Source organism: Pseudoalteromonas sp. NEC-BIFX-2020_015 (assembly GCF_012952265.1).
Taxonomy (GTDB): Bacteria; Pseudomonadota; Gammaproteobacteria; order Enterobacterales; family Alteromonadaceae; genus Pseudoalteromonas; species Pseudoalteromonas neustonica.
In genome coordinates, this window is sequence record NZ_JABCJL010000005.1 from 1 (window position 1) to 57671 (window position 57671).

Here is a 57671-nt window from a genome sequence, read left to right on the forward strand (position 1 = left end):
ATCTCCTACGGGGGTTTGTACTTACGGTTTTATGTCTTGTAGGTCTGGCTTTAGCCTGACAATGTGACGGGGTAAACCCCGACCTACAACAGAATACGAAGACTAAACCTCTGTGTAGCGCGAAGCGACTTGGTGCTCTCTGTGGTGAAATTGTTTTTTCAAATAAAATACAGTGCAGGCTTTTTCGTGGCTGAAGCCATCTCCTACGGGGGTTTGTACTTACGGTTTTATGTCTTGTAGGTCTGGCTTTAGCCTGACAATGTGACGGGGTAAACCCCGACCTACAACAGAATACGAAGACTAAACCTCTGTGTAGCGCGAAGCGCCTCGGTGCGCTCGGTGGTGAAATTGTTTTTTCAAATAGAATACAGTGCAGGCTTTTTCGTGGCTGAAGCCATCCCCTACGGGGATTTGTACTTACGGCTTTATATCTTGTGGGTCTGGCTTTAGCCTGACAATGTGATGGGGTAAACCCCGACCTACAAAAACAATCTCTGTGCAGCGCGAAGTGCCTCGGTGGTCTCTGTGGTGAAATTTGTTTTTTAATAGAGTTCGGTGTAGGATTTTTCGTGGCTAAAGCCATCTCCTACGGGTTGGGTTTTGAGGCGCTTATAACTTACCGCTTAAGGCTCTAAGCCTGTCTCTTGATCACAAGTCGAGTTCTTTCATAAAAGCATAGGACTCGACTAAAAATACCAACTTCACCCAACCATCCCACATGGCTTTTGTGCCTACACGTCCTGTTCGCTTACTATCGTGCCACCCCCCAAGTTTTGCTATCGCATAATATGCCCACTTCAACGACGGTGCTTCCTTCGGTAGTGGAGCCTTCTGATTTGTCGCTTTAAAAAGTAATTTCCAGCTCAATCTGTCTAAATAGACTTCGCAGCTGACTTTTTCTGCTTCTTCTCTATTTTGAGCAAGCTCTCTTAGTTGTAAGAGTCTGACCGCTATAAAAGCTTCTATTACTGCTGCCTTTTTTAGATTGTTTAAGTGTTGCATGCGTAATTTTTCGACTTCTGTTCCTTCCGTTTTCCAAATCTTATGGAACTCTTCTATACGCCACCGTAACTCGTAATAACGCGCTATTTTCCTTGCTTCTACTGCATTTGTGACCGACTCTGTTGTATACAGCAACCACTGCAATTTACTCTTGTTGTCGTTATTTTGTTCCGTGCATACCACAAGGGGCAGTGGCGCTTCTTTTCACCTTTCGCTCTTTGTGGCTTTTTCAATTTAATCGGTGTAAAGCTTACATCTATACTGGCTGTTCGTGCTTTTCTTCCGCCCCTTTGCTGAATATCTATTTCATACTGACCTGCGGGAGTGAGTGTCGGTAAAACATCTTCTAATTTATGATGTTCACCTACAAGGCGTCTATTGTCTTTTGCTCTCACAATAAAACGGTGCCCATTTTGTATTTGGTAATCTAGATATTCATACATGTCCGCTTCGCGGTCACATACATCGATCACATTGCTTAAATCTCCTAGGCGTTCTTTAACTTCTTCAACATTATTTTGCCATTTGTAGCTTTCTTTTAGCTCTCTATCACGGCATTGCAGTGTATTTTGTTTACCTGTTTTTTTCTGCTCTCTATACCAGTAATGTTGGTAGGCAAGTCCTATAGCTTTTTCTTCATTTGCATCGAGCATCAGTGTTGAGTGAGCGTATAAAGTGCGACCTTTAGAGCTGCGCTTTTCATCAGATGCTGAATTGACTTCACCTAATTCATCACATACGGAATGTTTATAGCTTAGCCCTGTTGTGTCTTGAAGAGCAAGTACGAGTGGCCGCTCTCTAACGATGCTGTCAGTGTGGGCGAATCCAGCCTGTGCTATGTCATCTGCAGAAATATTATCGTTACGGATAAAGCGATACGCGCCTTCGATGCTTGCAGGGTCTGGGCAAGATGACATTAATGACTTACCGGCATTACTTGCGAAAGAAGCAGCTATGTTTACCAGGCGTTTAGTACGACGAGGATCATTAAGCTTAGCTTTACTGAAAATAAGTTGCGCCCATTCGAGAGATTCATTGCTTACCATATTCATAACCTAATTTTTTTGTTTATTAGATCATGAATATAAGAAAATAGAAACTTCTGTATAAGAGACAGGCTCTAAGCTTATGGCTAAATTACGCTGGGTTTCGCTTCGCTCTACCCAGCCTACGTCACGGCATTCAACCTAGCCTACGATGATAAATTTAACGCCGATCTGCTCTTAAACTTACCACTTAAAACTTACGGCTTATAGCTTTGTTTATTCTTCTATTGCTGAAACTACAAAATACGGATTTAAATATTCATCCTTAGTATTATAAACAAGCGGGCTGCCGTCGAGTTTAGTGACCTTCGCGCCAGCGATTTCAGCAATGGCGTGGCCTGCGCCGGTGTCCCATTCGCAGGTTGGACCTAAGCGAGGGTAAATATCAGCGCTGCCTTCGGCGACTAAGCATAATTTAAGTGAGCTGCCTTTAGAGACCATTTCAATTTCATCAAAGCGTTTTACAAACTCGGCTAAATCAGGTGACGGGTGCGAGCGGCTGCCGACTACGCGAATTAACCCTTTGTTAGGTTTAGTAGTCACCTTAAGCTCTATGCGTTCATCGCCTTTGTCTTTAAAGGCGCCGATTGCCTCCGCGGCTAGGTACGATACACCAAGTGCAGGAGCATCTACTACGGCTAAAATTGGTTTGCCGTTTTCAATCAAAGCGATGTTAACGGTAAATTCGCCATTCTTTTTAATGAACTCTTTGGTGCCGTCAATTGGATCTACAAGCCAATAGCGAGTCCAGGTTTGGCGAATATCCCAGCTAATGTCGGCACTTTCTTCACTTAATACAGGAATATCTGGCGTTAAGTGGGCTAGGCCATTGGCAATCACTTTGTGGGCTGCAAGATCGGCGTCGGTAACTGGGCTTTCATCAGCTTTGTATTCAACGTTAAAATCCTTTTCGTAAATCCCCATAATTGCACAGCCTGCTTGGCGGGCGAGGATCAATACTTCTTCTAGCAGTTCCGTTTGGTTCATGACTTAACCTTTAATTATTTGCTGTTGTTTAAGATACGCTATCAGCTCTTGCACCGATCGGTCTAGGGTATTTTTACTGGTATCTAGGGTTATTTCAGGTGAATTAGGTATTTGGTAGTCTGAATCTATACCAGTGAAGTGTTTTATTTCACCAGCGCGGGCTTTTTTGTATAAGCCTTTAGGGTCGCGACTTTCACACACGTCTAAAGGCGTGTCTAAAAATACTTCTATAAATTCACCGTCATCAACTAAGTTCCTGACCATATCCCGTTCAGCGCGAAAAGGTGAAATAAATGCGGTGAGTACCAAAATGCCTGCATCAACCATGAGTTTGGCGGTTTCCCCTACGCGACGGATATTCTCAATGCGGTCTTCGTCACTAAAGCCTAAGTCTTTACATAAACCGTGGCGTACGTTGTCACCATCAAGTAGATAAGTATGAATACCTTGTTGATTTAGTGCGCTTTCAAGGGCGTTTGCCACGGTGCTTTTGCCTGAACCTGAAAACCCTGTAAACCATAAAATAGCAGGCTTATGGCTTTTGTGTTCGCTACGTTGTGTTTTGGTAATTGCGTAATTATGCCAAACAATATTCTCATCCATTTGCTATGCCTCTTTTCGTGGTGCGCTGGTTTAAAATGGAAACACCAGCGGGATCAGGGTTAATACCGTTATTGAATAAATAATTGAAAGCGGTAATCCCATTAATACATAATCTTTTAAACGATAGTTACCGGCGCTGTAAACCATTAGGTTAGTTTGATAACCAAATGGTGATATAAAACTGGCTGATGCGCCAAAGGCAACCGCCATAATAAACGGCAGCGGGTCAACATTAAAGCCAATAGCCAGTGCATATGCGACAGGGAATGATAATGCAGCTGCGGCGTTATTCGTGATTAGTTCGGTAAATAATACTGTCATCACAAAAATCGCGATAAAAGCGCCGTACGGGCCAAAATCCCCGAGTACATAAAACAGCGCTGACGATATTTCGCCAGCAAGGCCTGTTCCTATCATTAACTTAGCAAGACCAATGGCGCTGCCAACAACTGCGAGTAATTCGATTGGGAAACGACGTTTTACTTCACTGAGTTTTATAGTGCCGGTGAGCATTAAGCCGATTAATAAAACAAGTAAACCTTTTACCAGTGGCACATAGCCAACAATACTTAAACCGAGTACCACCGCAAAGCTGGCTAATACTAAGTTAGATTGTTTAGGTGCTAAATGAGTTTGTAAATCAAGCCCGGAGATATACACAAACTCACGCTTTAAATTAGGTAAGGTATAAAAGTCTTTACCTGGGGCAAGGATCAGTGAATCACCTGCTTGTAGTTTTACTTTACCAAGGCCGCCTTGCAAGCGGTCGTGACCACGGCGAATAGCAATCACTGCGGCATGAAACTGTTCACGAAAACGTACTTCTTTAACAGTTTTGCCTATAAATTTTGATGATTGACTAACGACTACTTCAACAAGGTGTTCTACGTCTTTTTCATGTTTATCATGGACTACTTTTAGACCGTCAAAGCGAGTTAATAGCGGGACTGATTTTATATCGCCAACAAATAGTAGTACATCGCCTGCTTTAATAACTTGTTGAGGCGTGACGGCGCAAATACGTTTATCGCCGCGGATAATTTCAGCGAGGAATAAGTCTTTTAATTCACGTAGGCCGTTTTCTTCTACGCTTTTACCAATTAGCTTTGAGCCTTCTTCTATTTTACCTTCGAGGTAAAAGGGCACCACTTCTTGGTCATTTTTGCCGTTGTCAGGCAGGTATTTTAGCATTACTAAAATAGTGATAAGGCCAACACTTAATGCGCCTAAGCCGACTAAGGTAAAGTCGAAAAAGCCCAGCGGTGCCATGCCAGCATCAACGGCAAAGCCATTGACGATTAAATTTGTTGAGGTGCCAATCAAGGTGATTGTGCCACCTAAAATAGCGGTATACGACAGCGGGAGTAGCAGCTTTGAAGGTGAATGTGTTGGGCTGTCTTTAATTGCGCTGATAAGCGACGCTACCACGGCGGTATTATTCGTAAATGAGGATAAAAAGGCGGTTGAAAGGCCAAGTTTAGTAACTGAGCTGGTTAAACTTCCTTTTGATAATGACTGGGCAAGCTTTTGTACGAGTGTGGTTTTTTCTACCGCAATCGATACTAACACTAATAACACAAGGGTGATCAGTGATGGGTTAGCGTAGTTAATAAGCATATCTTCAAGTTCAATTAAACCACCAAGATAGGCAATACCAATACCACTGACAAAAAGCCATGCTGGCTTTAGTCGCGTGCCAAAAAGGCACCCGACTAAAGTGAGCATAATGCCTGTTAATACTAGCTGTTGATACATGCTTTATATATCCTTAACAGGCGAAGTTGATTATTTAAGCTTTGAGATATCAAGCGCTTGCCAATGTGGGAAGTGCTTGCGTACTAAAGTGTTAAACTCAACTTCAAAATCACTAAAGTTACCGCTCTGTTCTTGGCTAGTTAGAACTTGCTCAACCATGCCCGCTGCAACTGTTAGGTTAGATAGGCGATCAATTAAGATAAATGCACCGGTTTCGTGATTGTTGTGATAAGTATCAGCCAAAATAGTTTCGGTCAATTCTAAGGTTACAATCGCGATTTCGTTAAGCTGTAAGCTATCCGCGCTGCCGTGTTCAAGCGTGTTAACATCAATGGTGTGATCAATCTTTTTCACGATGGCTGAGGTGTTTTTACTGCCCAACTTAAAGTTATAGCTTTTACCTAAAACCAGGGGGGCTTCATGCATCCATACCAATTTCGCTTGTACTTGGTTAGTCACTGTAGCGGTTGACTCAGCTGGGACGATAACATCGCCACGGCTAATATCAATTTCGGTGTTAAGCGTTATAGTAATTGCTTGGCCTGCTTGTGCGGTATCTAAGTTACCGTCAAACGTTACTAGTTCTTTAATGCTTGATGTTTTACCCGATGGCAAAACTTTTATAGCATCTCCAACGCTTAACTTGCCCGAGGTTAATGTACCTTGGAAACCACGGAAGTTAAGGTTAGGACGTACTACATATTGGACAGGAAAACGCGCTTCAAAGCCTGTATCTGTTTCAGCTGCTGGTGAGTCTTCTAGCAGCTCTAGCAACGGCTTATCGGTGTAATACGGTGTATGTGCTGAACGAGTTACTACGTTGTCACCTTTAAGTGCTGACATAGGCACAAACTTAATGTTTGATACGTTAAGTTGCTCAGCAAAGTGCAAGTACTCGGCTTTAATACGCTCATAAACGGTTTCGTCAAAATCAACGATATCCATTTTATTCACGGCAACCACAAACTGTTTAATGCCCAATGAATCACAAATGAAGCTATGACGTTTAGTTTGTACTTGTACACCGTAACGCGCATCAACAAGAATAATGGCTACATCACTAGTTGACGCACCCGTTACCATGTTACGTGTGTATTGCTCGTGTCCTGGGGTATCAGCAATGATGAATTTGCGCTTTGCTGTTGAAAAATAACGGTAAGCAACATCTATGGTGATACCTTGCTCACGTTCAGCTTGTAGACCATCAACTAAAAGAGCTAAATCAAGCTCTTCGCCTGCGTTACCTACTTTTTCGTTATCTTTATGAAGGGCGGCTAGCTGATCTTCATAAATTTGGTGGCTATCATGCAGTAGGCGGCCAATCAGGGTTGATTTGCCGTCATCTACGCTACCACAGGTCAGCATACGTAATAGGCTTTTATCTTGCTGGCGAGCAAGGTAGGCATCGATGCCTATTTCTTTTACTTCATTAATTGTGTCGTTATTTTGATTAGACATTAGAAATAGCCCTCACGTTTTTTCTTCTCCATTGAACCTGCTGAATCATGGTCAATTACACGACCTTCACGCTCTGATGAAGTCGATAACAGCATTTCTTCGATAATTTCGGTTAAAGTACTGGCCGTAGATTCCACGGCACCTGTAAGTGGGTAGCAACCTAAAGTACGAAAACGTACAGATTTCATCATCGGTACTTCGCCATCAGCAAGCGGCATACGTTCATCGTCAACCATAATCAGCGTACCGTCACGGTCAACAACTGGACGCTCTTTTGCTAGGTACAATGGCACCATATCAATGTTTTCTTGGTAGATGTATTGCCAAATATCAAGTTCGGTCCAATTAGACAGCGGGAATACACGAATGCTTTCGCCCGGGTTTACTTGGCTGTTATAGGTATTCCAAAGCTCTGGACGCTGGTTTTTAGGATCCCATCTATGGTGTTTATCACGAAACGAGTAAACACGCTCTTTTGCGCGAGATTTTTCTTCATCGCGGCGGGCACCACCAAAAGCAGCATCAAAACCATACTTATCAAGTGCTTGCTTTAAACCTTGAGTTTTCATTATGTCAGTGTGCTTACCTGAGCCATGTGTAAATGGCCCAACGCCCATTGCCAGGCCTTCAGGGTTTTTATGGACGATTAAGTCAAAGCCATACTCTTTTGACAAACGGTCACGAAACTCAATCATCTCTTTAAACTTCCAGTCGGTATCAACGTGCAGAAGTGGAAACGGAATTTTACCTGGGTAAAACGCTTTACGAGCAAGGTGCAATAGCACGGAAGAGTCTTTACCGATAGAGTAAAGCATTACTGGGTTTTCAAACTCAGCAGCCACTTCGCGCATGATTTTTATACTTTCAGCTTCTAATTGCTGAAGGTGAGTTAAAGCCATTGTTAGTCGTCCTACTAAAATGATTAAAAGTTAAAATATTTAAATAATTTGAAGCTTATGCAACATCTGTTAGCGGTTGAGCAAAGCTGCTGGTTTGCGCTTTTGTGCCAAACCAATGAAGTTGCTCATGCAATGATGCAACTTCACCAATAATTAATAATGCCGGTGAAATAATGCTATGGCGTTCGATTAAATCGGCGAGTTCACCCAACTTCCCGGTAACTACACGTTGATTTTTGCGTGTGCCGTTTTCAATAATAGCCACGGGAGTATCTGCGCCGCGGCCATGTTTTAATAACTGAGCTTGAATATGTGGGGACTTAATGACACCCATATAAATTGCTAATGTTTGATGTGGTTTAGCAAGCGATTGCCAATCTAATTCTTGGCCATCTTTTTTACAGTGACCAGTTACAAACTGAATTGATTGCGCGTGATCTCGGTGCGTTAGCGGGATCCCCGCATAGGCACTACAACCAGCCGCTGCAGTAATACCTGGAACAATTTGATAGTTCACTTGGTTTGCGGCTAATACTTGTACTTCTTCGCCACCACGACCATAAATGAATGGGTCTCCACCTTTAATTCGACACACTTTTTTACCTTGCTTAGCAAGGTCAACAAGCAGTTGATTCGTGTCTTCTTGGGCAACACTATGATCGCCTAAACGTTTACCTACGCAGATTAAATCTGCATCACGACGTACAAGCTCCATTATTTCATCAGACACTAGGTAGTCATAAACGACCACATCAGCTTGTTGCATTAATTGTAGTGCTTTTAATGTTAGCAACTCAGGATCGCCTGGACCTGCACCTATGACATATACTTCGCCTTCAGGTGCTAGTTTTATATTAAGTAACTGCTCAAGTTGGGAAGCTGCTGCTGCTGTATCACCACTTTGTACTTTACTTACAACCGATGAATCAAATACGCCCTCCCAAAATTGACGACGATCAGCAAAACTTGTAAAACGTTGTTTTACTTTGTCACGAAAACTACCAACCAAAGTTGCTAATGGGCCTATATGCTGTGGAATTAGCGTTTCGAGTTTTTCACGTAAGCGACGTGCTAAGACTGGCGCTGTGCCAGCGCTGGAAATGGCAATAGTGATCGGATCACGATCAACAATTGAAGGAAAAATAAAGGTACACTTAGGTTGATCATCCACCACGTTAACAAATACATTTCGTGCATTAGCCAACTCGAAAACATCATTATTGACATCATCTTTATCTGTTGCTGCAATGACGAGCATTTTGCCATCAAGGTGCGATTCATCAAAATAAGCATCAATTAGCGTGACTTCGTTATTATGCGCATGTTCTTTTAACTCATCACAAAACCAAGGTGCTACTAAGGTTACATTTGCGCGTGCTTTTAAAAACGCGCGACATTTGCGTAATGCGACCTCTCCACCACCAACGACCAGTACAGGCTTGTTGTCTAGCTTGGTAAAGATAGGTAAATATTGCATCGTGTAACCCCTTGGAAAAATAACAGCATATAAATGCGTCTTCAGAAGCGCAGAATATAGCGCCCCAAGCTAAGTAAAAAATAATTAAAACCCAGTTTATATAACTAAATGTTATATAGGGTGTACTTATTTGGCTTAAGGCTTAGTTAACAAGGGATTGAGCGCAGTTGCAATGTTTATCACTCAGTTTGAATAGCTTATAGTGTTTGGTTATGAGCTATAGCGAGAATGCTAAATTTTGATACTATGCGTATTCCAAAAAGCGGTATATGAATATTTAGGCGCAATTTATGACAACTAAATTAGTAGATGCGGCATTAGCCGTGCAATTAATGGATTTAACGAGTTTAAATAGTAATGATAGCACGGCGGCAATACAGGCCTTGGTGGCTAGTATTAAGCCCAACCTAGGTATTCCGGCTGCAGTGTGTGTTTATAGTGAGTTTGTTGATGACGCCAAGCTTGCTTTAGCTGAGCGCGAGCTTAGTTATGTAAAAGTCGCCACAGTAACTAACTTTCCATCTGGTGATGCTGCATTAAGTGATGTGATTAACGAAACCTTAGTTGCTATTGAGCGTGGCGCTGATGAAATTGACTTGGTGTTACCGTATCAAGCTTTAATCGCGGGGGACGAAGCCACAGCGCTAGAATATGTGCGTGCCAGTAAAGAGTGTTGTCCTGAACACGTACAATTAAAAGTAATTATAGAATCCGGCGAACTAAAAACAGCACAGTTGATAACACTGGCGACAGAAATAGCAATTGCCGGTGGTGCTGACTTTGTTAAAACCAGCACCGGCAAAGTTGCAGTTAACGCTACGCTTGAAGCGGCTGAAATTATTTTACGGACGATTAAAATGTCAGGAAAGGCAGTCGGCTTTAAAGCCGCCGGAGGCGTTAAAACTGTTGTTGATGCAAGTAACTATTTGCAACTAGGTTTAAATATCATGGGGAAGGAATATGTAAACACCCCAACATTTAGATTTGGTGCATCAGGACTGTTAATAGATGTGTATGACATCTTGAAAAGTAAAGCCTAATAGATATAACTTACCGCTTTGGTAGGCTCAGTTTCGCCATTTTACAATCAAGAGGTTAATTAACCGCTAAGATTTTATAATATGAGTATCTTTTACACTTGTGTTAATGAATTGCGTAAGTATAATAGGCATCCACTTTGCAGGGGCGTAGTTCCAATTGGTAGAACAGCGGTCTCCAAAACCGATGGTTGGGAGTTCGAGTCTCTCCGCCCCTGCCATTTCATCCTTTTTGAGGGTGAAGTCTGAGATTAAAAATCGGTTTAAATAAGTCTGTTTTTAAGTTTAGATTTTAATGGATTAGCCTTTCCTTTGTGTAAGGTTGTTGTGTCTGTAGTTAAGGTAATAATATTATGAGCACGAATGTAGAAACACCATCGAGTGCGATGGATTCAGTAAAGTGGCTTGTGGCAATTGCGCTACTTGCAGGCGCAGTAGTTGGTAATCACATGTACGCAGATGCATCTGCTCTATACCGTGCAATTGGTGTAGTGTTTGCGGTTGCGGCAGGTTTAGGTATTGCTTCACTCACTGGTAAAGGGCAAGCATTTCTTGCTTTTGCCAAAGAAGCACGTATCGAAGTACGTAAAGTAGTATGGCCAACGCGTCAAGAAACTACCCATACGACATTTATTGTAATGGTTGCAACTGTGATTATGGCACTTATCCTTTGGGGATTAGATGGCGTATTATTCCGCGCAGTAGGCTTTTTAACTGGATTGGAGATCTGATCCCATGTCGGATGAGAAGAAAGAGATTAAACTACGTTGGTACGTAGTACAGGCTTTCTCAGGTTACGAGAAGCGTGTAGCACAAACTATTTTAGAGCATATTAAAATCGAAGGTCTTGAAGAGAGCTTTGGTGAAGTATTAGTACCAACTGAAGAAGTTGTTGAGATGCGCGCAGGTCAAAAGCGCAAGTCTGAGCGTAAGTTCTTCCCAGGTTATGTGCTTATACAAATGGATATGAATGACGCAAGCTGGCACTTAGTAAATAGTACAGCACGCGTAATGGGCTTTATTGGTGGTACGTCTGATCGTCCAGCACCAATTAGCACGAAAGAAGCAGATCGTATTCTTAACCGTCTACAAGAAAATGCAGAAGCACCTAAACCTGCTACATTATTTGAACCAGGTGAAGTGGTACGCGTTGTTGATGGCCCGTTTGCTGACTTTAGTGGTGTAGTAGAAGCAGTTGACTATGAAAAGAGCCGCGTAAAAGTATCGGTACTTATCTTTGGTCGTTCTACGCCAGTTGACCTTGAATTTGGTCAAGTTGAGCAAGATAAATAATAAAATTAGATAGTTTATGCTAAGTAATTTATTACTCAGCATAAGACTTGATAAAGGCCGCTGATTAACTTATAATCAGCGGCCTTTTTGTATTCAATGATAGAGTTTCTTGATTTGATTATAAAAAGTGAGAAACCAATTTTTAAACTGGGAAGCCGCTAGAGTACGCGTCCTCGCGCGCACAAGGCTAAGACCCACCTAATGAGGTATTTATAATGGCTAAAAAAGTTGAAGCTCTAATCAAGCTACAAGTTGCTGCTGGTATGGCTAATCCTAGTCCTCCAGTAGGTCCAGCACTAGGTCAACACGGTGTAAACATCATGGAATTCTGTAAAGCGTTTAACGCACGTACAGAATCTATCGAAAAAGGCGCTCCAGTTCCTGTAGTGATCTCTGTTTACGGCGACCGTTCATTTACGTTCGACATGAAAACGCCACCGGCTGCTTACTTACTTAAGAAAGCTGCAGGTATCAAATCTGGTTCAGGCCGTCCTAACACTGAAAAAGTAGGCACAGTAACTCGTGCTCAACTTGAAGAAATCGTTGAGACAAAGAAACCTGACCTTACAGCTTCTGATTTAGAAGCTGCGGTTCGCACTATCGCAGGTTCTGCGCGTGCGATGGGCTTGAACGTAGAGGACTAAGAAATGGCTAAATTAACTAAACGTATGCGTACTATCCGCGAAAAAGTGGAAGTAACTAAAGATTACGAAATCAACGAAGCTGTTGCTCTTTTACAAGAGTTAGCGACTGCTAAATTCGTAGAAAGTGTTGACGTTGCCGTTAACCTTGGTATTGATGCTCGTAAATCTGATCAAAACGTTCGTGGCGCAACTGTACTACCTAACGGTACTGGTCGTGATGTTCGTGTTGCTGTATTCACACAAGGCGCTAACGCAGAAGCTGCGAAAGAAGCCGGTGCTGAATTAGTGGGCATGGAAGATCTTGCTGAACTAGTTAAGAAAGGCGAGATGAACTTTGACGTTGTAGTTGCATCACCAGACGCTATGCGTGTTGTTGGTCAACTAGGTCAAATCTTAGGCCCACGTGGTCTAATGCCAAACCCTAAAACTGGTACTGTAACACCTAACGTTGCAGAAGCAGTTAAAAATGCTAAAGCTGGTCAAGTGCGTTACCGCAATGACAAAAATGGTATCATCCATACTACTATTGGTAAGGTTGATTTCACAGTTGAGCAACTTCAACAAAACCTTGAGTCGCTAATTGTTGCGCTTAAGAAGGCTAAGCCTTCACAAGCAAAAGGTGTTTACATTAAGAAAGTAACCATCTCTACAACAATGGGCGCAGGTGTTTCTGTTGACCAAAGCACTTTAACAACAACTGTTGTTTAATTGAGTGTTTACATGGCGTGAAATTTGTACTATAATTTTGCGCCATTTTGCTGATTAATTCGTTTATTAGCAAAGTAAAGAATTCGGGTTGAAGTCCATAATTTCGGTGAGCCTTCGGGTAAAGCGATAAATTGGGCTTCCGTCCAAGACCGTAGGTGGCTTCGGCCTTAATATTCACCTACGTAGACGGTGTGAATCCCCAGATAGATTTTTCCTAATCCTTCTGGCTCTCGCCGTAAAAAGCATCTCTATCTTGTTTGATAGGGAAGAGTAGAACAGGGAAACCGAGTGTCGGTGACCCCATTAAACCAGGAGTAACACCCATGGCTTTAAATCTTCAAGGCAAAAAAGCAATTGTTGCTGAAGTCAACGAAGCAGCCAATGGTGCTCTATCTGCAGTTGTTGCAGATTCTCGTGGTGTAACAGTAGGTGCAATTACTGCCCTTCGTAAAGAAGCTCGTGAAGCGGGTGTTTGGATGAAAGTTGTCCGTAACACTTTAGCAAAACGTGCTCTTGAAGGAACAGATTTTGAGTGCCTTTCTGATTCATTCGTTGGTCCAAGCTTAATCGCTTTCTCATCAGAGCACCCTGGTGCTGCTGCGCGTATCTTTTCAGATTTCGCGAAAAAGAATGAGAAATTTGAGCTTAAAACGGCCGCTTTTGAAGGAAATGTTGTTGATGCAGCAATGCTTGCGACATTACCTACATACGATGAAGCTGTTGCACGCTTAATGAGCGCTATGAAAGAAGCGTCTGCTGGCAAATTGTGTAAAACAATTGAAGCAGTACGTGTACAGAAAGAAGAGCAAGCTGCTTAATTTTAAGCTGTTTAATCACTTTCGGTGTAAAATTTTTTTGGACTTAAAGTCCGTTAATTATTAGGAAATTTGTAATGTCTGTAACTAAAGACCAAATCCTTGACGCAATTGCTGAAATGTCAGTAATGGACGTTGTTGCTCTTATCGAAGCAATGGAAGAAAAATTCGGCGTAACTGCTGCAGCTGCAATGGTAGCTGGTCCAGCTGCTGAAGCTGCTGAAGAGAAAACTGAATTTGACGTAATCCTTACTGGCGCTGGCGCTAATAAAGTTGCGGCAATCAAAGCTGTACGTAGCGCAACTGGCCTAGGCCTTAAAGAAGCGAAAGCGCTTGTTGAAGCTGCTCCAACTCCAGTTAAAGAAGCTATCTCTAAGGAAGAAGCAGAAGCACTTGCTAAAGACCTTACAGAAGCTGGTGCTGAAGTTGAGGTTAAGTAATTTAGCTTTTGCTAAGTTCGCTGCCTGAGAAATCAGGCAAGGGCTGGTGATTATTTAATCACCGGCCTTTTTGCGCTATAGAGCGATGTATTCCTATAGCTCAAATAAAATCTAATTTTTTCTTTACTTTCAACGCTTTATAGTTTGCTAGTGTTAAAGTGAGAGTCTATTAGAACAACAATTAAATGTTGTACAATCTTGGCTTAGATGCCAGTTAAGTCTGTTCTTACAAGAACAGGTCGGGTCAAAGATCAGCAAGCTGAGGAACCCCATGGCTTACTCTTATTCTGAAAAGAAACGTATCCGTAAGGATTTTGGTAAACGTCCACAAGTTTTGGATATACCTTTCTTACTGTCAACACAGTTAGAATCGTTTAAAAAATTCTTAGTGCCGGACGCTGATGGCGATCATGGTTTGGAAGCTGCCTTCCGTTCTGTGTTTCCAATCAAAAGCTACTCGGGAAATTCTGAGCTTCAATACGTAAGTTATCGTATTGGTGAGCCAGTTTTCGATGTAAAAGAATGTCAAATTCGCGGTGTGACTTATTCTGCTCCACTTCGCGTAAAATTGCGTCTTGTGGTGATGGATAAAGAAGCGCCAGGCACAGTTAAAGACATTAAAGAGCAAGAAGTTTACATGGGCGAAATTCCGCTCATGACCGATACCGGTACTTTTGTAATCAATGGTACAGAGCGTGTTATCGTTTCTCAGCTACACCGTAGCCCTGGTGTATTCTTTGATAACGACCGCGGTAAAACTCACTCATCGGGTAAAGTGCTTTATAACGCACGTGTTATCCCTTACCGTGGTTCATGGTTAGACTTTGAGTTTGATGCAAAAGATAACTTATATGTACGTATTGACCGTCGTCGTAAATTACCGGCGTCTATCATCCTACGTGCACTTGAGTACTCGAGTGAAGAAATCTTAGATATCTTCTTCGATACCACTGCGTTTGAAGTAACTGACGGTAAAGTTCTAATGGAACTTGTACCTTCACGTTTACGTGGTGAAACCGCTGCCTTTGACATAAAAAGCGAAGATGGTGAAGTGTTCGTTGAATCTGGCCGTCGTGTAACTGCGCGCCATATCAAGAGCATCGAGAAAAAAGGCATTAGCCAACTAGAAGTGCCACATGAGTACATCATTGGTCGTGTAATTGCGCGAAACTACGTTGATGAGTCAACGGGTGAAGTTATCGCAAATGCGAATGATGAATTAACTCTTGAGCTTATGGCTGAGTTGGTTAAAGCGGGTCACACTAAAATTGATACTCTATATATCAATGAAGTTGACAGCGGTGCATATATTTCTAACACGTTACGCATTGATTCAAGCAGTAGCCGCTTAGAAGCACTAGTAGAAATTTATCGCATGATGCGCCCAGGCGAGCCACCGACGAAAGACGCGGCTGAAGCCTTATTTGAGAACTTATTCTTCTCAGAAGAACGTTATGACTTATCAACAGTAGGTCGTATGAAGTTCAATAGCCGTGTTGGTTATGATACAGACACAGGCCCTGGTACATTAAGCAAAGAAGACATCGTGTCTGTTATGAAGGTGCTAATAGCTATTCGTAATGGTCAAGGCGATGTTGATGATATCGATCACTTAGGCAACCGTCGTATTCGTAGTGTTGGCGAAATGGCTGAGAATCAATTCCGTGTAGGTCTAGTACGTGTAGAACGTGCTGTACGTGAGCGTTTAAGCTTAGGTGACCTTGACGCGATCATGCCACAAGATCTTATTAACGCTAAGCCTATTTCGGCAGCGGTAAAAGAGTTCTTTGGTTCGTCTCAGTTATCACAGTTCATGGACCAAAATAACCCGCTATCAGAAGTAACGCATAAGCGTCGTATTTCTGCATTAGGTCCGGGTGGTTTGACTCGTGAGCGCGCAGGCTTTGAAGTACGTGACGTTCACGTAACTCACTATGGTCGCGTATGTCCAATCGAGACTCCTGAGGGTCCAAACATCGGTCTAATTAACTCACTATCTACGTACGCACGTACCAATGATTATGGTTTCTTAGAAACACCATACCGCAAAGTGGTAGACGGTGTTGTAACTGATGAAGTTGATTACCTATCAGCCATTGAAGAAGGTCAGTTTGTTATCGCACAGGCGAACTCAAACTTAACTGAAACCAATGAGTTTGTAGATGAACTAATTCCATGTCGTCACAAAGGTGAATCAACCTTTATGGGTCGTATGGATCAGCAATATATGGATGTATCACCACAACAGGTGATCTCTGTAGCGGCCGCACTTATCCCGTTCTTAGAACATGATGATGCTAACCGTGCATTGATGGGTTCAAACATGCAACGTCAAGCAGTACCAACATTGAAAGCGGATAAGCCGTTAGTAGGTACTGGTATTGAGTTAACACTAGCGAAAGATTCTGGTGTAACGATTGTTGCTAAACGTGGTGGTGAAGTAATGTATGCTGACGCAAGTCGCATCGTTGTTAATGTACATGAAGAAGAACGCATCCCTGGTGAAGCGGGTATCGACATCTACAACTTAACCAAATACACACGTTCAAACCAAAATACATGTATTAACCAAAAACCGACTTGTATGGTTGGTGAACCGGTTACTCGTGGTGATGTGTTAGCAGATGGTCCTTCGACTGACTTAGGCGACTTAGCCCTTGGTCAAAACCTTCGCGTGGCATTCATGCCATGGAACGGTTATAACTTCGAGGATTCAATCCTACTATCAGAGCGCGTAGTTGAAGAAGATCGTCTAACGACTATCCATATTCAAGAACTACAGTGTATCGCCCGTGATACTAAGTTAGGTCCAGAAGAGATCACAGCAGATATCCCGAATGTGGGTGAGTCTGCACTAGGCAAGCTTGATGAATCAGGCGTTGTTTATATCGGTGCTGAAGTTAAAGGCGGCGATATCCTAGTAGGTAAAGTGACTCCGAAAGGCGAAACGCAATTAACGCCTGAAGAGAAGCTTCTACGAGCTATCTTTGGTGAGAAAGCGTCTGACGTTAAAGACAGCTCATTACGTGTACCAAACTCTGTAACAGGTACTGTAATTGACGTGCAAGTTTTCACCCGTGATGGTGTTGAAAAAGACAAGCGCGCGCTAGAAGTTGAAGAAATGCAACTTCGTGATGCGAAAAAAGACTTTAATGAAGAGTTCCGTATTCTTGAAGCAGGCGTGTTAGATCGTGCTCGTAAGTTACTTATTGCAGCCGGTCAAGACGAAGACAGATTAGCGTCACTTAATGCTGAAAAACTGCTTACTCAAAGCCTTGCTGAAGAAGACAAGCAAGCTGAACTTGAGCAATTAGCAGCCCAGTACGATGAGCTTAAAGCTGAATACGATAAGAAGTTTGAAAACAAACGTCGTAAAATTACCCAAGGTGATGACTTAGCACCAGGCGTACTTAAGATTGTTAAAGTATACCTTGCTGTTAGACGTCGTATCCAACCGGGTGACAAAATGGCGGGTCGTCATGGTAACAAAGGTGTTATCTCGACTATCGTACCAGTAGAAGATATGCCATACGATGACAAAGGTCGTACGGTAGATATCGTATTGAATCCACTAGGTGTACCATCGCGAATGAACATCGGTCAGATCCTTGAAACACATATGGGTCTAGCTGCGCGTGGTATTGGTGAGCGCATTGAAGAAATGATGAAAGAACAACGTGAGCTTCATGAGCTACGTGACTTCATCAAGCAAGCTTACGAAATTGGTGAATCTCGCCAAGTTGTAGACATTGCTAGCTTCTCTGATGACGAAATTCGTCGTCTAGCTGTAAACTTAAAAGGTGGTTTACCGATTGCAACTCCTGCATTTGATGGCGCGAAAGAAAGCGAAATCAAAGACATGTTAGAGCTAGGTGGATACCCACGAAGTGGTCAGGTTACACTTTATGATGGCCGTACTGGCGATCAGTTTGAACGTCAAGTAACCGTTGGTTACATGTACATGCTGAAACTGAATCACTTAGTTGATGATAAGATGCATGCACGTTCTACTGGTTCTTACAGCCTTGTTACTCAGCAGCCGCTGGGTGGTAAAGCACAGTTCGGTGGCCAGCGTTTCGGTGAGATGGAAGTATGGGCACTTGAAGCTTACGGTGCTGCTTACACTCTACAAGAAATGCTAACAGTGAAATCGGATGACGTGAACGGTCGTACTAAGATGTATAAAAACATCGTTGATGGTAACCATAAAATGGAACCAGGTATGCCAGAATCGTTCAACGTATTGTTGAAAGAAATCCGCTCACTGGGTATCAACATCGAGTTGGAAGAAAATTAAGCCAATTAGATGCTGTAGCTAACGCTGCAGCATCTGTTACGGCCGAATAGAATGTAGGGACGAAATCATCCGTCCTCAAGATTAACTCCGACAGGAGAGCTAAGGTGAAAGACTTACTTAAGTTTCTGAAGCAACAAAATAAGACCGAAGAATTCGATGCAATTCGCATTGGTCTTGCTTCACCAGACATGGTTCGTTCATGGTCATACGGTGAAGTAAAGAAACCTGAGACTATTAACTACCGTACTTTCAAGCCTGAGCGCGATGGCTTATTCTGTGCCCGTATTTTCGGCCCAGTGAAAGATTATGAATGCTTATGTGGTAAATATAAGCGTCTTAAACACCGTGGTGTGATCTGTGAAAAGTGTGGCGTTGAAGTAACACTCACTAAAGTGCGTCGTGATCGTATGGGTCATATCGACCTTGCGAGCCCAGTTGCACATATATGGTTTTTAAAATCATTACCGTCACGTATCGGCTTAATGCTAGATATGACACTTCGTGATATTGAACGTGTTCTTTACTTCGAATCATTCGTAGTAACTGAGCCTGGTATGACAACGCTTGAGCGTAGTCAATTACTTGGTGAAGAAGAATACCTTGATGCACTTGAAGAGCACGGCGATGAGTTTGAAGCTAAGATGGGTGCTGAAGCAGTTTTAGACTTGCTTCGTGAACTCGATCTTGCACAATTAATTGCTGAAATGCGTGAAGAGTTACCAACTATTAACTCTGAAACCAAGCGTAAGAAGATCACTAAACGTCTTAAATTAATGGAATCGTTCCACCAATCAGGTAATAACCCTGAGTGGATGATCATGACAGTACTTCCAGTATTGCCACCTGATCTACGTCCATTAGTACCACTAGATGGTGGCCGTTTTGCGACTTCAGATCTAAATGACCTTTACCGTCGTGTTATTAACCGTAATAACCGTCTTAAGCGTCTATTAGATTTAGCAGCACCAGACATTATCGTACGCAACGAAAAACGTATGTTACAAGAAGCGGTTGATGCGCTACTTGATAACGGTCGTCGTGGTCGTGCAATTACAGGTTCTAACAAGCGCCCGCTTAAATCTCTTGCTGATATGATCAAGGGTAAGCAAGGTCGTTTCCGTCAGAACTTACTTGGTAAGCGTGTAGATTATTCAGGCCGTTCTGTAATCACAGTGGGTCCTACACTTAAGCTTCACCAATGTGGTCTTCCTAAGAAGATGGCACTTGAGTTATTTAAACCATTCATCTATGGCAAATTAGAGCGTCGCGGCATGGCTACGACGATCAAAGCTGCTAAGAAGATGGTTGAACGTGAAGTTCCGGAAGTATGGGATGTACTAGACGAAGTAATTCGTGAACATCCAGTATTACTTAACCGTGCACCAACACTTCACCGTTTGGGTATCCAAGCGTTTGAGCCTGTGCTTATCGAAGGTAAAGCAATCCATTTGCACCCATTAGTATGTGCGGCGTACAACGCCGATTTCGATGGTGACCAAATGGCGGTACACGTACCGCTAACGATTGAAGCACAGCTTGAAGCGCGTGCCCTTATGATGTCGACAAACAACATTCTATCTCCTGCGAATGGTGAGCCAATCATCGTTCCATCACAGGATGTTGTATTGGGTCTTTATTATATGACTCGTGATCGCATCAACGCCAAAGGCGAAGGCGCAATCTTTAAAGATCCAAAAGAAGCAGAAAAAGCATACCGTAGTGGTAATGCAGACCTTCACGCAATCGTGAAAGTGCGTATTAGCCAATCAGTTAAAAACGAAAATGGTGTAGTAGAAGATACTATTACTGTTATCGAAACAACTGTTGGCCGTGCAATTTTGTCTCTTATTTTACCAACTGGTATGCCGTTCGCGTCAATTAACCAGCCATTAGGTAAAAAGCAGATTTCTGGCTTATTGAATGAGTGTTACCGTCGTCTAGGTCTAAAAGACACTGTTGTGTTTGCTGACCAAGTTATGTACACCGGTTTCCATTATGCAATGAAGTCTGGTGTTTCTATCGGTATTGATGACTTAGTTATCCCACCGGTTAAAGCACAAATCATTGAAGCAGCAGAAGCTGAAGTTACTGAAATCAACCAACAATTCCAATCAGGTCTTGTAACGGCTGGTGAGAAGTACAATAAAGTTATCGATATTTGGTCACGTGTAAATGAAAATCTATCACGTGAGATGATGTCTAACTTGTCGAAAGACACAGTTATTAATGCAAAAGGTGAAGAAGTAGAGCAAGCATCATTTAACTCTGTGTTTATGATGGCCGACTCAGGTGCTCGTGGTAGTGCTGCTCAGATCCGTCAGCTGGCGGGTATGCGTGGTCTAATGGCACGTCCAGATGGTTCAATCATCGAGACGCCAATCACTGCTAACTTCCGTGAAGGTCTAAACGTACTTCAGTACTTCATCTCAACGCATGGTGCGCGTAAAGGTCTTGCCGATACAGCACTTAAAACAGCGAACTCGGGTTACCTAACGCGTCGTCTAGTAGACGTTGCACAAGATTTGGTAATCAATGAAGATGACTGTGGCACAGAAGATGGCTTAACAATGAAACCGCTTATTGAAGGTGGTGATGTTGTAGAAGCACTTCGTGAACGTGTTCTAGGTCGTGTTGTTGCTGAAGATATTGTGATCCCAGGTACTAATACTGTACTTGTTGAACGTAATATCATGCTTGATGAAAAACTGTGTGATCTTTTAGAAGAGCATTCAGTTGATGAAGTTCGCGTACGTTCAGTTATCACATGTGATAATGACTTTGGTGTATGTGCTAAGTGTTATGGTCGTGACCTAGCACGTGGTCATATCATCAACGCGGGTGAATCAGTAGGTGTTATCGCGGCTCAATCAATCGGTGAGCCAGGTACACAGCTTACGATGCGTACATTCCACATCGGTGGTGCGGCATCTAGAGCATCTGCTGAGAACAATGTACAAGTTAAAACTAACGGTACATTGAAACTTCACAATGCTAAATATGTATTAAACACTGACGGTAAGATTGTTATTACTTCACGTTCTACGGAAATCACTATCATCGATAGTCATGGCCGTGAGAAAGAGCGTTATAAAGTACCTTACGGTGCAGTATTAACAGTTCAAGATAATGCTGAAGTTCAAGGTAACGACATTGTTGCTACTTGGGACCCGCATAGTCACCCAATCGTTCTTGAGCATAAGTCAAAAGTATCATTCAGTGATATCGATGACTCAAACACTGAAGCACAGACTGATGAACTAACCGGCTTAACCCGTGTAGTTGTTAAAGATCTTGCTAAGTTGAATACAAAAGAACCTAAGCTTATCATCGAAAGTGAAGAGCGCGGCTTGCAAGAAACTCGTCTTCCTTCATTCACTACGATTGAAGTAATTGACGGCGTTACAGCAAACCCAGGTGACGTGTTAGCACGTATCCCGCAGGAAGGTTCGAAAACTCGTGATATCACGGGTGGTCTACCACGCGTAGCCGATTTATTCGAAGCTCGTAAACCGAAAGAACCAGCTATTTTAGCTGAAGTAACCGGTACGATTAGCTTTGGTAAAGAGACTAAAGGTAAGAAGCGTTTAGTTATTACTCCACCAGAAGGTGATCATTACGAAGAAATGATCCCTAAATGGCGTCAACTTAACGTGTTTGAAGGTGAGCAAGTGTCTAAAGGTGAAGTTATCGCCGATGGTCCTGAGTCACCACATGACATCTTACGCCTACGTGGTGTGACTCATGTTGCTAACTATATCGTTAACGAAGTGCAAGAAGTTTACCGCTTGCAAGGCGTTAAGATCAATGACAAGCACATTGAAACAATTATCCGTCAAATGATACGTAAATGTACCATTACAGACGGTGGTCATAGTGAATTCTTAGCTGGTGAGCAAATCGAAGTGGCGCGCGTTAATATCGCAAACCGTGATCTTGAAGCTCAAGGCAAGTTACCTGCTAAGTTTGAAATCCAGTTAATGGGTATCACTAAAGCATCACTAGCGACAGAATCTTTCATCTCAGCAGCCTCGTTCCAGGAGACAACTCGTGTCCTAACTGAAGCCGCTGTAAATGGTAAGAGCGATGAACTTCGCGGTCTGAAAGAAAACGTAATTGTGGGTCGATTGATCCCAGCCGGTACCGGTTTTGCGTATCATCAAGAACGTATGGCTCGTCGTAAGCAGAGTAAAGTAGTCGTTGAAGAGCAAACAGTAAGTGCAGAAGAGGCAACTCAAGCACTAACAGACGCTTTAAACGCAGATTTATCTGGAAATCAATAAACTGAATCTAATCAATAGATTAGCTTTTAGCAAGGTAGTTATCTACTGCCTTGCTAACGGTTTAGGTTGACAGGTCAATCTTTGCTCATTAAAATTCCGCCACCCATTTACCTGCACGTTTGATACGAGCACGTAAATAAAGGGCGGATTTTTTCATTTTTTCAGTAGTAATTTTAATTTCAGGAGCTATTTAAATGGCAACTATTAACCAGCTAGTGCGTAAGCCACGTCGTAGCAAGGTTACGAAAAGTAACTCAGCTGCGCTTAAAGCGTGTCCGCAAAAGCGCGGTGTATGTACTCGCGTATATACAACTACACCTAAGAAACCAAACTCGGCGTTACGTAAAGTAGCTCGTGTACGTTTAACTAACGGTTTCGAAGTAACTTCATACATTGGTGGTGAAGGTCATAACCTTCAAGAGCATAGTGTAATCCTAATCCGTGGTGGTCGTGTTAAAGATTTACCAGGTGTGCGTTTTCACACTGTTCGTGGTGCACTTGACTGTGCAGGCGTTAGCGACCGTCGTCAAGCTCGTTCTAAATACGGTGCAAAACGCCCTAAAGGCTAATTGTTTTCCGTTAGTAAGGCCAAGCACTAAATATTTTTAATTATTGTTTTGGGTGATTGACTCGAAAGAGCAAACCTGAATAAACCGGAGATACAAAATGCCTAGAAGACGCGTAATAGGTCAACGTAAAATTCTTCCAGATCCTAAGTTCGGATCGGAACTTCTTGCAAAATTCGTTAACATCGTAATGTTAGACGGCAAGAAATCTACTGCTGAAAAAATCGTTTACGGTGCGCTAGATGTGGCTGCTGAGAAATCAGGCAAATCGCACCTTGAAATCTTTGAAACTGCACTTGAAAACATCCGCCCACAGGTTGAGGTTAAATCTCGCCGTGTTGGTGGTTCAACGTATCAAGTACCAGTAGAAGTACGTCCAGTACGTCGCAACGCATTAGGTATGCGTTGGTTAGTAGACGCTGCACGTAAGCGTGGCGAGAAATCTATGGGCTTACGTTTAGCTCAAGAACTTGTTGACGCTTCTGACAACAAAGGCACTGCGGTTAAGAAACGTGAAGACGTTCACCGTATGGCTGAAGCGAATAAAGCATTCGCACATTACCGTTGGTAATCTGTCTTTAACCTTTAAGAGGATTTTATGGCACGTACAACTCCAGTTGAGCTTTATCGTAATATCGGTATTGTTGCTCACGTAGATGCAGGCAAAACCACCACAACAGAACGAGTTCTGTTCTACACAGGTCTTTCACATAAGATCGGTGAAGTACATGATGGCGCTGCAACTATGGATTGGATGGAGCAGGAACAAGAGCGTGGTATCACAATCACTTCTGCTGCTACAACGTGTTTCTGGAAAGGGATGGACGCGCAATTTGACGCCCATCGTATCAATATTATTGATACTCCAGGACACGTGGATTTCACTATTGAAGTAGAGCGTTCTTTACGTGTACTTGATGGTGCGGTAGTTGTGCTTTGTGCTTCATCAGGTGTACAGCCGCAAACTGAGACAGTTTGGCGTCAAGCGAACAAATACGAAGTTCCTAGAATGATCTTCGTAAATAAAATGGATCGCACGGGCGCTGATTTCTTAGCGGTTGTTAGCCAGGTGAAATCTCGTCTTGGAGCAACGCCTGTTCCAATTCAGTTGCCAGTAGGCGCTGAGGACGACTTTAAAGGTGTTATTGACCTTATAAAAATGAAAATGATTAACTGGAATGATGAAGACCAGGGAATGACTTTCGCTTATGAGGCAATACCGGCAGACCTTCAGGAACAAGCTGAAGAATGGCGCTCAAACTTAGTTGAGAGCGCTGCTGAAGCATCTGAAGAACTAATGGATAAGTATTTGGAAGGTGAAGACCTGAGCGAAGCAGAAATTAAAGCTGCTTTGCGTCAGCGTACATTAGCAAACGAAATCGTCCCAGTTACCTGTGGCAGTGCATTTAAAAACAAAGGTGTTCAAGCTGTGCTTGATGGCGTTGTTGAATATATGCCTGCACCAACGCAAGTAAAACAAATTCAAGGTATTCTTGAAGATGGTACTGAGGAAGAGCGTCCTGCTAATGACAATGCACCGTTTGCTGCACTTGCTTTTAAGATTGCAACAGACCCGTTCGTTGGTACTTTAACCTTCTTCCGCGTTTACTCTGGTACTGTTAAACAGGGTGATGCGGTTTACAACCCAGTAAAAAGCAAACGTGAGCGCCTTGGCCGTATCGTTCAGATGCATTCAAACTCACGCGAAGAGATCAAAGAAGTCTACGCAGGCGACATTGCGGCGGCTATTGGTCTTAAAGACGTAACAACAGGTGAAACACTGTGTGATCCGAATTCTAAAATTACGCTTGAGCGTATGGAATTCCCTGAACCAGTTATCTCTGTTGCGGTTGAGCCTCGCACAATCGCTGACCAAGATAAGATGGGTATCGCGCTAAGTAAATTAGCGGCAGAAGATCCTTCTTTTCGCGTACAAACTGACGAAGAATCGGGCCAGACTATAATTTCTGGTATGGGTGAACTTCACCTTGATATCATTGTCGACCGTATGAAACGTGAATTCAGTGTTGAATGTAACGTTGGTAAGCCGCAGGTTTCTTACCGTGAAGCTATTCGTTCAACTGTTAAAGTTGAAGGTAAATTCATACGTCAATCAGGTGGACGTGGTCAATATGGGCATGTCTGGCTTAAACTTGAACCGATGGATATTTCGGATGATGAAGCACCAATTTACGAGTTCGTTAACGAAACCGTAGGTGGTTCAGTTCCAAAAGAGTTCATCCCTGCGGTAGACAAAGGCATCCAAGAGCAAATGGCTCAAGGTGTGCTGGCAGGCTACCCATTACTTGGCGTCAAAGCGACTTTATATGATGGTTCATTCCATGATGTAGATTCGAATGAAATGGCATTTAAAATAGCAGGTTCATTGGCAATGAGACAGGGTGCGCTTGATGCAAGCCCAGTACTTTTAGAGCCAATGATGAAGGTTGAAGTACTCACTCCTGAAGCAAACATGGGTGATGTAGTTGGCGACTTAAACCGTCGTCGCGGCATGATCGAAGGCATGGAAGATGCGCTAGGTGGACTAAAATTAGTTAACGCCCAGGTTCCGCTTTCTGAAATGTTTGGTTATGCTACTGATCTACGATCTGCAACACAGGGCCGTGCCTCATACTCTATGGAGTTTTTGAAGTACGCTGAAGCCTCAAAAAATGTTGCAGATAAAATAATTGCAGCTCGCTGTTAAGTAATTTTTAGCTCGGTTTAGTCCAAAATGGACTGGACCTTTAATTTCTTTATAGGAATTTTTTAAGATGGCAAAAGAAAAGTTTGAACGCGTAAAACCGCACGTAAACGTTGGTACAATCGGCCACGTTGACCACGGTAAAACTACACTAACTGCAGCAATCACTAACGTACTTGCAAAAGTATACGGCGGTGTTGCTAAAGATTTCGCATCAATCGATAACGCTCCTGAAGAGCGCGAACGTGGTATCACTATTTCAACGTCTCACGTTGAATATGACACTCCTTCACGTCACTACGCACACGTAGATTGTCCTGGTCACGCCGATTATGTTAAAAACATGATCACTGGTGCTGCTCAAATGGATGGCGCTATCTTAGTAGTTGCTGCGACTGATGGCCCTATGCCACAAACGCGTGAGCACATCCTTCTTTCTCGTCAAGTTGGCGTTCCTTACATCATCGTGTTCATGAACAAATGTGACATGGTTGATGACGAAGAGCTACTTGAACTAGTAGAAATGGAAGTTCGTGAACTTCTTTCAGAATACGATTTCCCAGGTGATGACTTACCTCTAATCGCTGGTTCTGCGCTTAAAGCGTTAGAAGGCGAGAAAGAGTGGGAAGATAAGATCGTTGAGCTTGCAGAAGCACTTGATACTTACATCCCAGAGCCAGAGCGTGACATCGATAAGCCATTCATCATGCCTATCGAAGACGTTTTCTCAATCCAGGGTCGTGGTACTGTTGTAACTGGTCGTGTTGAAGCTGGTATCATCCGCATCAATGACGAAGTAGAAATTGTTGGTATCAATGATACAACTCGTTCTACTTGTACTGGTGTTGAAATGTTCCGTAAGCTTCTTGACGAAGGTCGTGCTGGCGAAAACATCGGCGCACTTCTACGTGGTACTAAACGTGAAGACGTTGAACGTGGTCAAGTACTAGCTAAGCCTGGTTCAATCAACCCGCATACAACATTCACTTCAGAAGTATACGTACTTTCGAAAGATGAAGGTGGTCGTCATACTCCATTCTTCAAAGGTTACCGTCCACAGTTCTACTTCCGTACAACTGACGTAACTGGTGACGTACAGTTACCAGATGGCGTAGAAATGGTAATGCCTGGTGATAACATCAAGATGACTGTAACTCTAATCTCGCCAATCGCGATGGATGAAGGTCTTCGTTTTGCTATCCGTGAAGGTGGCCGTACTGTAGGTGCTGGTGTTGTAGCAACTATCGTAGAGTAATAATTAACGTTTAAGTTAATTATTAAAAAAAGGTCACTTCGGTGACCTTTTTTAATGGCTGCGATTTGAGCTGTAAGCGGTAAGTTTTAAGCCGCTCGGCGTTAACTTTATTGCTGCGGTGCTTGGGTTAAGTTCTACGAAACCCGAAAATAAGACATAAAGTTAGAACAAGGTCACTTTGGTGGTTTTTTTATGTCTGCGGTTTGAGCTGTAAGCGGTAAATCATTAGTTATGATGATGTGATTTTTTGTTTGGTAGCTCGGATTTAATTTTACAAAATCCGAAGGAGATAAAGCGTTAAACCTTTAGATTATGATTTATCAAAAAAAGAGCACCGCAGTGCTCTTTTTAATATTTAGTAGTTATGTATATGCTTAAAAACCAAGCTGCCAGTTTACGCTGATAACACGTCCAGTTCCTGAGAAGTAACGTGTTGCAGATGGATTTGTTTGACCATAATAGGTTATATAAAACTCATCAGTAAGGTTATCAATACCCACACTAAATGCGCCGAATTGCTCAGTTTGATAGTTAACAGACAAGTCTAGTGTTGTGTAACCATCAAACTCACCGCCGGTATTAAAGTCACGATCGAATAAGGTGCTCACTTGTAAGCGACTATCAATATTATTTGACCATTGTTGCTGCCAATAAAAATTTAAACGTGTTGGTGAAATGTTACTGCCGCCTAAATCGCTTTCTACTTTATTATCGCCATCACCATCATATTGACCTTGCGTATCAGCAAAGCTAGTCCCAAATGTAGTGGTGTCATTTAAGTAGTACTGGGCATTAAGCTCGAAGCCTGATATTTCAGTCCGCTCACGTTTTACACTGTAAATACCATCTGCGTTAGGTTGTAAGCGGGCCCCTAATTTAGAGGTCGACTCAAAATAGCTGGCTTTGAAGTTTAATAAATCATTTGAATATTCAAAACCAATTTCACGATTATCGGAAATAACAGGTTCAAGGTTTAAAAAACTTTCTACAGATAAACCAGGTTGGCTAATGCTACGCAGTACTCGCCCTACATCAGCCATGCTAAAGCCTTCGCTGTAACTGGCGTATAGGCGTAAATCATCAGTAACTTTATAAACCACACCAAGGTTACCCAATAACTCGTTAAAACTAGGGTCACCACCTTCTACAAACTGGCTACCGTATGAGGCTAGGGTCGTGAAGTCATTAATTTTCAACTTTCCATATTCGTAACGTGCGCCAAGGTTAAGGGTCCAATCTTCAAATCCATCAAAGCGCAATTGCGCGAAAGGCGCTGCATTAGTAAATTTGGTTTCAGGTACCCAATTACGGCCTGTTTGTGCCAGCTCCTGATAGGTTTCATCGTTAAGTAAGTCAAGGCCAGTAACAAGATCAAAATTGCTGCCAACTAAATTATCTTTAGCATACGTGAATCGGCTACCAAATTTTTGTGATTTATTTTGCGATTGGTCAAAAAGTTCACTAATGTAATCTGGATCTTGGAAAGTCGCAAAAATACCGCCGCCATACATAGCGGCAAAGTCTTGCATAAACACTTGGACAGATAGCTGACCGTTTGCCAAATTATTATGGGTATAGTCAACAGTGGCTGTGGTTACACGGTTACGCGGCGTATTACCCGCAACATTACCTTTTTTAGCGCTAGTAGGGAGATTGCTAGCGGGATCACCTTTAATGGCGGCATAATTTCCCTTGCCTTCAATTTTATAGTGGTTGAGCATTGCGTGTATGCTTTGCTCATTATCTAACTGGTATTTAGCTTTAAAAAACACATCTAGGCTAGTTGAGTCTTGAGTATCACCTTGCGTGCCATCAACACCGACAAAATCACCGTGACCGTCACGATACATGCCGGTACTACGCGTTGAAATGCCCGCAACGATACTAAGATCATCTTTTTCTTGGCTAAATATATAACTCGCTTTATAACTTTGTGTATCATTTCCCCCTGCGGTTGGCGCGCTAAAGCCTGCGCTCACATGATGGTTATTTTCACCAGGTGTTTTAGTAATGATATTAATAATACCGCCGCTGGCACCCATACCTTGAATTGCATTGGCACCGCTTATCACCTCAATACGTTCTATCATCGCAGGATCAATAGTATTACCATCACGCGAACCATTTCTTAGGGGGTTTGATTGAGGTACGCCATCAATCATGTAGAGCGGTTCACGGCCACGCAATGTCTCACCAGAAGAAGTCATTTTTTGGCGACTTGGTGAAAAACTAGGTAACAAATTACCTAGAATTTGTGATAAATCTTGGGTATGCGCAAGTTGTTTTGCAATATCTTCACTGCTAATAACATTAATGGTAGCAGGAACGGTACTTACCGGTGCCGTACTACGTGTTGTTGATACTGTGATCCGTTCAATATCTGTTTGAGGATTAGCAAGTGTAGCTAAAGGCGTTAATAGAAAAGGTAAATAATATTTAAAGGTCACAATAATTCCGCTATTTGTTATGGGTAGTAAAAATCGTTCGTATTTATACATTCATTTACTTATTTTATCAATCTCGATAATTACGCAGAAAATGAGGTGAAACTAATTTAATTCTAATGTTTCTTACTAAACTGTTGTGATTAATATAATTAATTGTGTGTTTATGTCGTGGCTATTAAAGTGGCGAAATAGGAAAGGTGATAAAAAGTTGGCAAATATAGCTTTCTCCTTTAACTTTAATATATGTATAACACGAGTGAGAAAACTATGAGCGATAAAATAACAAACCATCCACACGGTGTTTTCTGTTGGTCAGAATTGTGCACATCTGATTGGAAGAACGGTAAAGCATTTTACACTGAGCTATTTGGCTGGGGAGCAGATGATCAACCTATAGGCGACGATCTTTATTACACCATGCTACAAAAGCAAGGTGATGACGTGGCTGCAATGTACCAAATGCCTGTGGATCAAGCCCAATCAGATATACCAAGCCATTGGTTGGCGTATATAGCCGTCGATAATATTGATAGCGTGGCAGAGCAAGCAAAGTTACTCGGTGCAGAAATTATTGCTGGTCCCCATGATGTAATGGATGCTGGCCGTATGGTGCTATTAAACGAGCCCGGAGGTGCGCTTTTTGCTCTTTGGCAAGGTAATCAGCATAAAGGGAGTAAGCGATTAGGTGAATTAAATACGCCATATTGGCATGAATTAGCCACTAGAAATAGTGAAAAAAGTCGCGCTTTTTATTGTCAATTATTAGGCTGGGAAAGTGAAATAACACCTATGGAAAACATGGATTATACTTTGTTTAAAGTCGATGGTAAGCCTGTAGCTGGTATGCTTGAAATGACAGACGAATGGCCTGCGGAAATTCCAGCGCACTGGATGATTTATTTAGCTGTAGATGACTGTGATAGCTATGCATTAAACGCACAGCAACTCGGAGGAGAAATATGTGTACCACCGACAGATATTCCTGACGTTGGTCGGTTTAGTGTGATCACAGATCCGCAAGGGGCAGTGTTTTCGATTATTACCTCCACTACGGATGATATAAAGTAACGGTAGGATCTGTTTATATTCCGAGGTTAAATTTGCAGCTGTATATTTGCTATTTAGGTAAGGTCGAGCCTATATAGTGTGGTTGCTCGCCAGAAATAGGCGACGTAGCATAAATGCCAACATGGGCAGTCCGAAGTGTTCTGCCTAGATTGAACTAATTTTAATCCAGAAGGGTAAGTAGACCCTCATCTAATTTATTAAAAAGTACCATGGTGCTTTTTTTATTTATATTTGCCCCAAAGTCTTACCTATTGATTGTTTATTGGAGCAAACGTATGACAAAGCACGTAGTAATCACAGGCGCAAACCGTGGTATAGGTCTTAATTTATGTCAGCAATATTTGGCACTCGGGTATGCAGTAACAGCCGTGGTCCGAAGCCCAACTGCCGAGCTTAAAGCTTTGGGTGTAAATGTGATCAGTAATATAGATGTTGCTAATTCAGCTGATATAGAAACGCTTGGCAACCAACTAGAGGGCCAAAAAGTTGATGTGTTGATAAATAATGCAGGTGTTTTCCACAATGAAACTCTGGCTGATATTGATTTTGATACAATTAACCAACAAATAGCGATAAATGCAGTTGCACCAATCAGAGTAACTCATGCGTTGCTTAATTGCCTTAGTGTTGATGCAAAAGTAGCGATGATAACCAGTCGTATGGGCTCAATTGCTGATAACGGCTCGGGTGGTTACATAGGTTATCGAATGTCAAAGGCTGCACTAAATGCTGCATCAGTAAGCTTGGCGCATGAATTGAAAGGCAAACAAATTGCCGTTGGGCTATTTCATCCCGGTTTTGTACAAACACAAATGGTTAATTTTGCAGGTGATATTTCTCCTGAGGATGCAGCAGGGCGTTTAATACTGCGGATTAATGAATTAAACATAACGAATACGGGAGGCTTTTGGCACTCAAATGGTGAGACCTTGCCATGGTAAGCACCGCGCAATAACAAATAAAACTGGCTCCTTTATCGAAAGCCAGTTTTACTTTAAATAAATTATTTTTGCTATAATGCTGGCATATCAACGATTTTAGTATTTGAGAGCAGAGCATGGAACTTGAGCAAAACAGTAATTTAACCCTCCCGTTATTCCTTTTTGATGACACGTTAAATTCACGCGATTTAGAAACCCCCGACTTACTGTTAACAGTGGTATTAGACGAAACAGTATTAGCCCAGCTGTGTCAAAACCCGGGCGAAGACAGCAGTATTGGCATTAGCATTACTGATTATCAACTAGAGGCAAGCTCGCCTTTATTTTTAGACTTACTTAACCACGAACATCAAGCCCAATTAACGTTAACGCACGGTCCACTATTGAGCGCGATGCTTGATACGGATTCAGGGCAAACATTTGTATCACCGCAAATGGATATGATGCCGACGTTTGATCTTGGGGATGAGGACGAGTAAAAAATGAAGAAGTCTCTATTAGTAAGCTTTTTGGTAATAGTAATGAGTGGCTGCGCCTATTTAGGCGCTGCGCATTACGATGAAATATTTGGCCAAGAACAGATTCAACCACGAATAGTTGCACATAACACAGGCAGCGGAGCTGAATTTCTGCAGCATGTAAAACCGTTATTAGATACGCGCTGCGTAGTGTGCCATGGTTGTTATGATGCGCCTTGCCAATTAAAACTTTCATCGCCAGAAGGTATTGATAGAGGCTTAAGTAAAGACCTTGTTTACGATGGCACGCGTTTATTAGCCTTGAACCCAAGTCGATTGCTTTTTGATGCAACGGATACGCAGCAGTGGCGTGAACAAAACTTTACCCCTGTATTGAACGAGCGTGCGCAAACTGAGCAAGCCAACTTAGCGGGGAGTGTGCTGTATAATAGTTTGCTTTTAAAAATGAGCTCACCGTTACCGAAAGAAGGAGTACTAGGTAAGGAATTTGATTTTTCTCTTGATCGCAAACAGAGCTGTACGACAATGGGCGAGTTTGATCGTTTTGCAAAAGCTCAACCTCATGCTGGTATGCCTTATGGATTACCAGGGATAACGCAAACTGAATTTAAACACTTAGAAAAGTGGCTAAAAGAAGGCGGAAAAGTAGCGCATATCCCAGCGCCGGATAAAGTAGCGCTAGCGCAGGTTTTACGGTGGGAACAGTTTTTAAACCAAGATAGTTTAAAGTACCAACTGACTGCGCGTTATATTTTTGAACACTGGTATTTAGCAAATATTTACTTCAGTAAAGACGACAATAAAAGTTTTTTTAAGTTAGTGCGTTCCAGTACCCCGCCGGGTGAAGATATTAAATTGATTAGTACACGTCGCCCCTACGATGACCCTAAAGTAGATCGCGTTTATTACCGTTTAATGCACGAGCGATCAACTATTCTAGCAAAAACCCATTTACCTTTAGCATTAGATGACGCAAAGCTTGCCCGTTTATATACGCAGTTTATTGAACCTGATTATACCGTAACAGCAATGCCTAGTTATAAACCTGAGATCGCATCAAACCCGTTTAAAGTATTTGCTGTAATGCCTGTGAAATCTAAATACCAGTTTATGCTTGATGAAGCTGAACTTATTATAATGGGATTTATTAAAGGGCCTGTATGTCGTGGTCAAATAGCGTTAAATGTTATTAACGATCATTTTTGGGTCGCGTTTGCAGATCCTGATAAAGTTGCCACGCCAGAGGTTGGGCACATGCTGCTACAGCATGAAGATGCGCTTGCACTGCCTGCAGCTGAAGAAAGTAATGCATTACCAATTTCAAGTTGGGTTAAATACGCGAACCGCCAGAGTACTTACTTAGAAGCAAAGGTTAAATTAGCAAATAAAATGTTTAAAAATGGCGAACATTTAACGACCGATCTACTGTGGCGTGGTGAAAATACCAATAACAATGCTGCATTAACAATTTTTCGTCATTTCGATAGTGCGACCGTCGTTAAAGGTTTAATAGGGCAAGAACCAAAAACAATGTGGGTGCTTGATTATGCGTTATTTGAACGTATTCATTACTTGTTAGTTGCAGGCTTTGATGTATATGGAAATGTTGGTCATCAATTGCTTACTCGCTTGTATATGGACTTTTTACGCCTAGAGGGAGAGCAAAACTTTCTAGCATTATTACCTAAACAACAGCGCCAAGAATTAAAAGCTAATTGGTATCGTAAATCGCCAACAAGTTTAACTAACTTCTTTAAAAGTGGCGATGAGTTTAGTCAGCCAACGGGTATTACGTACAACACAAACGATCAACAACATGAATTATATAAGCTAATTAAAAGTACCTTAAAGCCAATATTAAGCCCTCGGTTTGATTACACCCAAGTTCCAGAGCCATTACAACAATTGAACGCAATGCCGGCTAAAGCAATTAATTTATTACCACAAGTCTCATATGTTTTAGTAAAAGAAACAGATGGCGAGCATCAAGCGTATACTTTGATTCACCACAATGCACACTTTAATATATCGAGTTTATTGAATGAAGATGGACAACGTGCATTTGCCGAAGACACAATAACAATTGTGCCTGGTTTTATTGGTGATTACCCTGAAGCAATTTGGTATTTGAATAACCAAGACCAAGTGACTGAATTTGCGCAGTTACTCCCAATGATGCAAGTTGAGGCTGACTATCGCTCTTTAAAAAGCCGGTTTGGAATTCGTCGTACCAACCCTGAGTTTTGGCTGTACAGTGATATTTTGCACAAAGTAGCAAAACAATATCGAGGGATTGAATATGGACTGTTTGATTATAATCGTTTAGAGAACCGCTAATTTAAAACATTTGCGTCACTTTAAGGGAAGGCTTTAAAGTGACAATACACAGTAAAATGGTGGTTGTTTATCATTGGTAGTCTACACTTAGACAAAAAGAGATGAGCCCGTAATGTTACAGATAATTGCTAATATTCGATCACGTTACCGCTGGGCATTACTAGCGATAGCTATACTCAGTACTGCAGCCGCATTGCTGATGCAGTATTTATTTGCAATACAAAAAGATGAATCACTGGTGATTAACATTGCAGGTAAACAGCGTATGCTCTCACAAAAAATTGCTTGGTATAGCAATATAATAAATGACAGTCATAAGCTACAACAGCATCCCAAATACAAAGAGGCCCTTGAAAATGCAGTTACTGAGTTTCAGCAAGGTCACCAATTTTTAACGAAACAAGATCAGCAAGGTCATTATCTTTATCTAAATACAGAGTTGGAAGATCATTATTTTTCGATGCCTGATATGCTCGCAATACAAAGTGAGCAGTATATTCTTACTGCGCAACAAATATTAAAACAGTCAGAATCGAATATTGCTAATCTGCATATTTTTAGTCTTGATGAAGCTGAATTACTACTAACTAAACTAGACGACGCAGTTACTTTGTTTGAGCAACAAACGACTCACAAAGTAGCGCTAATATCTTATTTAGAGCTCTCTTTTTGGCTACTAACATTACTGCTATTGATGATTGAATTGAAATTTATTTTTCAGCCAATGGAACGTCAAATAATCGCAACATTAACTAAATACCAACAACAAAAAAAATATGCAGAACAAATCAGCCAAAACAAGGAACGGTTCATTGCGCGTACCAGTCATGAATTTAGAACCCCATTACAAGGGTTGATGCATGCAATTGATGAGCTAGAAGTTAACACAGCGCAACAGGCTGTAAAACAACAAGCGCAATATTGCGCTAATCGCCTTATCAATATGTTAGATGAGTTACATGAAGCCCAGTTGATAAATAAAGGTTTGTGGCAACTCAAATTGTCTCGTGCGAATATATTAGATAGCTTACAGTCGGTGGTTAATTCGTATCAATTTGCTTGCACACAAAAGCAACTCGCTTTATTTATAAATTTATCGCCAGAGCTTGACTGTGATGTGGAGTTGGATCATCCCCGTTTGCAGCAATTGGTTGGCGAGTTACTGAGCAATGCGATTAAATTTACAGATAAAGGCAATATAACGGTATCTGCATCCATACATAAAATGCAGCAACTGCATTTAACAGTAAGTGATACCGGGGCGGGATTTTTAGGGGATTCACCAGAGTTTTTTTTACAAAATGAGACGCAACAAAATCACTTTCAAGGCCTGCAAATGGGGCTCGCTCGCGTGCAGAATATAGTTTCGGCACAGCAAGGAGATATCGAATTTTTAAGTAACAAACCTTACGGTGCAAAAGTGCATGTGGTGTTACCTGTTAAAGTCGCAAATGCCGGTGATGAAACTCAATTACCAGTAAATTTACATTGCCTAGTTGTTGAAGATAACCCACTTAATGCAATGATATTAGGGCGTATTTTGGCAGAGTTAAATTACACTTATGACATGGCTGAAAATGGTTTAATTGCAACGGATAAAGTAACTGAATCTCAGTACGATTTAATTTTTATGGACTTAAATATGCCTGTAATGGATGGTTTTCAGGCGATTAAGGTTATTCGTCAAGAATTAAAATCGCAAGTGCCTATTATTGTCGTCACTGCAAATACCTCAACCGCCGATTTAGAGAAGACCTACGAATTAGGCGTCAATAATCATGTATATAAACCGATTAATGCTGAGTATATTAAAAAAGCCCTTATTGAAGCTGTTAAGGGCTAAACTATTTATTTGCTGACAAGGTTAGCGAGTGATTTTAATATCACCTACGCCCACTTCAACATTAATAGAATATTGACCATTACCACTGTATAGTGTTTCAGAACTTACCATTTTACGGGTATGCTGAGCATCATTTTTCATGCCAGATACACGCGTGTCGCCCACACCACTATCAAGTTCAATACGTTTGTAATCATCAAGTTCGCTGCGAATACGCACCGCACCAACACCTACGTCAATATCGGCTGAGTTAGCAAAATCATTGACTTCAATATCGCCCACGCCAAGCTCTAAATCAATAGCCATGCTCGTTGGTAAACTAACAACCCACTTTTGTTGGATGTCGTCATTATCTACATTTAGGCTTAATTTATTGGCGTTTTGTTGATGATCTAACGTGATACTTTCAAGATCAATCTCAGATTTGAATCCGTTATTGTTTTTAGCTTTAAACTCTATGGATACTTTAACATTAGAGCCTTGGTGAGTCGTCAGTTCTAAACTGCCAACAGGGACGTTAATATCCAACTGCTGTTGCCCTGAAATATTAAATGTTTGCTCAATATGTGGCTCAGCATGAGCAAAAACACTGGTTGTGAATAGTGCACTGGCGGCTGTGAAAAGTAAAAAATTGTTCATAGTATTGCTCATTATTAGTTGGTTTATAAGTTAGACGCAGTGACGTTTAAAAAGGTTTAAATTAATTTTTACCATCAGTAGTTATCTTTATCAAAGTCATGTATTTGCAGGTTAAATAACGTAGAGGATCGTTTAGTGCAATCAATTCAACTGCAAAATATTACAGCTCGGTTAGGCGCTGAAGAGCGAGATGGTTACCTGCTTAAAGATATAAGCTGGCAAGTAAACAGTGGTGAACATTGGGTATTATTAGGTGGTAATGGCGCCGGAAAATCCGCAATTACAGCAACTCATTAATGCACAATTGCTAACCGATCAAGATGATATAATTGACGGTAAAATAGCCGCTACGTTAGTCTGTGATCTTATTTATCAACAGCATGATGCAGACTGTTTTGATTCAGCCTTATCTGGAAGGTTAATAGAGTTATTTAATTTTCAGGCATTACTAAGTGAACGTTTACGCGCACTTTCAACAGGTGAAACACGAAAATTAATGCTAATAAAAGCATTAAGTAGCCGCCCAGAAATCATAGTATTAGATGAACCCTTTGATGGTTTAGATGTTGATAGCGTGGCCAAGTTAAACGATATACTCACTGAACTAAGCACGACCATGACGATGATTTTTGTTGTTAATCGTCTTGATGAAATTCCTGACCTTATTAGTCATTACGGCTATGTTGTTGATGGGCAGTTACAGCAACAACTTATTAAGTCAACGCTTGAGCAGCGAAGTGATATATTTAAATTATTGTATTTACAACATACACAATTGTCTATTCCCCTAAATATGCTGTTCAAGCTCAGCCTTAAGTGCTGACTCGGTTAGCTGTTTGATAAGTGATGTGAGCACACCATCTTTACCATTAAGTTTTTTATCTGATTGAAGTGCCTTAACTGCATCTTCGAAGTTGAATTGATTGTCATGTGTCATTCCTGTTTTTATCAGTTTATGAAATGACACAGATCTTTGAACGCTACCCTTCGGTCACATCAATAATTTCAGGTGTTATTGTCAGTGCATTAACTAATGGTTGATTTGCATATGAAAATATAACAACGCGTCCTGAGGAGGACAGTCAGCACTTAAATTCACTTTCCAATGCTGTTGTTAGGTAATTTGATTCATCGTAGGTCGCATGTGTTTCCAGCACCTAAATAGGATCCTTATCAACTTTAATGCCAGCGATCTGATAATGGTATTATGGGGTTTTCCTTTGGCTTCTTACTGTTGATTATCGCGGTCAAGTAACGATGCTTTTACCCAGAATGATTAACGCACCGATAATCCTACAACTGTGTTCGGTGGCAGGGGATTACATCACCTCAAATAAGCCACTCACACACCTGCAATCCCTTCCAAGACTCCCATTAAAACAACACCAAGTTATCTTTTTATATTTTAGGGGAATCAAAGTAACCGATTGAATTAAAATAGGAAATCAGCTATGATTGAAACATCAATAAAAATAAAATAAAAACGAGTTATTCTACAGGCTCGTTAGACGCCAAGGCGTTCTCAATCAGTGTTTATCTTAAAAAGGAAATAAAATGTTAAAGAAAATTTGTGTGGTTGCAGTAGTTGCATTAACTATGTCAGGGTGTTCAACATATTCAGTTGATCGTTACGCGGTATCTGTTGATAATATTACAACACTCAAACAAGCTAAGGGCTCTAAATTACAAATCGGTGAATTTAATAGCGCAGAGAAAAGCCAGACGAGTATTATGTGTCGCGGCGTTGGTCCTATCAAAACCCCTGATGGTCAAACTTTTGAAGGCTTCATTCGAAAAGCATTTGTAGATGAACTAAAAATGGCAGATCTATATGCTGCGGAGGCACCAGTTACATTAACAGGTACGCTTGATTCAATTGACTTTTCATCGGCATCTGGTAAGTGGAATATAGCAGTAACAATTAACTCATCAAACGGGCAATCATTATCTGTCGTTGAAAATTATGAATTTACTAGTAGTTTTTATGGTGAAACTGCTTGTAATCAAACCGCTCAAGCTTTAATGCCCGCTGTACAAAACTTAATTGGTAAAATAGTTCAAAGTAATAAATTCCTTACATTAATCAAAAGCGCCTAATAAGCGGCTCTAGGTGTAAAATTACTCTTTTTAAGAACTTATTCAGCGCTTGTTATTGGTATGTTTAAATATGCAACCAAATCGTTATTGAAGTTAAAGCAGCCCGCCTGGCTATTACTAGCCAAGCGGTTGGATTGTTTATTCACAGGTGAGTTACTGTAAAACCGTAGTCTTTAAATTGCTTTAATAAATCGTGTTACTCTGGTAAATACAGTACTAATACTCAGAATACTTATTCAGAAGACATCCACCCTAAAGGTTGTATTTTTTATATTTTTTACTGGTTTTTAATTAGTATGAAAAACAAATAGCTTCACAAGAAGTTACTGTGAAAGTCTAAACAGAAAGCAGCGAGCGAATCGCATAGAACTTGAACTACTCATTAAAAAATTAAAGATGCAATCATGCAGTGATTTTCATGCATGTAATTTAGGGTTTTCAATGATATTTACTCATTTAATGAACGATGAACGATGAACGATGAACGATGAACGATGAGCGAGTAGTGATAAAAAGAGATAATTTTTAGCCCAAATAACACTAAGATGACATCCATCCTAAATATCGTATTTATAATATAAACAAACTATGTTTGGGGCTTGATGAGAGGATCAGCTGTGTTACAGCTCTAAATATAATAATAGGCGCTGACATGGTAATTTATGTAAATCACCATGTAAAAGTTAAAAGGACAAATATTAAGTACCACTTATAGTGTTAGGCTTCTGCTATTAAGGGCTTTTTATATTTTTTATAAAGTTTGATCGTAAAATAAACGCTTACTTCCATAACAAGAATAATAGAGGCGAAAATTAATGTTCCACTTAGGTTGAAGCTGCCTTCTTGGTAATAGTAAACAGCGCTTAAAAGTAAGGCTAATACAAAGTATGAAATTGTGAATTTAAAACGTTTCATCGTTATCCTTAATAACCAGCTGGTATTACTCAGCTGGTTTTAATGGTGGTTGATTACAGTCGAGTGACGGTAAAACCGTGATCTTTAAATTGCTTTAATAAACCGTGTTGCTCTGGTAAATGCAGTGCGCCGACTGCAATGAATAGCTTTTCTTTACCAATGCGAGGAGTGAGTTCCTTCACCCAGTTGTTGTTACGCTCAATGAGCATGACCTGTTCACTGATTTCGCCGTAGCTGCTGTCATCAAAGCTTTCATTGTAATACTTGGTTAACGTTGCCATATCGCCGTTTTTCCACGCATTTACTAGGGTAATAAAGTAAGTTTCAACATCAGCGAGTTGCTCAAATGTTTCTTCAATCATTTCATTGCTTAATAAAGACATATGATTAAACATTTCCATCTGATACTCAAGGGTTTCTAGCTCACCAATAGTAATACCATTGCTTTTAGAGTAAGCGAGTACTTGCTTGTCAATGCCATTTTGATCTGAGAATCCAGCATTTTGAAATTCAATTTGCATCATAGTGACCATAACGGCCCACGGTGCTAAGTTGTTAAACATCGCAATATCAATCGACTTTTCGGCGAAGTATTCTTTGAGCTTTTTGTAGTTATGTTCAGAGAGCTCTGACTGTAGTGTTTTACCATTTTTAAGCATCATAAAAGGCATTGAACGGCGCTGCATTTCGATTGGACTAATGGCGCTGATATCAACTTCTACAATTACTTTTTCGCTGGCATCAATTGCTTTGATAACTTTTTTAGGAAGTCCTTTCATGGAGGTGTCACCTACATGCACGGTGCCAAAAAGGTAAGAGTTAATGCCGTTTTTTTCTATTTTCCAAAGGCCTGGCTCACTATGGCTGGCAAAACTGGCACACAGTAAAAGAGATAAAATAAAGTAGCTGCTAATACGCTGTGTAAAATTCATAATTGTCCTTATTGTTTAGGTATGCGTTCATCTTAAACCAATATGTTTAATTGGGTAATATTAAAATTAGGGCTAAGCGGGAGTCTGGTTTATTTTCTGCTTTGATAGTAAATTTATTAAGCGTGCAAATACTTTTAACTATCGCTAATCCTAAGCCATGGCGTTGGTTATTTGTTCTTGAGCTGTCAAGTTGGTATAAGGGATCAAAAATAGCTTCAAGCTGCTGAGCCGTTAAAGGTGTTGCCAAGGTATTACATAAGGTGATTGTTGTATTAGCAGGTGATTGCTCAACGTGTAAGTTGATTGGATCAGTGGTTAGGCCATAGAATAAGGCATTATCGAGTAGGTTTAATAAAATAGTATGCAAACAAAACCGATCAGCGATAACGCGAGCTGTCGGTACAATTGTAAGATTTAAACGCTGCTTAATGTTTGGGTGTTTAAAATCTAATTCGTTACAGGTTTGTTGAATAAAATCAGCCAGAATGATGATTTCTTTGGTTAGTTCTATCGAACTGCTTCCAGCGCGTTGTAATAACAATAAGTTATTTACAATGGCTTTCATTCGCACCGAAATAGCCAGTATGTCACTGGTATAAGTGGCACTAATTCGTTCATCGTTAGGATAACGCAGTGCGACTTCAGATAAGCTTATTAATTCAGCAATAGGTGTTTTTAACTCGTGGGCTATATCGCTTGTGAGGCGTTTTTCATTTTGATACAGCTGCTGGTTGGTGGTAATAAATTTATTGAGCTCGTTACGTATCGGCTCAATTTCCTCTACAGGAAAATCACTTTTTATTGTTTGCGATACACCAGTAATATCCAATAACTTAATTTGTTCATTTAAGTTATTTAGCGGATAAAGCCCTCGACTTACAATGCGCGTGACTAAATAGCGCACCCCAAAAACAGCAATAATACAGGTGAGTACAAACACCACATCAATAATAATCAGTACTTTATTTAAAGCGGCGGTAGGGGCTGCAATCGTTAATGTCATTGTCATAAAGTGATTATTATCTTGGGGGTGTTTATCATCTTTTTGAGCAATAAAATGGCTGATCATGGCGCGGCCGCTTTCACCATTAGGTAATACGTAATCAATAATTTTAAACTCGTTGATTGGAATGTCTAAATTAGGCAGTTCAACGGATGGGTATAACGCTAATGAATCTGACTTTTCAAAAGTGCGTTGCTCATGCCATAGTTGATAAAACTCTGTGGCATTAGCTTGCTCGTATTCAGACATAAACTCACCTGCAAAATCAAACTCCAATATGCCGTTATCGTCCTCAACCAATGTTTTTAAATAGTTCGATTTATTTGAAAGAGATTGATTAAATTGATCTTCAACCCAGCCATCAACGCTTAAGTCCACGGTTAAAAAAATAGTGACTAAAATAACGGATATAACCGCACTGATATTATTTACGAGTTTACGTTTAATTGAATGAATTTTAATTTTCTGAAGCGACATAGCCAAATCCACGTTTATTTTTTATTGGTAGTTCGCCGCCTAATAAACGCACTTTTTTACGAACTGCTGAAATATGCGCTTCTAGTGCGTTTTTTGAGAGCATATCAAACTGCCCAACGACGGCTTCGCTGATCATTTCAAGCCCAAGGACTCTGTCTTTTGCGCTAAATAAACACTCGATAATTTTGTATTCATTACGAGTGATATTGACTGACTGCTGCTGATAATTAAACGTTTTTAAACTCAAGTCTAATACGCAGTCACCAACACGTAATGTATTTTGTTGGCTTTGTAGTTGCCCTCTACGTGACAACGCAAGCACTCGAGCATGCAGCTCTTCAAACGAGAATGGCTTAGTGAGGTAATCATCAGCGCCTTTCATTAAGCCATTTATTTTATCGTGCGCTTCACTACGTGCTGAGAGAATTAATACCCGTGTTTGGCTGGGCGTACTTCTTAGCGCTTGTAATATGCTCATACCATCAACACTGGGTAGCATTAAATCGAGTATGATTAAATCATAATCCCCCGATAGCGCCATACTCAAACCCTCAGAGCCATCGCCGCTTTCATCCACGGTAAAGCCTAAATTGTTTAGCCCCACGAGGAGGCTGCGCCTTAGTGGCTCTGAATCTTCGATTACTAGTATTTTCATGCTGTTAGCTTTTTATAAAACATAATCTTTAGCTTGTAACTGTAGCAAGCTGCTTAAATTAATGATACCAACCTTTTTGGTAGGCAAGGTTGCCTAAATTAGCGTGAGCTAACGCTTGTTTGACCATTATTGGATCATTGCTAGTCGGCACCAGTTTATTTTGTGTGTAAGTGTACGTTGTAGCTGGTTTTTGTGGTTGTAATATGACGACTTTATTGCCTTGCATATAAGCAAAGTTTTTATCGTACTGCATCATTGCGCGATGTTTATCTGAGTGCATTGTTTGCGATAGATCATGACCTATCATTGGGTGTTCACCACTGGCACCAATAAGTGATAGCAGTGTCACCGGGATATCTAATTGACTTGCTAGCTGGTGGTCGCGTTTAGCGGTAATGCCATTGCCAAAAATAACTGCAGGAATACGAAAGTGATCGATAGGCACAAGGCTTGCGCCAGAAACACGCGAGTCATGATCAGCAATAACAATAAAGACGGTATCTTCCCAGTAGCGTGATTTTTTTGCCTTTTCAATAAAAGTGCCTAATGCGTAATCTGCATATTTAGCGGCATTATTGCGGGTTTGCTTTTGGTTATCGTATAAAGTGATTTTACCATCAGGGAATTCATAAGGGCTGTGATTTGAGCTTGAAAAAATTAAACTAAAAAATGGCTTATTTTGTTGCTGCAATTTATTTAATTCTATATCGGCTTGGTTAAATAGATCTTCATCTGAGGCACCCCACGAGCCATTAAAGTCAATATTAGCAAAGTCATCACTATCAATAATCTGCTTAAAACCATTACCTAAAAAGAAGCTTTGCATATTATCGAAATGACTTTCACCGCCGTAAATAAACTGAGTGTGGTAATCTCGCTTGGCAAGAAAATCAGCGATAGTGAAAAAGTCTCGTTGTGATTTATCCAATTTGACAACGGCACGTGAAGGGGTTGGCACAAAGCCGGTGATCACAGCTTCAATGCCTCTGACGGAACGAGTGCCAGTGGCGTACAAATTATCAAACCCCCAACCTTGTTGATAGAGCGCGTCAATATTTGGTGTCAGTGGTAAGCCACCTAATGTCCCCACGTAACGTGCACCTAAACTTTCTTGTAAAATGATCACCAAATTCTTTGCTTTGCCTTGGTTGCTAGCGCTATGAAAGGTTTTTGTTGGTGCTGTTGTATCGTTAAATAATGCAGATTCGTTTTGCATTGCTGCCCTGACTAAATTGAGTAACTCTGGTTCAGGTATTGTGCCGTAGTAATCTTGGCTGGATTTTTCATTGCCTAATTGTTTAATTGCAAAGGCGACGCTGTACAGTGAGTTTAATGTCAGGTCATTTAATAAATGATCAGTGGAAAATGCGACCATCGCAGGGTTAAGTGGGCGGTGCCCTAACGAGTTTCGCGCACCTAATACTGTTAAGCACAATAAGCTTACAATTAGGAGTGTATGCGTTATAGCTGAGAGTTTACTTTGACTACGCCATTGACTTGAAAAAATTTTAGTGGCTAGCTTCACGCCTAAAATCAACACGAGTAAAGTGATAAATACTTCAATTTTATAACCTGAAAAAATCATTTTTGAGACTTCTTTAGGGTAAATGAGGTACTCAATAAATAAGCGGTTTGGACGTAAGTCGTATTCGTTAATAAAGGTTGGTGTGATCACTTCAAAAAAGATTAATAAAGCGGCCATGAATACTAAATAGTATTTAATGATAACGCGAATAACATGTTCTCTGGAGAATAAAGTACTGGCAATAATAAGTAATAATGCAGGCATTAAAATATAACTTAAGGTCGCGATATCAACCCGTAAACCACCTATAAAAATAGACATCCACGCGTGGGAGCTAAAAACTCTTTCGCCTTGCCATATGCTCAGACTAAAGCGAGCGAGTGTGAGGATACAGAGCGATAAAGCAAAAAACACCAGTAATACCCAGTATGGGCCAAGACGATTTTTAAATGCTGTAAACGCGGTTTGATTAACTAAGCCCATAATAGTGCCCACCAAATTGCAGCGCAAATAAGCATGGCAATAAATACACTCGCAGAAGCGATGTCTTTGGCGAGTCCTGACAGCTCATGGTGCTCAGTCCCAATGCGATCGACTACCACTTCAACAGCGGTATTAACGAGCTCGGCAAACAACACAAATAAAAGGCTGGCAGCTAATAGTAACTTATCTGATAGCGGGATCGTTTGAAGCCATAAGTACAGTCCGAGCAGGCTAAATAGCATGAGCTCTTGGCGAAATGCGGCCTCGTGTTTACTCATCCACTTTAAGCCATTAAAAGTATGGCGTAAGGTAAATATAAGGCGCATTAGTCCGTGGCGTTTTATCACTGTTTTATTATTCATAAGATTACTTCGCTGTGATGTTTAAGTTGGGTGATTGGCTGGCAATGGGCAAGTACATCTAAGTTTTGTTGGTAAGTGAGAGTGTTAATGCCGATTAAATTCACTAAAGTGTGAAAAATATTGTCATGAGAAAGGCTTTGCGCTGGGTTTGCTTGCGCTATACATGTATTTGTAATGCCTTGATTTGTATTATCAGCCCAAATATAAAGAGGAACATGAGTTTGGCCGCTAGGGGCAAAGCTATATGGAAAACCATGCAGATACGCACCATTTTCACCTAGAGACTCACCATGATCAGAAATATATAAAAAGCTTTTTTCTATATTGTCAGGGAGTGCATTTAGTTGTGCGATGGCCAAGCTATTTACGTAATCGCTATAGGCAATGGTGTTGTCGTATGTATTCGTTAATTGTGTGCTAGAGCAGTTTTGAATATCACTGCGATCACAAGTGGGGGTAAATTGTTTAAATTGCTCAGGGTAGCGCTGAAAATACGTAGGTCCATGTGAGCCCATCATATGCAATACAATAACGGTATTAGCGTGGCTAAGGTTTGCCAATTTGCGTCGTAAAGGTGCAATTAGCGCTTCATCGTAACAATGTGCTTGTTGACAAAAAGCAGCATTATTAGGGGTCTTAATTGCTTCATTGTTGATTGTAGTAACACGGTTGCATACCTCTTTACAGCCGCTGTTATTATCAATCCACAGTACATCTGCTCCGGCACTTTGAGCTAGGTCAAGTATATTTTGTTGGTTGTCAGTGTCGCGACGAGAAAATGTGGCGTGTGGCTGAGCTGAAAACATACAAGGAACAGACACTGCGGTAGCAGTACCACACGAAGCCACATTATTAAAATAATGCACGCCCAACGGTTGCGTATATTGATTAGTATTACGAGGGTAGCCTTGGTAGCTAAAATTTTCAGCACGGGCTGTTTCGCCTACCATAATGACGGTAACGCGTGTTTGGCTTGGTTTAACTAATAGTGGATTGGTATCAAGTTGTTTAAATGGCATATCTTTGTATAGCCATTGATCACGGATATATTTATAGCTACTCGTTAAATATTGAAATGGAATGAGCTCTTTTTTCAGAATCCGATTATTACGCCCAGTTGCAGCGTAATCAGCATAAAAATTAACGACCACAAGTGCGATGAGCACTAAGCAGCCGGCAACTAGCTTGCTACGACTGAGTAGCTCTTGATGTGGGCGATTGAAGTTAATTTTCACTTTATTCAAAACAAATAGCGGTATGGCGCAAAACAACATTAAAAAGCCAATGAGCTGGGTATTTAAGTAGCTCATTGCTTCTTTGCCGTCGGTTTCAAAAGTGTTTTGAATCATTGAATAATCAAACACCACGCCGTAATTAACAGAGCCATATAGCGCGGCGCTAGAAATCACTAACAGTATGTAGGCGGCGGGCTTTAGTAGCCAGCGAGTGGAAAGCAGTGAGAAAAACAGCACCAGCAAACACATTAACAAAAGTGGTACAGACAGCAAAAATAACCATGAAAATGAATTTAAAGCAGTAATTGCCGTAAATGCACCTTCTATAAAAGGTATGTTGATCACTAAACAGTAGTAACAAGCTAGCACTATAATAAATACGTTAGCGCTACAGTGAAAATAGACATGTTTATTATTGGTCGTAACTTTAAGCGAGGGTAATCTTTTAATTAAATCTAACATAGCAATACTCTGTAAACATAACCTCGCTATATTAATTAATTAGACTTAAGAAACGCTGAGGAGAAACTACTCTTTACCTGAAGACGTTGCTGCTGGTGTGGTATTTTTTCTGGTTTTTTGAATTAGACTGATTTAGTCGCTTAAAAAGAATAATTTATTGAAACAGTCACAAAAATTAATCAAACCGTTAATTGGTTATAACGGGGTATGAAATATCAATACTTTCGAATATGGGAAAAATAAATCTACTTATTGGTTTATGTTGGATTTTTATACCTTTTAAATGATGTTAACCTCTTTTTTTTGGATTGATTTTAAGGTTGACTTGAGCTGCTCATCGCGGTACTAATATAAAAAGACAGCGGGGGAATTGATACCCTTGCCTAATTCAACAAATTTTTGGTATTTATTACATGCTTACAAACGCACTAAACCTAGTCCTAATTAACGTCGTGGTGATTATTATTACCGCGGGGGCTACTTAGTGCTTTAAGAAAGTGAAGCATTGATAAAGCCCCCCGCCTTAACAGTCGGGGGGCTTTTTAGTTTCAGGGTTTAGAACAGGTTATTGAGCTTTAAAATGTCACTGAGGAATGAGGGTTATTTAATGACAGGCGCAGAGTTAACAATCGATTTATTAGCCAAGCATGGCGTAAATGAAGTGTTTGGTTACCCAGGTGGAGCCATCATGCCAATTTACGATGCGTTGTACGGCGCGCCAGTGAAGCATTATTTGACTCGCCATGAGCAAGGGGCTGGTTTTGCTGCTGTCGGGTTTGCTCGCAGCACGGGTAAGTTAGGGGTTTGTTTTGCGACCTCCGGCCCTGGTGCTACTAACTTAATTACCGCCCTGGCTGATGCAATGATGGACTCGGTGCCGCTACTTGCTATCACAGGTCAAGTACCAACAGCCGCAATCGGTTCAGATGCATTCCAAGAGATAGACGTGCTGGGCATGTCACTGTCATGTACTAAACACAGTTACATGGTGGAACGTCCTGAAGATTTAGCTGAAATACTCCAAGAAGCAATGCATTTGGCACAAAGTGGCCGTCCAGGTCCGGTGTTAGTTGATATCCCTAAAGATATTCAAATGGCGCAAGTGCCATTCAAACCTTGGTTAGCAGCTGATGATTACCTTCCAGAACTAGATTTAAATCAAGTTGCTATAGCTAATCAGCTATTAAGCGAAGCAAAACGCCCCGTTGCCTATGTTGGCGGCGGTGTTCAAGCGGCGGGTGCGCAAAATGAGTTAATGCAATTTTTAAATAAAACGCAAATGCCAGCAGTATCAACCTTAAAAGCACTGGGTAGTGTATTGCCTGAGTACGAATATGAACTGGGCATGCTTGGGATGCATGGCGGGCAAGCGGCTAACTTTGCAGTACAAGAATGTGACGTGTTGGTATGCATAGGCGCACGCTTTGATGACCGTGTGACGGGTAATTTAGGTAAATTTGCAGCCAAAGCAAAAGTAATCCATTTAGATATCGATGCCGCTGAAGTGGGTAAGCGTAAACCCGCTAGAGCGTCATTAATTGCAGATTTAAAAACATCATTACCGCAACTTGAGTGTTTTGTGACTGAGCAAGCATGGCGTGATCACACTAAAGCAATGAGCATTGAGCATGCATGGCGTTATGACTACCCAGGCGATAAAGTATTCGCCCCGTATTTACTTAACCAACTTAGTAAGCGTATGCCAAAAACAGGTGTGGTGTGTTGCGATGTGGGTCAGCACCAAATGTGGGTGGCGCAGCATATGAAATTTAGTCATCCAAGTAACCATTTAAGCAGTGGTGGCGCGGGTACAATGGGCTTTGGTTTGCCCGCCGCCATAGGCGCGCAAGTAGCGCGTCCAGATGACTTTGTAATCACGGTATCTGGCGATGGTTCTATCATGATGAACATTCAAGAGCTTGCGACTATCCGCCGTAACAATTTACCTGTAAAAATACTCATACTTGATAACCAACGTTTGGGGATGGTTCGTCAATGGCAAGAGCTGTTTTTTGAAGGGCGCTACAGCGAAACCGATTTATCAGACAATCCGGATTTTGTGCAACTGGCTGCTGTATTTGGTATCCCAGGGCAAACAATTACCCACGCAAATCAAGTTGATGATGCTATTAGCGCGCTAATAAGCAGTAAAGGTCCTTATATTGTTCATGCCTGTATTGATGATAAAGAAAATGTATGGCCATTGGTTCCACCAGGTGCTGCAAATGATGAAATGATGACGGAGAGTGCAAAATGAAACACAGTTTAACCGTATCTTTAAAGAGTCAAAGTATCGCTGTTGAACGCTTTTTACGCGTTGTGCGTCATCGTGGCTTTGATTTAACCCATTTTCAACTCAATATGGATGATGGCCAATACCATGTCGCAATGACAGTCGACAGTGATAAACCTATTTATTTATTAACCACGCAGCTTAATAAGCTGGTGGATGTTAAAAATGTGACATTGGAAAATTTACAACAACAAGCAATGTAACTTGTTATAAAAAATCAACAGCGTTAATAGGCATGTGCTAATTAACAATAAAAATTTAAGAATGAGGAAGTCAGCGTCCTAAATGCTGGTCGCTGCAAACACTGAGGTAACTATGGCTAAATTAAGAAGTGCAACAACTACGGAAGGACGAAAGCGCGCAGGTGCTCGTGCATTATGGCGTGCAACGGGTATGACAGACTCTGATTTCGGCAAACCGATTATCGCCGTTGTAAATTCGTTCACACAATTTGTGCCGGGTCATGTTCACCTCAATCAACTCAGTGAATTGATGGCTGAAACCATCACTCAAGCGGGTGGTGTGCCAAAAGAATTTAATACCATTGCAATTGATGATGGTATTGCGATGGGCCACGGCGGCATGCTGTACTCATTGCCTTCACGCGACTTAATTGCTGACTCAGTTGAATACATGGTTAATGGTCATTGTGCTGATGCGATGATTTGTATTTCAAACTGCGACAAAATCACTCCAGGGATGATGTTGGCAGCACTGCGTTTAAACATCCCCGTCATATTTGTCTCTGGCGGGCCAATGGAAGCAGGTAAAACTAAACTTGCGAATATTGATATTAAGCTAGATTTAGTTGATGCCATGGTCAAAGGTGCGGATCCAAGTGTAAGCGATGCAGACTCAGAGCAAGTAGAGCGCTCGGCCTGTCCTACGTGTGGTTCATGTTCAGGTATGTTTACGGCTAATTCAATGAACTGTTTACTCGAAGCAATAGGTTTAGCATTGCCTGGTAATGGTACAACGCTTGCTACCCATAAAGATCGTAAACGATTGTATGTTGAAGCGGGTGCACGCATTGTTGATTTATGCCGTGAGTATTATCAAAAAGATAACCACGATGTATTGCCTCGTGCGATTGCTAACAAAACGGCTTTTATGAATTCAATGGTTGTTGATATTGCCATGGGCGGCTCGTCAAATACCGTATTGCATTTACTTGCAGCGGCGCAAGAGGCTGGGGTTGATTTTGATATGTCGCACATTGATGAATTATCTCGTAAAACGCCATTTTTATGTAAAGTTGCGCCAGCAACTCCTGAGTACCACATTGAAGATGTGCACAGAGCGGGTGGCATGATGGCGATAGTACGTGAGCTTGGCAAAGCGGGCTTAGTAGACTTATCGGTTAATCATGTTGCTGGTATGACGATGGGTGAACTGGTTAAAAAATGGGATGCGACAGATCCTAATAATGAAGTTGCACAAAAGTTTTATCGTGCAGGCCCTGCGGGTATTCGTACTACTAAAGCAATGAGCCAAGAGTGCCGTTGGGATGAAGGGGATAATGACCGTGAACATGGTTGTATACGCAGTGTTGAACATGCATTTCGTCAAGACGGCGGCTTAGCAGTATTGTCGGGTAATTTGGCCGAAAATGGCTGTATTGTTAAAAGTGCGGGTGTGGTTGATGAAATGCTGCATTTTGAAGGCACCGCCGTGGTATATGAATCTCAAGATGATTCGGTTGACGGTATATTAAATGATGAAGTAAAAGCTGGTGACATTGTAGTAATTCGCTACGAAGGACCTAAAGGTGGCCCAGGTATGCAAGAAATGCTTTACCCAACCAGTTATTTAAAATCAAAAGGCCTCGCTGAAAAGTGTGCTTTGATCACTGATGGCCGTTTCTCTGGCGGTACATCTGGTTTATCTATTGGTCATGTTTCACCTGAAGCGGCTAGTGGCGGCGCGATAGCCTATGTTGAAAATGGTGATAAAATCATTATTGATATCGCAACCCGTGAGATCACATTAGCGATTAGTGATGAAGAGCTGCAAGCACGTAAAGAAAAGCAACTTGCGCGCGGTAAGCAAGCGTATAAACCACTGGATCGTGAGCGTTATGTATCATCTGCGTTAAAAGCGTATGCGCTGCTTGCCACTAGTGCCGATAAAGGTGCGGTGCGTGACTTAGCCAAACTGGAGGAGCTTAGCTAATTATGGTTTCTCAAGAGCTCGATTATTTTCGCGCTATAATCCAAGCGAATATGGAGCCACTGGCTAAGGTCACTGATGTAAGTGACATGGCTGAGCTTAGTACTCGCCTTGGTAATCAAGTGTGGTTAAAGCGCGAAGATCAGCAACCGGTTTATTCGTTTAAATTGCGCGGCGCGTATAACAAACTAGTAAAGTTACCAAAAGGCTCGGTAGTTATTACCGCTTCTGCGGGTAATCATGCTCAAGGTGTGGCGCTCAGTGCGTCACATTTGGGCCATCAAGCGACCATTGTAATGCCGCTTACTACACCTGAAATAAAAGTTAATGCAGTGCGCGCACTTGGCGGTGAAGTGATATTACATGGTCATCACTTTGATGCTGCAAAAGCACACGCACTGGAATTAACTGAACAACGAAATGGCGTGTTTGTCCCTCCATTTGATGATCCTGATGTTATTGTTGGACAAGGCACAGTAGCGCGAGAATTAATGCAGCAACTTAATGAATTAGATGCGGTGTTTATTCCTGTTGGCGGTGGCGGATTGCTCGCTGGTATGGCCGTTTATATTAAGTCATTACGTCCTGATATTAAGGTTATTGGCGTAGAAGCCGACGAAAGTGCGTGTTTGCAAGCGGCACTGAAAGCAGGCGAGCCCGTTGAGCTTGAGCGCGTTGGTAGCTTTGCAGACGGCGTAGCAGTAAAAATTATAGGTAAAGAAACCTTTCGTCTAGCGCAAAAATTTTGTGATGAGGTGGTAACAGTAACTGGCGATGAAATATGTGCAGCGATGCAGGACATTTTCGTATCAACCAGAGCTATTGCAGAGCCTTCTGGGGCATTAGCCACGGCAGGGCTAAAAAAGTGGTGCCAACAAACGGGGTATAAAGGCCTGCATTTAGCGGCTATATTGTCTGGTGCTAATTTGAACTTTGATCGCTTACGTTATGTTGCTGAACGCACGGCGCTTGGAGAAAAAAATGAAGCGCTATTAGCCGTTACTATCAATGAAGAAAAAGGCAGCTTTAAGCAGTTTTGCGCTTCATTGGGGGGGCGTGCCATTACAGAGTTTAATTACCGTTATGCAGGCCCGGGTGAAGCGCAAATATTTGTCGGTATTGCACTGCGTCAAGGCCAGCAGGAGCTGGATGAACTCAAAGGTGATTTAGCAACTAATGGTTACCAATTTTGCGACTTATCAGATAATGAATTAGCAAAATTACATGTGCGTTATATGGTCGGCGGTAAAGCACCGGAGCAAATGCATGAGCGTTTACTGCGCTTTGAGTTCCCTGAGTATCCCGGTGCATTGGCACGCTTTTTAGATACTTTGGGCTGTAATTGGAATATTACGTTATTTCATTATCGTAACCATGGTGGCTCTATGGGGAATGTATTGGCTGGTTTTGCAATTGAACCAAGTCAGTATGAGATATTTAACGAGCACTTAAACCGTCTTGGTTACAGTGTACAAGATGAAACACACAATCCATGTTTCACTCAGTTTTTGACTAGTCAGGCTTCAGTTAATACAGCAAAAGCTGCCAATCACTAGCGCAACACGCCCTAGCACTTTGCAATAAACAGTATTTAACGCGAGATACTGTTTATTGCACATATTTTTTGGTCTTATCAAGCCTGTTATCTATAGTTATATAATTAAAGTGCCTAGCTAGGTTTGCATGTTGCCATTTAAAAGGTTGTTAACACTAAGTGTGGCTGCTTTGTTGTTCAGTACAGCAAGCTTTGCCAGTAAAAATGTTACACTGCAATTGAAGTGGCTCCATCAATTTCAGTTTGCCGGCTATTATATGGCTGCTGAAAAAGGCTTTTATAAAGATGCTGGCTTGAATGTCACTATCTTACCCGCGGATCCAGATAACCCGGATACTTTTAGTAAAGTACTGGGTGGACAAGCCCACTTTGGGGTTGGCCATTCAGGAATATTACAGCATAGAATTGATGGCAAACCGCTGGTGGCTATGGCCGCGATATTACAATTTTCACCGTATTGTTGGATGGTAAAAAGAAGCTCCGAAATTTTTCATCCTAGGGATTTTGCTAATAAACGCATTAGCAGTATTAGTCGTAAAGAAAGTGCAGAACTACTGGTAATGCTAGAGCGCAGTGGTATTAATACTTCAAAACTCCCCGTTTATTCAGGAAGTGGTGGGAGCCAAGATTGGCTTGATGGATTACTTGATGCGATGCAGGTGTATGTAACTAACGAACCATTTTTGATGCGCCAGGCGGGGGTTGAACATAGATTAATTTGCCCGCAAAAGTATGGTATTAATGTCTACAGCGATATTCTTTATACCACCGAAAATATGCTTTTATACCATCCACAAACAGTGGAAAATTTTCATCAGGCGAGCTTAAAAGGGTGGCGCTATGCGATGATGAATTTAGATGAGTCAATTGCCGTTATCCAACAACATTACGCTCCTAATAAAAGTCTTAGCGAATTAACGTATGAAGCTGAGGTCTTAAAGGATTATATTTTACCTCCTGGGACTCATCTCGGCGCTATGTCGATGGCTAAATGGCGATTGATCGCAGACTTATATAAGTTCGATCAGACTGTGTTTAATAGCGCAAAAGAAGGGTTTATCTACTCTTATGATAGACCTGAAGAAATACAAATGTCCTGGATGTTGATCGCTGCAATTATTTTAACTTTATTATCAATACCGCTTTATTTACGACTGATGCTGAGAAAAAGCGTATAATATACACATTCACATTTCACCGCTTATGATCATATGACCCTTGCTGAGCAGTTTACAGCCCTCGATAACCTATTAATAACACACCGTAATTTTTGGCAGTGTACAGCTTTTGATTTTGACGAATTACCATGGCCTGAGTTAGTCCCAGTTTTTGATTTATTAAGCGATGAACAGGTTGCTGAACTGGATACTGATCAGAATGCGCTCTACCAACTTTTTAGCCCCTATATACCCGGTTTGGATACTCTTACTTCTTTGTGTGAGTTAACGGCTGCAAACATCGATCGTGATGAATATCCTTTTTGGCTAAGTAATGGTATTAAAGGGCGTAAATTTACACAATTACAAGACTTTGTCAGTGCACTTGAGCGACCACAGCCTGCGTTACCTATTTTAGAATGGTGTGCGGGGAAAGGGCATTTAGGTCGAATGCTTGCATTTAACAAAGCCTCTAATGTGCACAGTATAGAACTCCAGCAATCATTATGTGAGCAAGGTGAAAAAAGTGCACAACAACAAGGGCTGGCTATGCGATTTACTCAGGCCGATGTGTTAAAAGACAACGTTGCTAAGCATTTTTATCCAGCTCTGCATGCCGTTGCTTTGCATGCCTGCGGCGGATTGCATCAAACGTTTATGTATCAGGCCTGCCTTGCAAAAACGCAGCAGATCAGCTTTTCACCGTGTTGCTATCACTTATTTACAGAGGATACTTATCAAGGCATGAGCGTTGAGGCTAAAAAAAGTGAGCTGCGCCCATGCCATCGTGATTTGAAATTAGCGCTACAGGAAATGGTTACGGCACCATCGCGGGTGGCTAAAGTACGTGAGACAGAAGTTGAATGGCGGTTAGGGTTTGATGCACTGCGTAAATCTCTCACAGGCTCACAATGCTATGTTAGTGTGCCTTCAGTACATAAAGCTATTTTCTCCGGTTCATTTAAAGCATTTTGTGCATGGGCGGCGGATAAAAAATCGTTAGAGTTACCTCAAGACATTGATTACGAGTCATTTTTACTAAAGGGGAAAATGCGCAAAAAGGTGACTGATCGCATTGAACTGGTTCGACATGTATTTAGAAGAGCAATTGAGGTTTGGCTTGTGCTCGATCGTGCTTTATATTTGCAGCAACAGGGTTATCAAGTGAGCGTGACAACATTTTGCGAAAAGCAATTAACCCCACGTAATATCTTGATCCAAGCAAGTTTACCGTCATAAAAAGAGATGCAATGAGAAATTTAAAAAATTTATTTGAGAATAATAAACGCTGGGCCGAGCGTACTTGCAAAGACGATCCTGAGTTTTTTAAAATTCTATCAATGCAGCAAAACCCAGAATACTTATGGATAGGTTGCTCTGATTCACGTGTCCCTGCCAACGAGATTGTGGACTTAATGCCGGGTGAGTTATTTGTGCATCGTAATGTGGCAAATGTAGTAGTACATACAGATCATAATTGTTTATCTGTTATGCAGTACGCTGTTGAAGTACTCAAAGTAAAACATATTATGGTTGTTGGTCATTATGGCTGTGGTGGCGTACAAGCGGTGCTTAATGATGCAAAATTTGGCCTTATTGATAATTGGTTGCGTCATGTTGGTGATGTTAAAGAAAAATTCCTTAGCCAAATAAATAACATGCCCGAGCAAGAGCGTTTAAACTGTTTGATCGAGCTAAATGTTATTGAGCAAGTGCGTAATGTGTGCCGTACTAATATTGTGCAAGAAGCATGGTCTCGCGGGCAAGAGTTAACGATTCATGGTTGGGTGTATGGTTTAGCTAATGGTCATTTGCATGATTTAGGATCAGTTGTAACATGTGCGGATGAAGTAAATAGCCAATACCAAAATGCCTCAGTCGAAGTGTTTAAGCGTACATTATAGTTATACCCAAGCCACCTCAAGATGCAGAATTCAGCGTTTCACAGGGGCTTAATATCAAGGCGTTACTTAGCAAGAATGGCAATCCCTTTTAAGAAGTAACAACGATGAGAGTAAGTACCTGTGAAACGCCCAACGGGTTGGTTTAAAAGCGATTTATACTACGTTATTGATTTTAACAATAGATCCACTATTACTTGCAATCAATGCCTTGCCTAAATCGCTTTAAATTCCAACTGAAACTCGCATCTTGAGGTGGCTTGGGTATTACCCAAATATAGTTTTAGTATGTTTGGGTATAACTATCGTTTGATGTGCATTTTAAATATCAGGTTTAAACTCTAGGCTAACTGCTATTCTATTCCAGCTATTGATCTCCAAAATAACAGTTGTTAGTTCTAGCATGCCTTGTTCGCCAAAGGCGTTGATTATGCTTTGGTAGATTTCGTCGGTGATAGTTGCCTGACTAATGGTGGTTAACGCTTCACTCCATGCTAATGCGGTTTTTTCTGCATCAGTAAAGGCATCGACTTCTTGCCATTCACTTAAAATATCTAACCGAGCTTGAGTTTCATGGTTTTTTCTGGCTTCATTAATGTGCATATTTAGACAAAACGCACAGTGATTAATTTGCGAAACCCGTATTTTAACTAAGTGGATGATGGTTTGATTGAGCGCATTATTTAGTGAAAAATCAACGTTACCAAGTTCGATAAGGTGCTTGGGAATACGTGGGAGCAGTGTATATAGTGTTTTTTGGGATAGACGATTAGCCATGTTTTTCCTCAATGGTGAGTTGTTATTGAGGTTATACATTAAGTAATTATGTGTTTGCTGCCTTGTAGTTTTGCGACATTGTGAGGTGGTTTAGGTGGGTATGCTTAATATTTTACGTTTGCGATATTGCTGTGGTGTTTCAAAGGTAAAATTGAGAAACGAATGACTAAAGTGAGCGTGATCATAATAACCACACTGTAATGCAATATCGGTTACTGAGGTATGACTGCTACTTAGTAATGCCCGCGCAGTTTTGAGCCGATAAAATTGCTGCAATTGGCCGGGACTCACGCCCGCTTCTTTTTTTAAGCGCCGCTCTAACGTTCGCCGTGTTAATCCTAACTCCTTACTTATATCGGTGGCAGAGTTCTTATGCTGGATCAGCTTTTGTATCACCTGCAGCGTGCTGTTTTTAGCAAGTTTATTGCTAATAGCTTGGTTGAGCAGCCATTGTTCGAGTAGGTATAATTGGCTGGTAAGTGGGCTGTTGTGCATTTTTTCAACGCATGCTATTAAACTGCTATACCAACGAGGGGTAAAGTCATAGCCTAGCAAGTAACTCTCTTCAGCTAAGTCATGCAATGCTATTCCGAGTAGGTGGTAAGCGCCTGTAGGAGCAAAGCGAATACTCAATAGACTATCGTGATTAGAAA

General features: G+C 41.4%; 48 protein-coding genes and 1 tRNA gene (1 of these 49 running past the window's edge). 29 read left to right on the top strand and 20 right to left on the bottom strand.

Annotated elements, in window-relative coordinates:
* Nucleotides 1-648: 648 nt before the first annotated feature.
* The 8 genes from HH219_RS21765 to cysG form a co-directional block, all read right to left on the bottom strand.
* The gene (locus tag HH219_RS21765; RefSeq protein WP_249118456.1) at nucleotides 649-1146 is read right to left on the bottom strand and encodes an IS4 family transposase; all 498 of its coding nucleotides are present in this window, start codon (nucleotides 1144-1146) and stop codon (nucleotides 649-651) included.
* Nucleotides 1101-2054, bottom strand: coding sequence for an IS4 family transposase (locus HH219_RS21770; protein ID WP_211842009.1), 954 nt, complete (start codon nucleotides 2052-2054; stop codon nucleotides 1101-1103). The genes HH219_RS21765 and HH219_RS21770 overlap by 46 nt, the downstream gene beginning before the upstream one ends.
* A 210-nt stretch (nucleotides 2055-2264) precedes the next feature.
* Nucleotides 2265-3035, bottom strand: a complete 771-nt coding sequence (gene cysQ / locus HH219_RS04985; protein WP_169326815.1) for a 3'(2'),5'-bisphosphate nucleotidase CysQ — start codon at nucleotides 3033-3035, stop codon at nucleotides 2265-2267.
* 3 nt (nucleotides 3036-3038) lie between these two features.
* On the bottom strand, nucleotides 3039-3638 hold the full coding sequence (gene cysC, locus HH219_RS04990) for an adenylyl-sulfate kinase (RefSeq protein WP_054206858.1): 600 nt from the start codon (nucleotides 3636-3638) through the stop codon (nucleotides 3039-3041).
* 30 nt (nucleotides 3639-3668) lie between these two features.
* Entirely contained in the window at nucleotides 3669-5393 is a 1725-nt protein-coding gene (locus tag HH219_RS04995; protein ID WP_169326816.1) for an SLC13 family permease, read from the bottom strand.
* A 30-nt stretch (nucleotides 5394-5423) separates the two neighbouring features.
* Nucleotides 5424-6851, bottom strand: coding sequence for a sulfate adenylyltransferase subunit CysN (gene cysN, locus HH219_RS05000; RefSeq protein WP_054206860.1), 1428 nt, complete (start codon nucleotides 6849-6851; stop codon nucleotides 5424-5426).
* The gene (gene cysD, locus HH219_RS05005) at nucleotides 6851-7750 is read right to left on the bottom strand and encodes a sulfate adenylyltransferase subunit CysD (protein ID WP_054206861.1); all 900 of its coding nucleotides are present in this window, start codon (nucleotides 7748-7750) and stop codon (nucleotides 6851-6853) included. The genes cysN and cysD overlap by 1 nt, the downstream gene beginning before the upstream one ends.
* A 55-nt stretch (nucleotides 7751-7805) precedes the next feature.
* A complete protein-coding gene (gene cysG, locus HH219_RS05010; RefSeq protein WP_169326817.1) occupies nucleotides 7806-9227 on the bottom strand; it encodes a siroheme synthase CysG in 1422 nt (473 codons plus the stop codon).
* Nucleotides 9228-9517: 290 nt separating this feature from the next.
* On the opposite strand from cysG, the gene deoC reads away from it, so the two are divergent.
* From deoC to tuf, 14 genes are all read left to right on the top strand, one after another.
* Complete coding sequence (deoC, locus tag HH219_RS05015) at nucleotides 9518-10267, top strand: deoxyribose-phosphate aldolase (RefSeq protein WP_169326818.1); 750 nt, start codon at nucleotides 9518-9520, stop codon at nucleotides 10265-10267.
* A 141-nt stretch (nucleotides 10268-10408) separates the two neighbouring features.
* Nucleotides 10409-10485 (top strand) — tRNA-Trp (locus tag HH219_RS05020).
* A gap of 132 nt (nucleotides 10486-10617) precedes the next feature.
* The gene (gene secE, locus HH219_RS05025; RefSeq protein ID WP_054206864.1) at nucleotides 10618-10995 is read left to right on the top strand and encodes a preprotein translocase subunit SecE; all 378 of its coding nucleotides are present in this window, start codon (nucleotides 10618-10620) and stop codon (nucleotides 10993-10995) included.
* A 4-nt stretch (nucleotides 10996-10999) separates the two neighbouring features.
* Nucleotides 11000-11557, top strand: a complete 558-nt coding sequence (gene nusG, locus HH219_RS05030; protein WP_054206865.1) for a transcription termination/antitermination protein NusG — start codon at nucleotides 11000-11002, stop codon at nucleotides 11555-11557.
* A gap of 215 nt (nucleotides 11558-11772) precedes the next feature.
* Nucleotides 11773-12201, top strand: a complete 429-nt coding sequence (gene rplK, locus HH219_RS05035) for a 50S ribosomal protein L11 (RefSeq protein ID WP_008108462.1) — start codon at nucleotides 11773-11775, stop codon at nucleotides 12199-12201.
* 3 nt (nucleotides 12202-12204) lie between these two features.
* Complete coding sequence (gene rplA, locus HH219_RS05040; RefSeq protein ID WP_054206866.1) at nucleotides 12205-12909, top strand: 50S ribosomal protein L1; 705 nt, start codon at nucleotides 12205-12207, stop codon at nucleotides 12907-12909.
* Between the two features lie 323 nt (nucleotides 12910-13232).
* Entirely contained in the window at nucleotides 13233-13727 is a 495-nt protein-coding gene (gene rplJ, locus HH219_RS05045; protein WP_054206867.1) for a 50S ribosomal protein L10, read from the top strand.
* A gap of 74 nt (nucleotides 13728-13801) precedes the next feature.
* Entirely contained in the window at nucleotides 13802-14164 is a 363-nt protein-coding gene (gene rplL, locus HH219_RS05050) for a 50S ribosomal protein L7/L12 (RefSeq protein WP_054206868.1), read from the top strand.
* Between the two features lie 271 nt (nucleotides 14165-14435).
* Complete coding sequence (gene rpoB / locus HH219_RS05055) at nucleotides 14436-18461, top strand: DNA-directed RNA polymerase subunit beta (protein ID WP_054206869.1); 4026 nt, start codon at nucleotides 14436-14438, stop codon at nucleotides 18459-18461.
* A 104-nt stretch (nucleotides 18462-18565) separates the two neighbouring features.
* Nucleotides 18566-22741, top strand: a complete 4176-nt coding sequence (rpoC, locus tag HH219_RS05060) for a DNA-directed RNA polymerase subunit beta' (RefSeq protein ID WP_054206870.1) — start codon at nucleotides 18566-18568, stop codon at nucleotides 22739-22741.
* Nucleotides 22742-22935: 194 nt separating this feature from the next.
* Nucleotides 22936-23310, top strand: a complete 375-nt coding sequence (rpsL, locus tag HH219_RS05065) for a 30S ribosomal protein S12 (RefSeq protein WP_002958885.1) — start codon at nucleotides 22936-22938, stop codon at nucleotides 23308-23310.
* Between the two features lie 97 nt (nucleotides 23311-23407).
* A complete protein-coding gene (gene rpsG, locus HH219_RS05070) occupies nucleotides 23408-23878 on the top strand; it encodes a 30S ribosomal protein S7 (protein WP_054206871.1) in 471 nt (156 codons plus the stop codon).
* Between the two features lie 27 nt (nucleotides 23879-23905).
* Nucleotides 23906-26014 carry an elongation factor G gene (gene fusA / locus HH219_RS05075; RefSeq protein ID WP_054206872.1) on the top strand — a complete coding sequence of 703 codons (2109 nt, stop codon included), beginning with the start codon at nucleotides 23906-23908 and terminating at the stop codon, nucleotides 26012-26014.
* A gap of 67 nt (nucleotides 26015-26081) precedes the next feature.
* Nucleotides 26082-27266: an elongation factor Tu gene (gene tuf, locus HH219_RS05080; RefSeq protein WP_169326819.1), complete on the top strand. Its 1185-nt coding sequence runs from the start codon at nucleotides 26082-26084 to the stop codon at nucleotides 27264-27266.
* Between the two features lie 374 nt (nucleotides 27267-27640).
* On the opposite strand, the gene HH219_RS05085 is transcribed toward tuf, so the two are convergent.
* Complete coding sequence (locus HH219_RS05085; protein ID WP_349251607.1) at nucleotides 27641-29713, bottom strand: TonB-dependent receptor; 2073 nt, start codon at nucleotides 29711-29713, stop codon at nucleotides 27641-27643.
* Nucleotides 29714-29980: 267 nt separating this feature from the next.
* On the opposite strand from HH219_RS05085, the gene HH219_RS05090 reads away from it, so the two are divergent.
* The 5 genes from HH219_RS05090 (at nucleotide 29981) to HH219_RS05110 (ending at nucleotide 36381) form a co-directional block, all read left to right on the top strand.
* Nucleotides 29981-30781: a VOC family protein gene (locus HH219_RS05090; RefSeq protein ID WP_054204955.1), complete on the top strand. Its 801-nt coding sequence runs from the start codon at nucleotides 29981-29983 to the stop codon at nucleotides 30779-30781.
* A gap of 275 nt (nucleotides 30782-31056) precedes the next feature.
* Nucleotides 31057-31722, top strand: coding sequence for an SDR family oxidoreductase (locus HH219_RS05095; RefSeq protein ID WP_054455802.1), 666 nt, complete (start codon nucleotides 31057-31059; stop codon nucleotides 31720-31722).
* 116 nt (nucleotides 31723-31838) lie between these two features.
* Complete coding sequence (locus HH219_RS05100; protein WP_054204937.1) at nucleotides 31839-32201, top strand: hypothetical protein; 363 nt, start codon at nucleotides 31839-31841, stop codon at nucleotides 32199-32201.
* A 3-nt stretch (nucleotides 32202-32204) separates the two neighbouring features.
* On the top strand, nucleotides 32205-34538 hold the full coding sequence (locus HH219_RS05105) for a fatty acid cis/trans isomerase (RefSeq protein WP_169326821.1): 2334 nt from the start codon (nucleotides 32205-32207) through the stop codon (nucleotides 34536-34538).
* 112 nt (nucleotides 34539-34650) lie between these two features.
* Nucleotides 34651-36381: a response regulator gene (locus tag HH219_RS05110; RefSeq protein ID WP_169326822.1), complete on the top strand. Its 1731-nt coding sequence runs from the start codon at nucleotides 34651-34653 to the stop codon at nucleotides 36379-36381.
* A gap of 21 nt (nucleotides 36382-36402) precedes the next feature.
* Here the strand turns inward: HH219_RS05110 and HH219_RS05115 are convergent, their stop codons facing one another.
* Complete coding sequence (locus tag HH219_RS05115) at nucleotides 36403-37020, bottom strand: hypothetical protein (RefSeq protein WP_169326823.1); 618 nt, start codon at nucleotides 37018-37020, stop codon at nucleotides 36403-36405.
* Between the two features lie 135 nt (nucleotides 37021-37155).
* On the opposite strand from HH219_RS05115, the gene HH219_RS22390 reads away from it, so the two are divergent.
* A complete protein-coding gene (locus HH219_RS22390; protein ID WP_169326824.1) occupies nucleotides 37156-37317 on the top strand; it encodes an ATP-binding cassette domain-containing protein in 162 nt (53 codons plus the stop codon).
* The gene (locus HH219_RS05125) at nucleotides 37280-37843 is read left to right on the top strand and encodes a hypothetical protein (protein WP_169326825.1); all 564 of its coding nucleotides are present in this window, start codon (nucleotides 37280-37282) and stop codon (nucleotides 37841-37843) included. The genes HH219_RS22390 and HH219_RS05125 overlap by 38 nt, the downstream gene beginning before the upstream one ends.
* Here the strand turns inward: HH219_RS05125 and HH219_RS05130 are convergent.
* Complete coding sequence (locus HH219_RS05130; RefSeq protein WP_169326826.1) at nucleotides 37808-37957, bottom strand: hypothetical protein; 150 nt, start codon at nucleotides 37955-37957, stop codon at nucleotides 37808-37810. The two genes, HH219_RS05125 and HH219_RS05130, sit on opposite strands and share 36 nt — an antisense overlap.
* Nucleotides 37958-38574: 617 nt before the next feature.
* Between HH219_RS05130 and HH219_RS05140 the strand changes: the two genes are divergently transcribed.
* Complete coding sequence (locus tag HH219_RS05140) at nucleotides 38575-39117, top strand: hypothetical protein (protein WP_169326827.1); 543 nt, start codon at nucleotides 38575-38577, stop codon at nucleotides 39115-39117.
* A gap of 717 nt (nucleotides 39118-39834) precedes the next feature.
* Here HH219_RS05140 and HH219_RS05145 read toward each other — a convergent pair.
* The 7 genes from HH219_RS05145 to HH219_RS05175 are packed head-to-tail and all read right to left on the bottom strand — an operon-like array spanning nucleotide 39835 to nucleotide 47166.
* A complete protein-coding gene (locus tag HH219_RS05145) occupies nucleotides 39835-40032 on the bottom strand; it encodes a hypothetical protein (RefSeq protein WP_169326828.1) in 198 nt (65 codons plus the stop codon).
* A 53-nt stretch (nucleotides 40033-40085) separates the two neighbouring features.
* Nucleotides 40086-40964, bottom strand: a complete 879-nt coding sequence (locus tag HH219_RS05150; protein WP_169326829.1) for a TraB/GumN family protein — start codon at nucleotides 40962-40964, stop codon at nucleotides 40086-40088.
* Nucleotides 40965-41010: 46 nt separating this feature from the next.
* Nucleotides 41011-42444 carry an ATP-binding protein gene (locus tag HH219_RS05155; protein WP_169326830.1) on the bottom strand — a complete coding sequence of 478 codons (1434 nt, stop codon included), beginning with the start codon at nucleotides 42442-42444 and terminating at the stop codon, nucleotides 41011-41013.
* Entirely contained in the window at nucleotides 42425-43099 is a 675-nt protein-coding gene (locus HH219_RS05160) for a response regulator transcription factor (RefSeq protein WP_169326831.1), read from the bottom strand. Before HH219_RS05160 ends, HH219_RS05155 begins: the two co-directional genes overlap by 20 nt.
* Nucleotides 43100-43157: 58 nt before the next feature.
* Entirely contained in the window at nucleotides 43158-45107 is a 1950-nt protein-coding gene (locus HH219_RS05165; RefSeq protein WP_169326832.1) for an LTA synthase family protein, read from the bottom strand.
* Nucleotides 45098-45469, bottom strand: coding sequence for a diacylglycerol kinase (locus HH219_RS05170; RefSeq protein ID WP_054204928.1), 372 nt, complete (start codon nucleotides 45467-45469; stop codon nucleotides 45098-45100). The genes HH219_RS05165 and HH219_RS05170 overlap by 10 nt, the downstream gene beginning before the upstream one ends.
* A complete protein-coding gene (locus HH219_RS05175; RefSeq protein ID WP_169326833.1) occupies nucleotides 45466-47166 on the bottom strand; it encodes a phosphoethanolamine--lipid A transferase in 1701 nt (566 codons plus the stop codon). Before HH219_RS05175 ends, HH219_RS05170 begins: the two co-directional genes overlap by 4 nt.
* Nucleotides 47167-47773: 607 nt before the next feature.
* On the opposite strand from HH219_RS05175, the gene ilvG reads away from it, so the two are divergent.
* From ilvG to can, 7 genes are all read left to right on the top strand, one after another.
* Nucleotides 47774-49423 (top strand): acetolactate synthase 2 catalytic subunit, encoded by a 1650-nt coding sequence (gene ilvG / locus HH219_RS05180; RefSeq protein ID WP_054204926.1) that lies wholly within the window; start codon nucleotides 47774-47776, stop codon nucleotides 49421-49423.
* Entirely contained in the window at nucleotides 49420-49662 is a 243-nt protein-coding gene (gene ilvM / locus HH219_RS05185; RefSeq protein WP_054204925.1) for an acetolactate synthase 2 small subunit, read from the top strand. The genes ilvG and ilvM overlap by 4 nt, the downstream gene beginning before the upstream one ends.
* A gap of 112 nt (nucleotides 49663-49774) precedes the next feature.
* The gene (gene ilvD / locus HH219_RS05190; RefSeq protein WP_054204924.1) at nucleotides 49775-51631 is read left to right on the top strand and encodes a dihydroxy-acid dehydratase; all 1857 of its coding nucleotides are present in this window, start codon (nucleotides 49775-49777) and stop codon (nucleotides 51629-51631) included.
* A gap of 2 nt (nucleotides 51632-51633) precedes the next feature.
* Nucleotides 51634-53184, top strand: a complete 1551-nt coding sequence (gene ilvA, locus HH219_RS05195) for a threonine ammonia-lyase, biosynthetic (RefSeq protein ID WP_054455781.1) — start codon at nucleotides 51634-51636, stop codon at nucleotides 53182-53184.
* Between the two features lie 127 nt (nucleotides 53185-53311).
* Entirely contained in the window at nucleotides 53312-54361 is a 1050-nt protein-coding gene (locus HH219_RS05200) for an ABC transporter substrate-binding protein (RefSeq protein WP_082355724.1), read from the top strand.
* 33 nt (nucleotides 54362-54394) lie between these two features.
* Nucleotides 54395-55579, top strand: coding sequence for a methyltransferase (locus HH219_RS05205; protein WP_169326834.1), 1185 nt, complete (start codon nucleotides 54395-54397; stop codon nucleotides 55577-55579).
* An 11-nt stretch (nucleotides 55580-55590) separates the two neighbouring features.
* Nucleotides 55591-56244 carry a carbonate dehydratase gene (can, locus tag HH219_RS05210; protein WP_054204921.1) on the top strand — a complete coding sequence of 218 codons (654 nt, stop codon included), beginning with the start codon at nucleotides 55591-55593 and terminating at the stop codon, nucleotides 56242-56244.
* Between the two features lie 318 nt (nucleotides 56245-56562).
* Here can and HH219_RS05215 read toward each other — a convergent pair whose 3' ends face one another.
* Together HH219_RS05215 and HH219_RS05220 are read right to left on the bottom strand one after the other, a co-directional pair.
* Nucleotides 56563-57018, bottom strand: a complete 456-nt coding sequence (locus tag HH219_RS05215) for a carboxymuconolactone decarboxylase family protein (protein WP_169326835.1) — start codon at nucleotides 57016-57018, stop codon at nucleotides 56563-56565.
* A 90-nt stretch (nucleotides 57019-57108) separates the two neighbouring features.
* Nucleotides 57109-57671, bottom strand: partial view of a helix-turn-helix transcriptional regulator gene (locus HH219_RS05220; RefSeq protein ID WP_169326836.1) — the 3' portion only. 241 nt of this gene lie beyond the right edge of the window; the window shows 563 of its 804 coding nt (coding positions 242-804); its start codon lies off the right edge, out of view; its stop codon occupies nucleotides 57109-57111.

Bases quoted from the DNA above. Each gene is read 5' to 3' on its own strand.
- HH219_RS21770 (WP_211842009.1), bottom strand. From the start codon at position 2,054: ATGAATATGGTAAGCAATGAATCTCTCGAATGGGCGCAACTTATTTTC.
- cysQ (WP_169326815.1), bottom strand. From the start codon at position 3,035: ATGAACCAAACGGAACTGCTAGAAGAAGTATTGATCCTCGCCCGCCAA.
- cysC (WP_054206858.1), bottom strand. From the start codon at position 3,638: ATGGATGAGAATATTGTTTGGCATAATTACGCAATTACCAAAACACAA.
- HH219_RS04995 (WP_169326816.1), bottom strand. From the start codon at position 5,393: ATGTATCAACAGCTAGTATTAACAGGCATTATGCTCACTTTAGTCGGG.
- cysN (WP_054206860.1), bottom strand. From the start codon at position 6,851: ATGTCTAATCAAAATAACGACACAATTAATGAAGTAAAAGAAATAGGC.
- cysD (WP_054206861.1), bottom strand. From the start codon at position 7,750: ATGGCTTTAACTCACCTTCAGCAATTAGAAGCTGAAAGTATAAAAATC.
- cysG (WP_169326817.1), bottom strand. From the start codon at position 9,227: ATGCAATATTTACCTATCTTTACCAAGCTAGACAACAAGCCTGTACTG.
- deoC (WP_169326818.1), top strand. From the start codon at position 9,518: ATGACAACTAAATTAGTAGATGCGGCATTAGCCGTGCAATTAATGGAT.
- secE (WP_054206864.1), top strand. From the start codon at position 10,618: ATGAGCACGAATGTAGAAACACCATCGAGTGCGATGGATTCAGTAAAG.
- nusG (WP_054206865.1), top strand. From the start codon at position 11,000: ATGTCGGATGAGAAGAAAGAGATTAAACTACGTTGGTACGTAGTACAG.
- rplK (WP_008108462.1), top strand. From the start codon at position 11,773: ATGGCTAAAAAAGTTGAAGCTCTAATCAAGCTACAAGTTGCTGCTGGT.
- rplA (WP_054206866.1), top strand. From the start codon at position 12,205: ATGGCTAAATTAACTAAACGTATGCGTACTATCCGCGAAAAAGTGGAA.
- rplJ (WP_054206867.1), top strand. From the start codon at position 13,233: ATGGCTTTAAATCTTCAAGGCAAAAAAGCAATTGTTGCTGAAGTCAAC.
- rplL (WP_054206868.1), top strand. From the start codon at position 13,802: ATGTCTGTAACTAAAGACCAAATCCTTGACGCAATTGCTGAAATGTCA.
- rpoB (WP_054206869.1), top strand. From the start codon at position 14,436: ATGGCTTACTCTTATTCTGAAAAGAAACGTATCCGTAAGGATTTTGGT.
- rpsL (WP_002958885.1), top strand. From the start codon at position 22,936: ATGGCAACTATTAACCAGCTAGTGCGTAAGCCACGTCGTAGCAAGGTT.
- rpsG (WP_054206871.1), top strand. From the start codon at position 23,408: ATGCCTAGAAGACGCGTAATAGGTCAACGTAAAATTCTTCCAGATCCT.
- fusA (WP_054206872.1), top strand. From the start codon at position 23,906: ATGGCACGTACAACTCCAGTTGAGCTTTATCGTAATATCGGTATTGTT.
- tuf (WP_169326819.1), top strand. From the start codon at position 26,082: ATGGCAAAAGAAAAGTTTGAACGCGTAAAACCGCACGTAAACGTTGGT.
- HH219_RS05090 (WP_054204955.1), top strand. From the start codon at position 29,981: ATGAGCGATAAAATAACAAACCATCCACACGGTGTTTTCTGTTGGTCA.
- HH219_RS05095 (WP_054455802.1), top strand. From the start codon at position 31,057: ATGACAAAGCACGTAGTAATCACAGGCGCAAACCGTGGTATAGGTCTT.
- HH219_RS05100 (WP_054204937.1), top strand. From the start codon at position 31,839: ATGGAACTTGAGCAAAACAGTAATTTAACCCTCCCGTTATTCCTTTTT.
- HH219_RS05105 (WP_169326821.1), top strand. From the start codon at position 32,205: ATGAAGAAGTCTCTATTAGTAAGCTTTTTGGTAATAGTAATGAGTGGC.
- HH219_RS05110 (WP_169326822.1), top strand. From the start codon at position 34,651: ATGTTACAGATAATTGCTAATATTCGATCACGTTACCGCTGGGCATTA.
- HH219_RS05115 (WP_169326823.1), bottom strand. From the start codon at position 37,020: ATGAACAATTTTTTACTTTTCACAGCCGCCAGTGCACTATTCACAACC.
- HH219_RS05125 (WP_169326825.1), top strand. From the start codon at position 37,280: ATGGCGCCGGAAAATCCGCAATTACAGCAACTCATTAATGCACAATTG.
- HH219_RS05130 (WP_169326826.1), bottom strand. From the start codon at position 37,957: ATGACACATGACAATCAATTCAACTTCGAAGATGCAGTTAAGGCACTT.
- HH219_RS05140 (WP_169326827.1), top strand. From the start codon at position 38,575: ATGTTAAAGAAAATTTGTGTGGTTGCAGTAGTTGCATTAACTATGTCA.
- HH219_RS05145 (WP_169326828.1), bottom strand. From the start codon at position 40,032: ATGAAACGTTTTAAATTCACAATTTCATACTTTGTATTAGCCTTACTT.
- HH219_RS05150 (WP_169326829.1), bottom strand. From the start codon at position 40,964: ATGAATTTTACACAGCGTATTAGCAGCTACTTTATTTTATCTCTTTTA.
- HH219_RS05155 (WP_169326830.1), bottom strand. From the start codon at position 42,444: ATGTCGCTTCAGAAAATTAAAATTCATTCAATTAAACGTAAACTCGTA.
- HH219_RS05160 (WP_169326831.1), bottom strand. From the start codon at position 43,099: ATGAAAATACTAGTAATCGAAGATTCAGAGCCACTAAGGCGCAGCCTC.
- HH219_RS05165 (WP_169326832.1), bottom strand. From the start codon at position 45,107: ATGGGCTTAGTTAATCAAACCGCGTTTACAGCATTTAAAAATCGTCTT.
- HH219_RS05170 (WP_054204928.1), bottom strand. From the start codon at position 45,469: ATGAATAATAAAACAGTGATAAAACGCCACGGACTAATGCGCCTTATA.
- HH219_RS05175 (WP_169326833.1), bottom strand. From the start codon at position 47,166: ATGTTAGATTTAATTAAAAGATTACCCTCGCTTAAAGTTACGACCAAT.
- ilvG (WP_054204926.1), top strand. From the start codon at position 47,774: ATGACAGGCGCAGAGTTAACAATCGATTTATTAGCCAAGCATGGCGTA.
- ilvM (WP_054204925.1), top strand. From the start codon at position 49,420: ATGAAACACAGTTTAACCGTATCTTTAAAGAGTCAAAGTATCGCTGTT.
- ilvD (WP_054204924.1), top strand. From the start codon at position 49,775: ATGGCTAAATTAAGAAGTGCAACAACTACGGAAGGACGAAAGCGCGCA.
- ilvA (WP_054455781.1), top strand. From the start codon at position 51,634: ATGGTTTCTCAAGAGCTCGATTATTTTCGCGCTATAATCCAAGCGAAT.
- HH219_RS05200 (WP_082355724.1), top strand. From the start codon at position 53,312: ATGTTGCCATTTAAAAGGTTGTTAACACTAAGTGTGGCTGCTTTGTTG.
- HH219_RS05205 (WP_169326834.1), top strand. From the start codon at position 54,395: ATGACCCTTGCTGAGCAGTTTACAGCCCTCGATAACCTATTAATAACA.
- can (WP_054204921.1), top strand. From the start codon at position 55,591: ATGAGAAATTTAAAAAATTTATTTGAGAATAATAAACGCTGGGCCGAG.
- HH219_RS05215 (WP_169326835.1), bottom strand. From the start codon at position 57,018: ATGGCTAATCGTCTATCCCAAAAAACACTATATACACTGCTCCCACGT.